This window comes from Dehalobacter sp. CP, assembly GCF_047652685.1.
Taxonomy (GTDB): Bacteria; Bacillota; Desulfitobacteriia; order Desulfitobacteriales; family Syntrophobotulaceae; genus Dehalobacter.
The window spans coordinates 1,100,172-1,157,842 of record NZ_CP157399.1 but is presented as its reverse complement, the minus strand read 5'-3'; the positions used below and the strand labels follow the sequence as shown (position 1 = coordinate 1,157,842).

The 57,671-nt window shown below is 44.7% G+C and carries 60 protein-coding genes (1 of these 60 only partly in view); 8 read left to right on the top strand and 52 right to left on the bottom strand.

The window, feature by feature from the left end:
* From aroB to AAH944_RS05740, 25 genes are all read right to left on the bottom strand, one after another.
* Window positions 1-1,021: the 5' portion of a 3-dehydroquinate synthase gene (aroB, locus tag AAH944_RS05860; RefSeq protein WP_415537254.1), read on the bottom strand. Its footprint begins 59 nt before the window's first position; the window shows 1,021 of its 1,080 coding nt (coding positions 1-1,021); its start codon is at window positions 1,019-1,021; its stop codon lies beyond the left edge, outside the window.
* The gene (locus tag AAH944_RS05855; RefSeq protein WP_415537252.1) at window positions 1,018-1,557 is read right to left on the bottom strand and encodes a shikimate kinase; all 540 of its coding nucleotides are present in this window, start codon (window positions 1,555-1,557) and stop codon (window positions 1,018-1,020) included. Before AAH944_RS05855 ends, aroB begins: the two co-directional genes overlap by 4 nt.
* A 14-nt stretch (window positions 1,558-1,571) precedes the next feature.
* Entirely contained in the window at window positions 1,572-1,994 is a 423-nt protein-coding gene (locus AAH944_RS05850) for a prepilin-type N-terminal cleavage/methylation domain-containing protein (RefSeq protein ID WP_415537250.1), read from the bottom strand.
* On the bottom strand, window positions 1,994-2,824 hold the full coding sequence (aroE, locus tag AAH944_RS05845; protein WP_415537248.1) for a shikimate dehydrogenase: 831 nt from the start codon (window positions 2,822-2,824) through the stop codon (window positions 1,994-1,996). The genes AAH944_RS05850 and aroE overlap by 1 nt, the downstream gene beginning before the upstream one ends.
* Before the next feature lie 86 nt (window positions 2,825-2,910).
* The gene (locus AAH944_RS05840; protein ID WP_415537246.1) at window positions 2,911-3,435 is read right to left on the bottom strand and encodes a YqeG family HAD IIIA-type phosphatase; all 525 of its coding nucleotides are present in this window, start codon (window positions 3,433-3,435) and stop codon (window positions 2,911-2,913) included.
* Between the two features lie 89 nt (window positions 3,436-3,524).
* On the bottom strand, window positions 3,525-4,268 hold the full coding sequence (sigK, locus tag AAH944_RS05835; protein WP_415537244.1) for an RNA polymerase sporulation sigma factor SigK: 744 nt from the start codon (window positions 4,266-4,268) through the stop codon (window positions 3,525-3,527).
* Window positions 4,269-4,674: 406 nt separating this feature from the next.
* Complete coding sequence (pilO, locus tag AAH944_RS05830; protein ID WP_415537242.1) at window positions 4,675-5,199, bottom strand: type 4a pilus biogenesis protein PilO; 525 nt, start codon at window positions 5,197-5,199, stop codon at window positions 4,675-4,677.
* A 5-nt stretch (window positions 5,200-5,204) separates the two neighbouring features.
* Window positions 5,205-5,759, bottom strand: a complete 555-nt coding sequence (locus tag AAH944_RS05825; protein WP_415537240.1) for a hypothetical protein — start codon at window positions 5,757-5,759, stop codon at window positions 5,205-5,207.
* A 12-nt stretch (window positions 5,760-5,771) separates the two neighbouring features.
* Window positions 5,772-7,244, bottom strand: a complete 1,473-nt coding sequence (gene pilM / locus AAH944_RS05820) for a pilus assembly protein PilM (protein ID WP_415537238.1) — start codon at window positions 7,242-7,244, stop codon at window positions 5,772-5,774.
* A 54-nt stretch (window positions 7,245-7,298) separates the two neighbouring features.
* Entirely contained in the window at window positions 7,299-7,616 is a 318-nt protein-coding gene (locus AAH944_RS05815; protein ID WP_415537236.1) for a DUF4911 domain-containing protein, read from the bottom strand.
* A 114-nt stretch (window positions 7,617-7,730) separates the two neighbouring features.
* Window positions 7,731-8,984, bottom strand: a complete 1,254-nt coding sequence (locus AAH944_RS05810) for a peptidase U32 family protein (protein WP_415537234.1) — start codon at window positions 8,982-8,984, stop codon at window positions 7,731-7,733.
* 63 nt (window positions 8,985-9,047) lie between these two features.
* Window positions 9,048-10,082, bottom strand: a complete 1,035-nt coding sequence (mltG, locus tag AAH944_RS05805) for an endolytic transglycosylase MltG (RefSeq protein ID WP_415537232.1) — start codon at window positions 10,080-10,082, stop codon at window positions 9,048-9,050.
* Window positions 10,083-10,250: 168 nt separating this feature from the next.
* Window positions 10,251-10,565 carry a DUF1292 domain-containing protein gene (locus tag AAH944_RS05800; RefSeq protein WP_015042479.1) on the bottom strand — a complete coding sequence of 105 codons (315 nt, stop codon included), beginning with the start codon at window positions 10,563-10,565 and terminating at the stop codon, window positions 10,251-10,253.
* 78 nt (window positions 10,566-10,643) lie between these two features.
* Entirely contained in the window at window positions 10,644-11,051 is a 408-nt protein-coding gene (ruvX, locus tag AAH944_RS05795; protein ID WP_415537230.1) for a Holliday junction resolvase RuvX, read from the bottom strand.
* Window positions 11,052-11,086: 35 nt separating this feature from the next.
* Window positions 11,087-11,251 carry a hypothetical protein gene (locus tag AAH944_RS05790; RefSeq protein ID WP_015042477.1) on the bottom strand — a complete coding sequence of 55 codons (165 nt, stop codon included), beginning with the start codon at window positions 11,249-11,251 and terminating at the stop codon, window positions 11,087-11,089.
* A 153-nt stretch (window positions 11,252-11,404) separates the two neighbouring features.
* Complete coding sequence (locus AAH944_RS05785; protein WP_415537227.1) at window positions 11,405-12,364, bottom strand: aldo/keto reductase; 960 nt, start codon at window positions 12,362-12,364, stop codon at window positions 11,405-11,407.
* Window positions 12,365-12,525: 161 nt separating this feature from the next.
* Window positions 12,526-12,768, bottom strand: a complete 243-nt coding sequence (locus AAH944_RS05780; protein ID WP_020491685.1) for an IreB family regulatory phosphoprotein — start codon at window positions 12,766-12,768, stop codon at window positions 12,526-12,528.
* 114 nt (window positions 12,769-12,882) lie between these two features.
* Window positions 12,883-15,516, bottom strand: a complete 2,634-nt coding sequence (gene alaS / locus AAH944_RS05775) for an alanine--tRNA ligase (RefSeq protein WP_415537225.1) — start codon at window positions 15,514-15,516, stop codon at window positions 12,883-12,885.
* Between the two features lie 340 nt (window positions 15,517-15,856).
* On the bottom strand, window positions 15,857-16,906 hold the full coding sequence (locus AAH944_RS05770; protein WP_415537223.1) for an AI-2E family transporter: 1,050 nt from the start codon (window positions 16,904-16,906) through the stop codon (window positions 15,857-15,859).
* Window positions 16,907-17,104: 198 nt separating this feature from the next.
* On the bottom strand, window positions 17,105-17,308 hold the full coding sequence (locus AAH944_RS05765) for a hypothetical protein (RefSeq protein ID WP_015042471.1): 204 nt from the start codon (window positions 17,306-17,308) through the stop codon (window positions 17,105-17,107).
* Window positions 17,305-17,769 (bottom strand): PRC-barrel domain-containing protein, encoded by a 465-nt coding sequence (locus AAH944_RS05760; RefSeq protein WP_415537222.1) that lies wholly within the window; start codon window positions 17,767-17,769, stop codon window positions 17,305-17,307. The genes AAH944_RS05765 and AAH944_RS05760 overlap by 4 nt, the downstream gene beginning before the upstream one ends.
* A 155-nt stretch (window positions 17,770-17,924) precedes the next feature.
* Entirely contained in the window at window positions 17,925-18,992 is a 1,068-nt protein-coding gene (mnmA, locus tag AAH944_RS05755) for a tRNA 2-thiouridine(34) synthase MnmA (RefSeq protein ID WP_415537220.1), read from the bottom strand.
* 21 nt (window positions 18,993-19,013) lie between these two features.
* Window positions 19,014-19,388: a Fe-S cluster assembly scaffold protein NifU gene (nifU, locus tag AAH944_RS05750; protein WP_415537218.1), complete on the bottom strand. Its 375-nt coding sequence runs from the start codon at window positions 19,386-19,388 to the stop codon at window positions 19,014-19,016.
* 70 nt (window positions 19,389-19,458) lie between these two features.
* Window positions 19,459-20,628, bottom strand: coding sequence for a cysteine desulfurase NifS (gene nifS / locus AAH944_RS05745; RefSeq protein ID WP_415537216.1), 1,170 nt, complete (start codon window positions 20,626-20,628; stop codon window positions 19,459-19,461).
* 75 nt (window positions 20,629-20,703) lie between these two features.
* Window positions 20,704-21,147: an RrF2 family transcriptional regulator gene (locus tag AAH944_RS05740; protein ID WP_415537214.1), complete on the bottom strand. Its 444-nt coding sequence runs from the start codon at window positions 21,145-21,147 to the stop codon at window positions 20,704-20,706.
* Between the two features lie 210 nt (window positions 21,148-21,357).
* Between AAH944_RS05740 and AAH944_RS05735 the strand changes: the two genes are divergently transcribed.
* A complete protein-coding gene (locus tag AAH944_RS05735) occupies window positions 21,358-22,650 on the top strand; it encodes a replication-associated recombination protein A (protein WP_415537212.1) in 1,293 nt (430 codons plus the stop codon).
* A 153-nt stretch (window positions 22,651-22,803) separates the two neighbouring features.
* On the opposite strand, the gene AAH944_RS05730 is transcribed toward AAH944_RS05735, so the two are convergent.
* The 5 genes from AAH944_RS05730 to AAH944_RS05710 form a co-directional block, all read right to left on the bottom strand.
* Window positions 22,804-23,811 carry a GGDEF domain-containing protein gene (locus tag AAH944_RS05730; protein WP_415537210.1) on the bottom strand — a complete coding sequence of 336 codons (1,008 nt, stop codon included), beginning with the start codon at window positions 23,809-23,811 and terminating at the stop codon, window positions 22,804-22,806.
* 214 nt (window positions 23,812-24,025) lie between these two features.
* The gene (locus AAH944_RS05725; RefSeq protein WP_415537208.1) at window positions 24,026-24,631 is read right to left on the bottom strand and encodes an FMN-dependent NADH-azoreductase; all 606 of its coding nucleotides are present in this window, start codon (window positions 24,629-24,631) and stop codon (window positions 24,026-24,028) included.
* Window positions 24,632-24,740: 109 nt separating this feature from the next.
* On the bottom strand, window positions 24,741-25,376 hold the full coding sequence (locus tag AAH944_RS05720) for a DUF2103 domain-containing protein (protein ID WP_415537206.1): 636 nt from the start codon (window positions 25,374-25,376) through the stop codon (window positions 24,741-24,743).
* A gap of 40 nt (window positions 25,377-25,416) precedes the next feature.
* Window positions 25,417-25,902 carry a metallophosphoesterase family protein gene (locus AAH944_RS05715; protein ID WP_015042461.1) on the bottom strand — a complete coding sequence of 162 codons (486 nt, stop codon included), beginning with the start codon at window positions 25,900-25,902 and terminating at the stop codon, window positions 25,417-25,419.
* Between the two features lie 197 nt (window positions 25,903-26,099).
* Complete coding sequence (locus tag AAH944_RS05710; RefSeq protein WP_415537203.1) at window positions 26,100-26,456, bottom strand: hypothetical protein; 357 nt, start codon at window positions 26,454-26,456, stop codon at window positions 26,100-26,102.
* A 146-nt stretch (window positions 26,457-26,602) separates the two neighbouring features.
* Between AAH944_RS05710 and AAH944_RS05705 the strand changes: the two genes are divergently transcribed.
* A complete protein-coding gene (locus tag AAH944_RS05705; protein ID WP_019225780.1) occupies window positions 26,603-27,046 on the top strand; it encodes a DMT family transporter in 444 nt (147 codons plus the stop codon).
* A gap of 3 nt (window positions 27,047-27,049) precedes the next feature.
* On the opposite strand, the gene AAH944_RS05700 is transcribed toward AAH944_RS05705, so the two are convergent.
* Window positions 27,050-27,562 carry a hypothetical protein gene (locus AAH944_RS05700; protein ID WP_415537201.1) on the bottom strand — a complete coding sequence of 171 codons (513 nt, stop codon included), beginning with the start codon at window positions 27,560-27,562 and terminating at the stop codon, window positions 27,050-27,052.
* A gap of 98 nt (window positions 27,563-27,660) precedes the next feature.
* Here AAH944_RS05700 and uvrC point away from each other — a divergent pair, with 98 nt between their 5' ends.
* From uvrC to AAH944_RS05685, 3 genes are all read left to right on the top strand, one after another.
* Entirely contained in the window at window positions 27,661-29,418 is a 1,758-nt protein-coding gene (gene uvrC, locus AAH944_RS05695) for an excinuclease ABC subunit UvrC (RefSeq protein WP_415537199.1), read from the top strand.
* 178 nt (window positions 29,419-29,596) lie between these two features.
* The gene (locus tag AAH944_RS05690; RefSeq protein ID WP_015042455.1) at window positions 29,597-30,490 is read left to right on the top strand and encodes a M23 family metallopeptidase; all 894 of its coding nucleotides are present in this window, start codon (window positions 29,597-29,599) and stop codon (window positions 30,488-30,490) included.
* 17 nt (window positions 30,491-30,507) lie between these two features.
* On the top strand, window positions 30,508-30,924 hold the full coding sequence (locus AAH944_RS05685) for a bactofilin family protein (protein ID WP_415537197.1): 417 nt from the start codon (window positions 30,508-30,510) through the stop codon (window positions 30,922-30,924).
* Window positions 30,925-31,055: 131 nt separating this feature from the next.
* Here the strand turns inward: AAH944_RS05685 and AAH944_RS05680 are convergent, their stop codons facing one another.
* The 9 genes from AAH944_RS05680 to thrC form a co-directional block, all read right to left on the bottom strand.
* Window positions 31,056-32,690, bottom strand: a complete 1,635-nt coding sequence (locus AAH944_RS05680) for an HD domain-containing phosphohydrolase (RefSeq protein ID WP_415537195.1) — start codon at window positions 32,688-32,690, stop codon at window positions 31,056-31,058.
* A gap of 1,233 nt (window positions 32,691-33,923) precedes the next feature.
* Window positions 33,924-34,550, bottom strand: coding sequence for a GNAT family N-acetyltransferase (locus AAH944_RS05675; protein ID WP_415537193.1), 627 nt, complete (start codon window positions 34,548-34,550; stop codon window positions 33,924-33,926).
* Window positions 34,543-35,796 carry an adenosylhomocysteinase gene (locus AAH944_RS05670; protein ID WP_415537191.1) on the bottom strand — a complete coding sequence of 418 codons (1,254 nt, stop codon included), beginning with the start codon at window positions 35,794-35,796 and terminating at the stop codon, window positions 34,543-34,545. The genes AAH944_RS05675 and AAH944_RS05670 overlap by 8 nt, the downstream gene beginning before the upstream one ends.
* Window positions 35,797-35,908: 112 nt before the next feature.
* Window positions 35,909-36,760 carry an Mrp/NBP35 family ATP-binding protein gene (locus AAH944_RS05665; RefSeq protein WP_415537189.1) on the bottom strand — a complete coding sequence of 284 codons (852 nt, stop codon included), beginning with the start codon at window positions 36,758-36,760 and terminating at the stop codon, window positions 35,909-35,911.
* 13 nt (window positions 36,761-36,773) lie between these two features.
* Window positions 36,774-38,573, bottom strand: coding sequence for an oligoendopeptidase F (gene pepF, locus AAH944_RS05660; protein ID WP_415537188.1), 1,800 nt, complete (start codon window positions 38,571-38,573; stop codon window positions 36,774-36,776).
* Window positions 38,574-38,725: 152 nt separating this feature from the next.
* Complete coding sequence (locus tag AAH944_RS05655; RefSeq protein ID WP_415537186.1) at window positions 38,726-39,205, bottom strand: adenylate cyclase; 480 nt, start codon at window positions 39,203-39,205, stop codon at window positions 38,726-38,728.
* Window positions 39,206-39,385: 180 nt separating this feature from the next.
* The gene (locus AAH944_RS05650; RefSeq protein WP_415537184.1) at window positions 39,386-39,865 is read right to left on the bottom strand and encodes a hypothetical protein; all 480 of its coding nucleotides are present in this window, start codon (window positions 39,863-39,865) and stop codon (window positions 39,386-39,388) included.
* Window positions 39,866-40,138: 273 nt separating this feature from the next.
* Window positions 40,139-42,070, bottom strand: coding sequence for an acetate--CoA ligase (gene acs / locus AAH944_RS05645; RefSeq protein WP_415537182.1), 1,932 nt, complete (start codon window positions 42,068-42,070; stop codon window positions 40,139-40,141).
* Window positions 42,071-42,448: 378 nt separating this feature from the next.
* A complete protein-coding gene (gene thrC / locus AAH944_RS05640) occupies window positions 42,449-43,930 on the bottom strand; it encodes a threonine synthase (protein ID WP_415537180.1) in 1,482 nt (493 codons plus the stop codon).
* Between the two features lie 267 nt (window positions 43,931-44,197).
* Between thrC and AAH944_RS05635 the strand changes: the two genes are divergently transcribed.
* Together AAH944_RS05635 and nth are read left to right on the top strand one after the other, a co-directional pair.
* Complete coding sequence (locus tag AAH944_RS05635; RefSeq protein ID WP_415537178.1) at window positions 44,198-45,577, top strand: nucleoside kinase; 1,380 nt, start codon at window positions 44,198-44,200, stop codon at window positions 45,575-45,577.
* A 28-nt stretch (window positions 45,578-45,605) separates the two neighbouring features.
* Window positions 45,606-46,259 carry an endonuclease III gene (gene nth / locus AAH944_RS05630; protein WP_415537176.1) on the top strand — a complete coding sequence of 218 codons (654 nt, stop codon included), beginning with the start codon at window positions 45,606-45,608 and terminating at the stop codon, window positions 46,257-46,259.
* A gap of 38 nt (window positions 46,260-46,297) precedes the next feature.
* On the opposite strand, the gene AAH944_RS05625 is transcribed toward nth, so the two are convergent.
* From AAH944_RS05625 to AAH944_RS05615, 3 genes are all read right to left on the bottom strand, one after another.
* A complete protein-coding gene (locus AAH944_RS05625; RefSeq protein WP_415537174.1) occupies window positions 46,298-46,675 on the bottom strand; it encodes a hypothetical protein in 378 nt (125 codons plus the stop codon).
* A gap of 12 nt (window positions 46,676-46,687) precedes the next feature.
* A complete protein-coding gene (locus tag AAH944_RS05620) occupies window positions 46,688-47,527 on the bottom strand; it encodes a PRC-barrel domain-containing protein (RefSeq protein ID WP_415537172.1) in 840 nt (279 codons plus the stop codon).
* A gap of 114 nt (window positions 47,528-47,641) precedes the next feature.
* Entirely contained in the window at window positions 47,642-49,093 is a 1,452-nt protein-coding gene (locus AAH944_RS05615) for a hypothetical protein (RefSeq protein ID WP_415537170.1), read from the bottom strand.
* A gap of 74 nt (window positions 49,094-49,167) precedes the next feature.
* Here AAH944_RS05615 and AAH944_RS05610 point away from each other — a divergent pair, with 74 nt between their 5' ends.
* On the top strand, window positions 49,168-50,556 hold the full coding sequence (locus AAH944_RS05610; RefSeq protein ID WP_415537169.1) for an NAD(P)/FAD-dependent oxidoreductase: 1,389 nt from the start codon (window positions 49,168-49,170) through the stop codon (window positions 50,554-50,556).
* A gap of 95 nt (window positions 50,557-50,651) precedes the next feature.
* Here AAH944_RS05610 and AAH944_RS05605 read toward each other — a convergent pair whose 3' ends face one another.
* The 9 genes from AAH944_RS05605 to AAH944_RS05565 all read right to left on the bottom strand — a co-directional run bounded on the left by AAH944_RS05605 (window position 50,652) and on the right by AAH944_RS05565 (window position 57,632).
* A complete protein-coding gene (locus tag AAH944_RS05605) occupies window positions 50,652-51,326 on the bottom strand; it encodes an HAD family hydrolase (RefSeq protein WP_415537795.1) in 675 nt (224 codons plus the stop codon).
* 157 nt (window positions 51,327-51,483) lie between these two features.
* Complete coding sequence (locus AAH944_RS05600; protein WP_415537167.1) at window positions 51,484-52,488, bottom strand: acyltransferase family protein; 1,005 nt, start codon at window positions 52,486-52,488, stop codon at window positions 51,484-51,486.
* A gap of 528 nt (window positions 52,489-53,016) precedes the next feature.
* A complete protein-coding gene (locus AAH944_RS05595; protein WP_415537165.1) occupies window positions 53,017-53,523 on the bottom strand; it encodes a pilus assembly protein TadG-related protein in 507 nt (168 codons plus the stop codon).
* 13 nt (window positions 53,524-53,536) lie between these two features.
* Window positions 53,537-54,091: a TadE/TadG family type IV pilus assembly protein gene (locus AAH944_RS05590; protein ID WP_415537163.1), complete on the bottom strand. Its 555-nt coding sequence runs from the start codon at window positions 54,089-54,091 to the stop codon at window positions 53,537-53,539.
* Complete coding sequence (locus AAH944_RS05585; RefSeq protein ID WP_415537161.1) at window positions 54,084-54,584, bottom strand: TadE/TadG family type IV pilus assembly protein; 501 nt, start codon at window positions 54,582-54,584, stop codon at window positions 54,084-54,086. The genes AAH944_RS05590 and AAH944_RS05585 overlap by 8 nt, the downstream gene beginning before the upstream one ends.
* A 393-nt stretch (window positions 54,585-54,977) precedes the next feature.
* Window positions 54,978-55,604: a YigZ family protein gene (locus AAH944_RS05580; protein WP_415537159.1), complete on the bottom strand. Its 627-nt coding sequence runs from the start codon at window positions 55,602-55,604 to the stop codon at window positions 54,978-54,980.
* 38 nt (window positions 55,605-55,642) lie between these two features.
* Window positions 55,643-55,975: a thioesterase family protein gene (locus tag AAH944_RS05575; protein WP_415537157.1), complete on the bottom strand. Its 333-nt coding sequence runs from the start codon at window positions 55,973-55,975 to the stop codon at window positions 55,643-55,645.
* Between the two features lie 274 nt (window positions 55,976-56,249).
* Window positions 56,250-56,672, bottom strand: coding sequence for a CBS domain-containing protein (locus tag AAH944_RS05570; protein ID WP_415537156.1), 423 nt, complete (start codon window positions 56,670-56,672; stop codon window positions 56,250-56,252).
* A gap of 240 nt (window positions 56,673-56,912) precedes the next feature.
* A complete protein-coding gene (locus AAH944_RS05565; protein ID WP_415537154.1) occupies window positions 56,913-57,632 on the bottom strand; it encodes a demethylmenaquinone methyltransferase in 720 nt (239 codons plus the stop codon).
* Window positions 57,633-57,671: the final 39 nt, after the last annotated feature.

Sequence of the window (57,671 nt, the reverse complement as noted above, 5' to 3'; positions counted from 1 at the left end):
CGACCGATCTCCCGATGCCGACCGGCAGAATCAGCACCTTATTACCGGCCTTATTCTTCTTATCTGCAGACATGTGTCCGAGCAGTACTGCCGGATCATGCGCTTTGGCCGTAGTGGGCAGGTCCATTTTCATTAAGAGATTCAGGATTCTGTCCAGCTGTTTGTCGTTGACCAAACCTCTTTCTCTGGACAGATTCGCTGCAGCGGCAATCCCAATACTGACCCCTTCGCCATGCATAACACCCTGATAGGCTTCCTCTGTCTCCAAAGCATGCCCAAAACTGTGTCCGAGGTTCAGCAGCATCCTGTTTCCCTTTTCTTTCTCATCCTCAGTGACAATCTTAACTTTGACAGCCAGAGACCGCAGGGACATTTCCTTGATGACCTTATAGTCCAACCCTTTGATGGTTTCAGCATGTTCTTCGATGAATTCAAACAAATCCGGATCAGCGACAAGCGCGTGTTTAATGGTTTCGGCAAGCCCGTTCCGCATCTCTTCCCACGGAAGCGTCTGCAAGGTGTCAAAATCCGTCCAGACAGCCTGGGGAGTATAAAAGGATCCCAGGAGGTTTTTACCGGAAGGATGGTTCACCGCCACCTTGCCGCCAATACTCGAATCAATCTGGGACAGCAAGGTGGTCGGAATATGGATGTAACGCATTCCACGCATAAAAATACTTGCAAAAAATCCGGACAAATCCCCGATCACCCCTCCGCCGAGGGCCAGCACCATAGTGTCCCTGTCCGCTTTGAATTGCAGCGCCTGTTCCGTCAGTTTACTGATCCTGTCCAGTGATTTCTCCTGTTCACCGTCAGGAACAATCATCAAATCGGTCTTTAAGTCCTTCATTCCGTCCAAAAGTTTATCTGCATAGTATCCGGCCACAACATCATTGGAGATGAGAAGATAATGCCCGCTCGTGCCGTATGCTGTTTTCAAATGACCGCCAAGCTCGTCCAAAGTGGCTCCCAGTAACAGCGGGTAACCGTGTCCTCCGCTGACATCTATTCTCTGTATCATGCTGTAATGTGTTCTCCTTTCAGCAGTTCGAGGATCTCCGCCGCAACTGTTTGAACATCTTTGTCCGATGTGTCAACTGTTACAGGCGCCTTTCTATAAATCACTTCCCGGTCTCTCCAGAGCTTTTCTATTTGTTCCGGCTCGCTGCTGGAAAGAAGCGGCCGATCGTGATGTTCTTTTGCTCTCTGTAAAGCAATCTCCAATGGAACATATAGGTAAACCAACTTCCCAAGTCCGTGGAGAATATTCCAGTTTTCCGGATTTAGAACTGTTCCTCCGCCAGTGGCAATAACTGTATTGGTAAATCCGGAAATCTTATGAACCAGCAGATTTTCTTCCGACCGGAACCTTGCTTCACCGTATTTTTGAAATATTTCCGGGATTTTCAACCCTGTCACTCTTTCGATCTCACTGTCCGTATCCAGAAATCCCCAGCGGAGTTCCCTGGCCAGAAGCTTGCCGATACTGCTTTTTCCAGCCGCCATAAAGCCGATAAGTACAATATTTTGGGGTATCGAATTCAGGCTATCGGACACGAAATTTCACCTCTCTATTCCATCCTGATCCTGCCCATCACAGGCGCAACAATTACATTTCTTTCTAAATCCCCTGACGCCAGCATGACCGTCAGACCGGTGTCAGGCGTCCCTGTCGGGCGAAAAGTAAGATCAGAAGGACTATTGGCAAAGTGCACCCCATTCTGCAGGTTGACTTTGCGGATAAATTCTCCCTGCCTGAAGATCTTATATTCACCGGTATAAACAGAAAATTTAATTTTATACCAAACATTCTCCGCCAAAGCTGTCTGCTGAACTTCCCGTAAATCCTGAAGAAGAACTGCGGCTGAAAGTTCCAGTCTCCGTTCCTCCATTTGCAGCGGAATGTGCACAAGGAAAGTAAATGCTGCACCTGATAATAGCGCAAGCACCAGCAGTATCTCAATCAATGAGTACCCGTTCCTTTTTTTCGCCATCATTCCGCTCCCCTGTTATCTCCTGGTTTCTCCTGTAAAGCTTTGCGCATAATGTCCAGCGGGGCCTTCTGCTCCAGCCAGAATTCCCAGGCAAGGACCCCCTGAAACAGCAGCATATCCAGACCATTCATGGACCGGCAGCCGCAGGCATCGGCCTGGGCCATGAAATCTGTAACGGCTGGATGGTAAATCAGGTCAACAGCCCAAGCCGAAGGATTAAGACCTTGAAGATCAATCGTATACGCTTCGTCTTTCATGCCAATCGAAGTTGTTTGAATCAGTAAATCTACAGCCTTCAGCCAGCACCCGGGAGCCAAAAGACCCGAGACCGCATTTCCGCCGAGTCTGTTTACTTGTCCGGCAAGTGTCACAGCTTTTTCCTCACTTCGGTTCAAAATAAGCATTTTTGCCTGTAAGGATGCCAGGGCTGCCGCAATGGCTTTGGCAGCCCCTCCGGCCCCTAATATGACAATTTCTTTACCCTCAAAAACAAAACCCTTACTGAGCAAAGCCTGAATAAAGCCGCCGCCGTCCGTGTTATGCCCAACCAATCTGCCGTTTTGGACTTTCACTGTGTTGACTGCGCCAATACGCTGCGCTTCAGAAGTAAGGACATCCATATAAGGAACGATTTTTTCCTTCAGCGGATACGTGACGTTCCAGCCGTCATAGTGGTTATTTTTGAGATATCCGATACCTTCAGCCAGTTGAGTCGGCTGAACTGTTATCCTGTCGTAGGTTGCAGGCAAACCGGCGGCCTTAAATCCCGCCTCGTGCATTTTCGGAGACAGGGAATGTTCCACAGGATAGCCGATGATGGCATACTTCATGCGTATCTCAGTCCCCTTCATAGACATCTGAAAGTGGATAAATAAAGAACGAAGTCTTACGTATTCTTAAGATTTTAACGGCGTTTTTAACGGCGGGTATACTTGGCTTTTCTGCCTACCAGCCGTTCCATAAAACGCAGGACTTTCGTACCCGGGAATTCCTTTTGAGCAATCGGTGAAACTAATATGGTCTTAAGTCCGAACTTGTTGCCGCCAAAAACATCTGTAAATAGCTGGTCCCCAATCACTGCGACCTCGGACTCCGGAATATCCAGGACCCGAATCCCTCTCAGAAAAGCTTTTTTCTGCGGTTTCTTGGCCCTGTAAACATAAAGTATTTCCAGCACATCAGCAACCGCAGAAACCCTTTCGGGTCCTCTGTTATTGGAAACGATGCAGGCTTTAATTCCTGCGTCATTCATTTTTTTAAACCACGCAATCACGTCTTCGGTTAAAGTTCTGTCATTCCAAGGTGTGATGGTGTTGTCCAGATCCAGGATCAAACCTTTGATGCCATTTGCCTGCAGATCCTCTGCCTGGATATCCTGCAGCATCTCATATTGAAAATCCGGTCGTAAGATTCCGCGCATACCGGTTCCTCTGCTTTCCATTTAATATTACCAAATAATTATATATCAGCTCAATATCCAAGAGCAACCTGTTTCTGGCAAGTTTAAGGCAAGTTGTGCCTGACAGGTTGTTATCTCTCCCGGTGATCCTTCATTTCCTCCATCAGTTTCTGCACCGCTTTTTTCTCTATCCGTGAGACGTAGGACCTGGAGATTCCCAGCAGTTTGGCTATCTCTCTCTGCGTCTTTTTGGGCGTGTTCATCAGGCCGAAACGAAGTTTTATTACCGTTTGTTCCCTTCCTGTCAAATATTTGAGTTTTTCCAGGACCACTCTTTGTTCAAATTGACTTTCCACCTGATCCGAAATTGCATCCGGATCTGTACCCAGGACATCAATCAGATTAATCGCGTTTCCTTCTTTATCCGTACCAATCGGGTCATAAATGGACACTTCCCCGCGGGATTTCTTCAAAGAGCGCAAATACATCAGAATCTCATTCTCGATGCAGCGTGCCGCATAGGTGGCGAGTCTGGTTCCCTTTTCCGTGTTGAACGTATTGATGCCCTTGATTAAACCGATGGTCCCGATCGAAATTAGATCGTCACTGTCCGCTCCGGTTCCGTCATATTTTTTCACAAGATGCGCGACCAGCCTCAGATTATGCTCAATCAGTTTATTTCGCGCGTTTTCTGCGACAAGTTCATTGGAAAAACTTTCGGCATTTTTGTAGTCCGCCAGGATACTCAGATATTCGGCTTCCTCCCTTTCTCCTAACGGCTGGGGGAACGCATTATTATTAATATACGATACCAGCAGGGTAACGCCCTTAATCACCGATAAGGCAAGCCCGACAAGAAAAGCTTCAGCAATCATTAACCCTTCAACTCCTTACGCATGCTCTTTTAATAACTATGCGTCAAGCAGAAGAATACTGCTTATCCTGAGCTGGAAATTTTTTGGTCAAACAAAAATGGCTGTACAAAACTCAGCCATAAAGTGTTACATTTGCAGTTTTTCTTTTCCCTTGGGCAGTGCAGCCTTGCACAGATACGAAGTGAACGCAAGTGCCAGCTGCGTTTAGCAAACATAAACCAGCAGCTTTTAAATATGTCAACGGTTCACTTGCAGAAAGTCCAGAGGTTTTGGCATCTTAGCAAGGGGTTATGTTTGTAGCAGCGAGAACGTGTGAGCGCAGTATCTGTGCAAGGCTACACCATCCTGAGCAAGTAAAACAATACCCCAAAATGGATGCATTTTTGTTTATAATCACCTTAGTTGTTTATTCCTTATAACCATAAGCAATGATCCTGATCTTGGCTGAAGCAGCATCTTCGTCACCTTCATTTACCTGGATGCTGTCCAGCGCCAGATTATACTGACTTACCTTGCGAAGCCGTTCCACAAAAGCATAGATTTTGGCGGTTGACCCCGTACAGGAGAAATTCATAGCCAGCGAAGAATAACTGCCTTCATCTTTCATCTCTTCAAAAGTCAGATTCTGAGAATTGATCCCGCTGTCTTTGGCCAGATTGAAAATAAAGACCATCATATCCGGTTTGACCAGGTTTTTCGGAACGGTCAGATCCAGTTCAGCAGCTTGAGCTGTTAAATCCGTCTGTTCCTGTTTCAGCCCGGACAAATTGATGTAATTGTTCTGCAACGTCACCAGATAAGCCTCGCGTTCGCAGCGTTGAGCTGAATTCTTCTGCAGCACCCCAAACTGACCGGCCAGCAGATAGACATAGCCTATCCCGAGCAGAATGATCAGGCCTGTTATTAAAATGCCTTTTTTCTTCATACGCATCGTTTCTATTTCTCCTGCGGTTTCAGTTTCAGAGCGAGATTTAACGTCTGTCCCCTGTCATTCAATGAAATCGTTTGGATATCAAAACTTTCAAACCTACCGGAATCAATAAAAATATTTTCTAAACTGCGGATATTTACTGATTTAGGCAGGATCAGCTGCAATTGGACCATATTATCCGCCTGAAGCAGAAAAGAAGTGACCTGCGCGTCTCCCGGCAGAAGTCCGCCTATTTGACTCCTTACAACTGCCGGATTGCTGATTGATCCCTTTGTCCCAAGCTCCAGAAAGCTGCGCTGATCAGTGATCAGGGAACGGAGCCTGTCGTTTTCTGCCATGACAGCAGCAACTTCATTGTAGGACTGAATGCTGGCTTCAATCCTTTCTAAATCTAAGGCCAGTTTTTGCTGCCAAACCCACGGGGAGGCTAGAATGATGACAGCAAAAACAACAGCGATTATCCTAACAACGACGCTAAGCTTTCTTCGAACAGGCTGTTTTCCGCTGCCGGCTTCAATTTCCCAGCGCAGCGCAAAATTAAACTGTGTTCTTTCGTTCATTTGCCCCTCCAGTTAGTGGATATCTTCACGTAAGGCGAGCCCATACAGACTGCCATACTTCTGCCAGTTTTCCGCTAGACTTGTATCCCCGTCCGCCTTAAACAGCGGCATCCAGTTATTTGGAAAGCCCGTTTCAGTGTTGATCCCTAAACTTTTTCGAAAATATTCTTCCAATCCCGGCCAAAGGCTGTACTCCCCGGTCAGATAGATTGTCCCTACCGAATTTCCGGCATGGCGGTCGGAATAGAAGCTCAATAGCTTGGATAATGCGGATATGATCGGGCTTAAATCTAATTTGCCGGAAATATCGGAAAGTTCTTTTGGCGAACTGTACATACTAAGGTTAGCTTTTTTATCAGCTTTAGCGGCCATTTCTTTTTCTAAATCCTGATATGTAGACGAGATAGGTAATTCCTCGTCCAATAGTTCGTAAGGCACAAATAAATCTTCCAGGACAAACTCATCTTTTTCTTTGACCGATTTGACGGATTCCAGCTGGGAATAATAGAATTCCGCGGCTTCTAATTCCTCCAGAGATAATGTTTCTTGATGATTCCGCAGGTTTTGGACCTTATAAAAATCGAGCCGCGGATATTCGCCATCTTTGGTCTCCAACCCAATTAATTCATCTAACAGATCAGATGGTTCCTGGCCTGCTGATTGGGGCAAGTCTTCGGGGAAAGCATGTTTTTCGGTATTGCCTGTTCTACTCGCATTTTGATTTCTTTCATCCGCATTGAGAGTTTCTTCTGCATTGACGGTTTTCTCGTCCGTGTTAACTTTTAAATCGGTATACAAAAAGAAGCTGCCATTTTCCAACAGTACAAACTCAATCAGCCCCGGATTTAAAGAGACAATCGCGAAATCATTATTGTTTTGTCCTTGTTCCGTATTTCCCTGGGGAGCATGAGCAGGCGCTCTTTCTGCCAAAAAAGAATAAATTCTAGCCAGGCAATCCGCAGTAAGATCCACCGTCTTGGGTTCAATCCCAAGATCCCGGCAGAACGACTGAACCTGCTTCATTTTTTCGGCCGGGAAAGCTGCCAGGAGGACTTTTAACATGGGTACCCCGTTTTCCTGATATTTCTTCAGGATGCGATAGTCCACAATATAATGATCGGTATACCGTTCAAGATATTCATCCATATCTCCGGCAATAAATTTTTCGAGTTCCTGATCCGCCATGTTCGGCAGGGTAATAATGGTCGTAATTAATCCTTGACCCGAAACGGCAATTTTTAGTTTATGGAGCGGTATCCGCTGGTATTGAAGCCAGTTCTTCAGACCCGAAACATCATAACCGGCCGGCACGGCATAGCCAATATTTTTACCGCCCGGTTCCTTGTATGATGCATGCCTATGTATCTCAATTTCTTTAGATTTTCCGACAGCAATTGTGGCTATTGACAATTCATTTTCACCGATGACAGCCAGCCAGTGTTTTTTCATGCGGAAAGTCTCTCCTACTCTTCTCGTATCACCCATAACACTATAATAGTATAGGATTTTTCTCAGAACAACAAGATTCTGATAGAATATCTAATTTGCGTTCAAGGAAATCTCAAATTTCAATTGCGATAAAATCTCAATTTGTAAAGGAAGTGTTGAGAGTACTTTTTCCAGTTCCGGCCAGCAATGCCTAGTCGTTTGGATCATCACTTCACCGTTGACTTTATCGGTCGTTGTGATCACACCCAGGTGACCAAGTCCTTCGACATATTTGGCCAAAAGCTGAATATCCGAGCGGGGAATCCTTGCTTTGACCAGCAGATCAGAATCTTCCCAGCTGCTATGGGATTCTTCAACAATCAATTTCGCTTTTAGATTTTCGTTTTCCGTATTCTCGTCTTTTTTCATCTGGTCTTTCTCCTGTGTCTTTATGCACCGTCTTTATGCACCGTTGTTATTTCGGGCTGCTGTTCTTCGAAACCATCCTTATTATTGCAAAATCCCCCGGATTACTAACAATGACTAACGGGCAGGCGCTACTTTGCGCAGGATACTGAAAGGCTTCAACGGCTCGGGAGCTGCGATCTTCAGCTTTTGCTGCGGATGCCTTGCTGCATTGGTTTCCTCCCCATCCAAACTCCAGAGGCCGTTCACTTTAAATATCCATGGTTCTCCTTCCGGAGCAAGCACCTCAAGCTCATCGCCTAGCCGGAAATGATTACGCTGCTCTATCCAGTGGCCGCATTCACTTCCCTTCCCGATTGCCGCGCATTCCTCTTGTTCCAGCACTCTTCCGACAAAACTGTATTCGCGGATATAATTGGAAGTCTCAATGTTATGCGCTTCAGCCCCCGGTTTCCCAAAAAGGAATCCGGTCGAATAGTCACGGTGACTCACCTTGTCCATTTCAGCAAGCCAGGAGGGAATTTTTTTCCTGAATTTTGTTTCTCCTTGTTCCCACAGGACGTCCAAAGCTTCACGATATACTTTGACCGTACTCGCTACATAATAGGCGCTTTTCATTCTACCTTCTATTTTATAGCTTGCCAGATTTAAATCTTTTAATAAAGGCAAATGGGGCAGAAGGCAAAGATCATGGGAATTAAATATATAGCTTCCCCTGACATCTTCCTCCAGCGGAAAATACTGTCCGGGTCTCTTCTCTTCGACCAGCGCGTAGCCCCAGCGGCAGGGATGGGTACATTCTCCGTGGTTGGCATCACGACCGGTGAGATAATTGCTCAGAAGGCAGCGTCCCGAGTACGACATACACATGGCTCCATGGACAAAGATTTCCAATTCGCCTTGGGCCTTGGGACAGAGGGTTTTTAGTTCTTCCAGTGTAAGTTCCCTTGCAAGTACGGCCCTGCGCACACCCTGGGAAAACCAGAAATTGGCGCTGGCTGCATTCGTACAATTGGCCTGGGTACTTAAATGGACGGGCAGATCCGGCGTTTCCTTCCGGGCCATGGACAGTATCCCGGGATCAGAGACGATAATCCCGTCAATTTCAAGCTCCGTTAATCTGATCAGATAATCCTTAAGTCCGGTAAAATCCTGCTCATGCGCAAAAATGTTGACGGCAATATAGATCTTCCGGCCAAGTCTATGCGCATATTCGGCCCCCAGCTTAAGTTCATCATCATTCAGGTTCCCGGCATAAGCCCGCAACCCAAACGAAGTCCCCCCTGCGTATACCGCATCAGCCCCGTACGCATAGGCAAATTTTAACTTTTCAAAATCCCCGGCAGGTGCCAGGAGTTCCGGTTTTTTCATCAGTTACTCCGCTGCATTATTTTAAACCTTAAACAATTAATCATCACGTTTTAGCAAATATTTTTATTGATAAATGCTTACATTTTTTAAATGTTCCTCATAGGTAACAGCAAAAGCATGTGACCCGTCATTTTTGGCGACAAAGAAGAAATAGTCGGTATCTTTCGGGTAAAGTGCGGCCTGTAAAGAAGCATGACCCGGGTTCGCAATCGGGCCGGGAGGCAGCCCGGTATGCCGGTACGTATTATACGGAGAGTCGATCTGGGTATCCGCAATGGTCAGCACCGGTTTGACTTCACCCAAGATATACTGAATCGTCGCGCAGGATTCCAGCGGCATGCCAATTTTCAGACGGTTTTCAAATACACCTGCAATCATTGGTCTTTCTTCAGCTTTCTTAGCTTCTTTCTCGACAAGGGAAGCTTTGATAAGCCACTCAAAAACAGACATATTCCGTTCTGCCAGGCGGTTCGTGGTCTCAGACGTCATCTCCTGTTTAAAACGTTGTAAAAATCGATCAATGGTTTCTGAAGGCGTAGCTTTTTTATCAAAGAAATACGTGTCGGGAAACAGAAAGCCTTCCAGCCGGTTTTCACCCGAAGGGATATCTGCCAAAAAGCTGTAATTATCCTGATCGAATCGTTCCATAGCGTCATAAAATTCATTCTTCGTTCCCAAGCTATTCTCGACGAGCTTATCAACAATCTGGGCAACCGTATATCCTTCCGGAATCGTAATCCGGACAACTTCCGGTTCCGGTCCTTTCATCAGCGTATCAAGGATCTCCCTGGCGCTCATGGAAGGTGAAAGATAATATAATCCCGCAACCAGTTTGGAATCTGCTTTGTTAACCCGGCATAACTGGCGGAACACATTTGCCTCACGAATCAAATGGTCAGTTTCAAGTTTGGCTGCAACTTCAGAAGCATTCATACCGGGTTCCAGAACAAAGGCAACTTTATCGGAAGAATCGGAGACCGGCTTTAAATTTCCTGACCACCATAATCCGCCGGCTAACAGCACAAGCAGCAAAACCAAAATAATACCAGTCATATAGATTTTTTTTCTTACAGGAGCCTTTCGGCGTTTTCTCCCCACTTTACCTCTCTCTTTCCTTATCCCAGAATTTAGATGACTAAAATAATGATTTGATTGAATGACAAACCTGCTATGTGCTATTATACCTTTTTTTTCGTCAATAAGAAACTCACGCTTTCCAGCGTGAGTTTCTAAATTATTTATGACTTTTAAGAACAAATTTTCTGCTTATTCTTCGTCAAACTCGTCTTCCATTTCTTCCCAGGCATCGGCGACTTTTTCCCATTCCTCATCGTCTTCGATATCCATGAGCATGTCTTCACCGTTTTCATCTTTGCCAAGCTTCAGAATAATGGCTTCGGCTTCCTCTTCGTCTTCTTCTGTTTCTTCAACAGGAAGAAGCACGAAATACGTACTGCCTTCAACTTCGAGGGTGGCAAGATGCATGAATTCGTTTTCATTTCCTTCGTCATCATTTAAGACAATGACATCAAAAACCTCTTCATCATCAAGATCATCTTGCTTATTAATTTCATCGGACATATGTATCACCTCTTCAAATCAGATATTGTAATTCTACCTTGGCAGGAAAAGAAAGTCAAATGGTATCTCAATTTCCGTTCACTTGCTATTGAGATATCCCTGGAGAATGAATACTGCCGCCATCTTATCAATAACTTTTTTTCTCTTTGCTCTGGATAGATCTGCCTCCAGCAAGGCCCTTTGGGCTCCGATGGTGCTCAGTCTTTCATCCCACAACTTCACCGGCAGTAAATAGCCTTCACGAAGTTCTTCCGCAAAAACCTCCGTCAGCTTCGCCCTTTCACCGAGTGTCCCATTCATATTCTTCGGATATCCCAGAACAATTTCATCCACTTCGTATTCCCGAATCAGGCGGGCTAATTCTTCCCGCTCTTTCTCTTTTCTGCTTCTTCTTATGACTTCCACTCCCTGGGCGGTAATACCCAGCGGATCGCTCATCGCGACGCCAATCGTCTTTTCACCAAGATCCAGCCCCATTATCCTCATTCATGCACCTCAGCAACTGCCTGACCACGTAGGGTCTACGCCCGGTCCTGCTCGTCATCGTTGTTTAATGGAATAGAGTCGTTCATTACACCCTGCGAATTGTGACTTCCGCAATTCTTACACAACCATTCTTCGCCATCATACAGGAATTCAGTAATTTCGCCGCATTCAATGCAATACTCCTGAACTTTCTTTTTCATAACAGCGTCCCCCTGTCTGTACATTTTGATATCACGGTTCTGTTATTTTCAGATGTACGTCTCTTATCCTAATTATATACCTTAACATTTTTCTCCGCTATTATTATCCCAGTTTACGGAAGATATTATTTAAATTTTTTTATACAAAAGGTATCATATAATCTTCAGACAGAAATGCGGGCAATATCTGCCGCAGTATCCGCACAGAACACATCTTTCCGTCTGCAGACAGACCTGTCCCTTGTTAAGATAAAGCGCATTTTGCGGGCAGCCGCCGACGCACTTTCCGCAGCCCTGGCACCAGTCGGCGATGTACAGTTTTCTCTCCCGGTGCAGAACCGCTTGGCGCAATTCATCGGATATAGGTTCCTCGTTCAGCAGTGCCAGGTTATAGTCTACTTCCGGAATTGATGACATGCCTAAGGCCATCGCCTGAATTCCTGGAATACTCCGGATAAAATTCACGGCTCTTTCCGGTTCAGCTACCAAGTGCCCACCGCCAAAAACCTTCATCGCATAGATGCCGATACCTAATTCAGCTGCAAACGCAATAGCTTCCAGCATGTCCTCAAGACTTCCATCGATAATACCGAGCCCCTGGTAATTAATGAGTGGGTGAATCACGTCAAGACCCGGCTGAAGAGCCCCTGCTCTTACCCCTTGGACTGCGTGGGTTGAGATTCCGATCGCCCCGACCTGACCCCTGGCCTTTGCTTCAAGCAGTCCTTCCCAGGCCTCAGCATGTCCTTTGAGCGTCAGATGACTTTCCTGCTCATGAAGCAGAAAGATATCAATAGAATCCCTGCCCAGTTCCTTTCTGGCTTTCTCTAGACTCACATCCAGCTCCTGATGCGTCACCGCATAAGATTTGGATACAACTTTCATCTCGGGGTTCCTGGCCAGAACAGGTTTTAACTGACTGTAATTTTCATAGATTTCTGCCGTATCGACCCAGTCTATCCCCCTTGAAAGCGCATATTGAAGGATCTCTCTTCCCTGCTCTTCGCTCACTCTGCCCTGAAGCGGAGAAATCGCGAGGCTGCCAAAACATATCTCCGACACCGTCGGACCCTTTAGCCCTAATTTGACCTTCAGCAAATGACTGTCCTCCAAAACGAAACCCCCACGTACTGTGAGGGCAACTAATCAAACGCAACGCAAAAATAAGAACCATTTGTGTTAATTTAAAAAATTCAAAAAAACGCAAGGTATTCAGATGCCAAAAGAAATTCTTAAAGAAAAAAGGTGAAAATAAAAAGTAAGAAAATCTTTTTTTATAGATCGCGCAAATAAAATTTTACCAGTTCCTCCAGCAATTCATAACGTTCCAGCTTGCGGATTTTGGTTCTGGCCTGATTATGACTGGTAATATAGACAGGATCTCCGGACATCAAATAACCCACCAACTGATTGATCGGATCATATCCTTTCTCCTGCAGTGCAGCATAAACCTGTTGCAATATTTCCCGCGGTGAATTGTCACCTGGATGGGATTTGAACATCATGGTTTCTTCCATCTTACTCAAGGTTTATACCTCCTTTCTTTCACCAGTATGTTATACATTATTCTGCATTGATCCAAAGATTACCTGTCAGTCTGTTAAAAATATTTTTAATACTTTTTGGTAATCTTAACTATTATGCCCCAAAAAATGACGGATTATGGAAGGCACTTTATCCAGCGCCTCGCCAAGCTTGGAAGGGTCCTTGCCGCCGGCCTGGGCCATGTCGGGACGGCCCCCGCCTCCGCCGCCTGTAATCGAAGCTACTTCCTTAATAATCTTGCCGGCATGAAGCCCATTTAACCCCGACGGATGAACCACAGTCACCAGATTTACTTTTTCGTCGGCAACAGCACCCAGTACAATGACGCCTTCTTTCAGCTTGTCCCGGAGCATGTCCGCTGTTTGCCTGAGTGTCTCCATATCCGGGGCCTGAACCCTGGAAGCAAGCATTTTCACACCGTGGATATCCTGAACCTTGCTCATGATGCTGTCCGCTTCATATTTAGACAGCTTGGCATTCAGCTGCTGAATTTCTTTTTCGAGTTCTCTGATCTGGGCAGTCATAAGGTGAACTTTTTTCACGCTTTCCTTTGGCTGAACTTTCAGTACCGTACTGATCTCAGCGAACTGGCTCTCCATTTCTCTTAAGTAGGCCAAAGATTCCATACCGGCTACAGCCTCTATTCTTCTTAAGCCTGCACCGATACCACTCTCGGAAATGATTTTAAATAAGCCGATTTCCCCTGTATTTTTGACATGGGTTCCGCCGCAGAGTTCTCTGCTGTAATCACCCATTTCAACCAAACGCACAATTTCTCCGTATTTTTCACCAAACAACGCAATCGCGCCTTTTGCACGGGCTTGGTTCATGCCCATTTCTTCGGCCTGCACAGTAAGACCGGCCATGATTTGCCGGTTCACTTCGTTCTCTACTTCGGTAATTTGCTCAGCCGTAAGCGGTGAAAAATGTGAAAAATCAAACCGCAGGCGTTCACTCGTAACAAGGGAACCTGCCTGCTGAACGTGATCTCCCAAATTCTTGCGCAGTGCCGTCTGCAGAAGATGCGTTGAGCTATGGTGTCCGGCTATGGCCTGGCGTTTTTCCTTATTAACGACGGTGTGGACCTTTTCCCCTATTTTCAGCACCCCGTCTTTAATCAGCAGGCGGTGCGTGATCGCGCCGCTAGGAAGTTTCCGCAATTCCAGTACTTCAGCATACGCTTTGCCGGTCCGGATGATTCCTTCGTCTGAAACCTGTCCGCCGCTCTCGGCATAAAAAGGTGTCTGATCCAAAAGACAAATGACTTCCTCCCCTTCACCGGCCCCATCCACTGCGCCTTCTTCATTGAACATCGCTTCAATGATGCTGTCACTTTCCAGTTGTTCATAGCCGAGAAAACGGGTCGGCCCCAGTTCTTTTGCTTTTTCTGTGAGCAGGCTGTTTTCCCCGACAGCCTTCATCTGACGGGATTGTTCTTTCGCCAGCAGACGGTGTTCTTCCGATGCTTTGTCGAACGACGCCATATCCACGGAGATCCCCTCTTCCAGCAGCATTTCTTCCGTCAATTCTACCGGGAAACCATAGGTCTCATACAGGTGAAAAGCGTCTTCCCCGCTGAGTATCTTCTGACCCGATTCTTTGAGAGCTTTCACTTTATCCTGAAGGATCAGCGTGCCCTGTTCGAGGGTAGCCTGGAAATTCTTTTCTTCCAGCCGCAAATGGTTTAGAATAAAATTATCATTCTCTTTGAGCTCTGTATACCAATGTGCATAATGTTCCTGGATAACACGGAATATTTGTTCCAAAAACGGCTTTTCAATTCCTAAAAGCCGGGCAAAACGAATGCTCCGGCGTAAGATTCGCCGCAAAACATAGCCGCGTCCGTCGCTGCTCGGCCTAATTCCGTCCGCCAGCATAAAAGATACTGCTCTGGCATGGTCGGCAACGACCTTCAACGCAACATCCGTCTTTGAATCTTTTTTGTATTGCAAGCCGGCGATTTCTGCCGTTTTATTGATGAGCGGTATAAATAAATCCGTATCAAAGTTGGATTCAACTCCCTGAATCACCGATGCAATTCTTTCCAGCCCCATCCCGGTATCAATATTTCGCTTCGGCAGAGGAGTCAGTGTACCGGCTTCATCTCTTATGTACTGCATAAAGACCAGGTTCCAAACCTCCAGGAAACGGTCACAGTCACAGCCAATTGCACAATCATCTTTGCCGCAGCCCCGGCTTTCTCCAAGATCTACGTAGATTTCCGAACAAGGCCCGCAAGGTCCGACCGGTCCGGCAGCCCAGAAATTCTCGGAATCGGCGACGATCCGATCCGGACTTACACCTGCCTTTGTCCAGATATTTCTGGCCTCTTCGTCTTCCGGATAGATGGTTACCCAGAGCTTTTCGACGGGAATTTGCAGTACGCCGGTAATATATTCCCAGGCCCATGGAATGACATCGTCTTTAAAATAGTCACCAAAAGAAAAATTCCCGAGCATCTCAAAAAAAGTATGGTGTCTGGCCGTTTTGCCGACACTCTCCAGGTCAGGGGTTCGGACACATTTTTGAGCGGTGGTCGCTCTCGAAAACGGAGGCTCCACTTGCCTTAAAAAATATGGCTTAAACGGAACCATTCCGGCTACCGTTAAAAGCAAAGTAGGATCATCTTTCGGGATCAGGGAGGCACTGGGCTGAATAACATGTCCTTTTCCCTCAAAATATTTCAGAAACATTTCGCGCAGTTGATTTCCGGTATACATCTACTTCCTCCTTATATGGAAGGCTCCTCGTGCCTTGTCAACTCTAAAATGATAACATAATGGCAATCAACGACAACGCCGTATTGCGAGAAATCTGCCGACAGGATATATCAGATTTAGGGTTAACATGGTACTTAAGCTTATATTTATTACAGAATAGCAAAGGCAAATCTTGCTAAGACATAAGAAAACTTGGCTGGCACCAAGCCTCTTTGGCACAGGCGGCAGCTTTCGTTGCACTTAGCTGGTTCAGAAAATACTTACACTTTCTGAACCACTAAAATAAGTATAGCCAAAAGAGAAGTTGCCTGTCAACAGACCTGACGGCCGCAAATCCTACTTAATTCTTCGTTGACTTCAGATCTCGCGGTGCAATCAGATAATAATAAACATTTCTGATGATAATACGCAGGACCGCTGCCAGTGGAACGGCAAAAAGCATTCCGAGCAAACCGCCGATTTCCCCGCCGGCCAAAAGAGCAAAAACAACCCAGAGCGGATGAAGACCGATTTTGTTGCTCATCAGACGCGGATTAATCAGATTGCTGTCCAGCTGTTGGACGATGAAGATGACCAGGGTGACTTTTACAGCCATCAGAGGGGATCTGCTTAAGCCCAGCAAAATTGACGGTATGCCGCCTAAGATCGGACCAAAATACGGGATCAGATTGGTAATTCCGCAAATGATCCCGATAATCAGCGCATATTCCATACCGATGAGCTTAATCCCTATGCCGATCAGAAGGCCGACGATGACCGCATCAATCATATTGCCCTGGATATACCGTTTGATCACATAATCAATTTCCTGTAATACCTTGTGCCACTGCTCCCTCATTCTGCCAGGGACAAGCATTAAAACCCCGTCCACAATTTTTCTCCAGTCCGTTAAAAAATAGATGGCCAGAATTGGGGAAAGAACCATTAATCCGATGGAAGAAAGCAAAGCCGGAATATTTTCCATGACCTTTTCCAGCCAGCCGGTCAGATAGGATTGCCCCTGAATCAGTTTTTTATCCATTAATCTGCTGAGCTCTTCAGGCAGGATATTTTGCGGGTAGACACTTTTCCCGGTTTGTATATAATGGTAAATGACTTCCAGCCTCTCTGGCAGTACGACGGACAGTCTTCCAAGCTCCAGGTAAAACGTGGGCAGCAGCAGTAAAAACAGCACAGCAAGCAAAACCACAATCCAAAGGAAAATTAAGGCAATCGCCCACCGCCGGCGCAGGCCTTTTTTTTCGAGCCAATTGACCATGGGACTTAAAAGATAGGCTATAACGGCACCTGCTGCAAAAGAAAAAGCAATCTTTTTAACCTTCATAAACAGCAGGAGACCTGCTATAACCAACAAGATGCCAAAAATCCAACGTAGCTTGGTCTGTCCCATACTCGCCCCCCAGTTATGTTTTAAGACAAATAAAGGGCGGTCTTTTCAAAATGAATTTGAAAATCCCAACCCCCGATGGACAGGCCGTAGCCTTAGCTTCTTGGCCTTGCCGCTACTTGCCATCCATGGTATAAGCGAAGCGCTGACTCTATTCTACGCATGCACGGTATGAAGAACTCTAGACATGGCAATTCGGCGTCATTCAGCAGCTGCCTGAGCCTGAACGATCTGCTCGCTTTCAAGGAAGAAATCTTCCCACGCTACCAGTGTCCCATCTTCTTCCAAATCAAATACGACTACCTGATCGGTATGACTGTTGAATTCAATAAAACAGTCCCAGCAATAATATTGTTCCACACCGACCTTTCCGGTCTGTCGTCCCCCGCAAACCGGGCAAATCATGACAATGAACCTCCTTCAATTACAACAACATCCTGGCTCTCGCAAAGAATGTTTTCCTCAAATACAGCCTCCCTGCCCTTCATCAAGTCCGCAAAAAGACCGTCTGATATTTCATAACCAAGTACTTTTTGGACCGTATTGTCCACATAGATATCGCCTATTGTTCCTTTGATATCGCCTTCTCCATTAAAGACCTTGTTTCCGACTTTCTTAGACCAGGATGCACCTGAAATCTTTTTCCCTTCTGGATTCTTAACAGCAAGGGAATCCTTGCCAAAAGATACGATATCATCTCTGCTCATGTCTTCGAGCGGGTGCGTGAGCAGAGAATCTTTTTCCACGATAACGCCGGAAACCGTATTGTCTTTTTCATTATATATGATATCTTTTACCCAGCCCAGACGTTCCCCGGAATTCAGATCAATCACCGGGAGCCGGACAATATCTCTCATCCTCCGCATAATTCCCTCATTTGCCTTAGGATTATATCCGGTATTATTGCCGGAATATCAGGATAATATTCCTTTCAGCAGTATTGCAATCTATATTATGAAATAAAACTGAAATATTGCTGAAAGGAGTATTTCGCACGAGTCAGCCCTTCGGCAATCGCTTCTTATTCTGTCTTAAGAAGATCTTGGCGGATTCCGCACTTATCCGATATAATGACCCCTCCTCCCTGAACTGTCGGCCCGTCATAAAACACAACCGACTGACCGGGAGTAACTGCCCGCTGTGGAGTCTCAAACTCAACCCTGACAAGATTATTTTCAGGATAAAGAACAGCTGCTGCTGGATTCGCCTTGTAACGAATCTTCGCCTGCACCTTCAAGGGTCCGGACAATCTTTCCAGAGCAATCCAGTTCAGACCTGTCGCCCAGAGAACATCGGTAAAGACATCATTGCCTTCTCCAAGTATTACCCTGTTGCCAACCGGGTCAATCGAAGCAACAAACATTGGTTTGCCAAATGTTGTCCCTAATCCCTTGCGCTGTCCGACCGTATAATGGATCAATCCCCTGTGTCTGCCGATAATGCGGCCGGAGAAATCCGTGAAATCACCTGGTTCAGAATCTTTTCCCATTGCCGCCCTAATATATTCCGCATAGTTGTTGTCAGGAATAAAACAGATTTCCTGACTCTCACTGCTGTCGGCAGCTGTCAATTTTCTATCTCTCGCCAAGTCCCTGACCTGTTCTTTCGTATAATCACCAAGCGGGAAAAGTGCATGGGCAATCTGCTCCTGGCTCAAGGAGTATAATACATAACTCTGGTCTTTTTTCGCATCCAGCCCGGTTTGGATCAGCCAGCGGCCTGAAGTTTCGTCAACCATTTTCCGAACGTAATGACCGGTCGCAAGATAGTCGGCACCAAGCCCACGCGACTGTTTAAGCAATTCTCCGAATTTGATTTTCCGGTTACACAGCACACACGGATTTGGCGTTTCCCCTCTGTAGTAGCTCTCCGCAAAAGAATCAATGACTTCCTGTTTGAAAACCGTCCGGAAATCAAGCACATGCAGCGGTATCCTGAGCTGCTCAGCCGCTTCCAGCGCAGCAGTTTCAGCAAGCCCGCCTTCATGGGTCACAATGGTAACTCCGATCACCTCATGCCCATTTTCTTGAAGTAAAGCAGCGGCGGTGGAACTATCCACGCCGCCACTCATTCCAACAGCAACCTTCATACGTTTAACCTTCATACTTCCTCAGACCTTGGTCTTTTTCTTGATATAGTCTTTAATAGCTTCATGAACAGCATCTGCGGCAAGATTGGAACAGTGCAGCTTGGCTTCAGGCAAACCTCCAAGGGCTTCAGCAACAGCAGCATTCGAAATATCCAGGGCTTCATTCACGCTTTTGCCTTTGACCATTTCCGTAACCATACTACTGGTCGCTACCGCAGCCCCGCAGCCAAATGTCTTAAACTTGATATCTTTGATAATGTCATTTTCAACAACCATGGAAATCCGCATAATGTCGCCGCACTTGGCGTTGCCGACTTGCCCTATGCCATTTGCATTTTCAATTTCACCTGCGTTGCGGGGATTCGTAAAATGGTCGATTACTTTTTCTGAATACATCTGATTCACTCCTGTCTTATTCCTGTCTTTCAGCTTGCTTTGAGGAACAATCCATTTGCTTAAAGCTAGTTCAAATTGCTTTATGATATAAAGGAGACATTTCTCTTAAGCGCTGCACGATCTTCGGAAGCTCCTGTAACACATAGTCGACCTCTTCATCCGTATTCTGTCTGCCAAGTGAGAGCCTCAGGGAACCATGGGCAACCTCATGGCTTAAACCCATGGCCAGTAAAACATGCGAAGGGTCCAGAGATCCCGAAGTACAGGCCGAACCGCTAGAACCGGCTATTCCAACCAAATCGAGACTTAAGAGCAGTGATTCTCCTTCAATGAAATTAACGCTGATATTGACATTGTTCGGGAGACGCTTGGCACCGCGCGGGCCGTTCACCTTGACATGATCAATACCGGCGAGGATTCCGTCGAATAATTTATCACGGAGTCTGACCAGTTCAATATTTTCGTCTGCCATCCTTTGTCCGGCCAACTCACAGGCTTTGCCAAAACCAATGATCCCCGGAGCGTTTTCCGTACCGGAACGGATCTTTCTCTCCTGCGAACCGCCAAAAACAAGCGGAGAAATCCTGACGCCTTTGCGGATGTATAAAGCACCGACCCCTTTAGGGCCATAGATTTTATGGCTCGATATCGTTAACAGATCAACATTCATCTGATTGACATCGATTGGCAGTTTTCCAAGAGACTGGACGGCATCGACATGGAACAGGATCCCTTTTTCTCTGGCAATCCGGCCTATTTCAGCGACAGGCTGAATCGACCCAACCTCGTTGTTGGCGTGCATAATACTGATTAAAATCGTGTCCGGACGGATTGCTTTTTCTATATCCTGAACACTTACCAAGCCTTCCTCATCGACCGGCACAATGGTTATTTCGTAGCCGTTTTTAGCCAGGTATTTAAAAGTATCCAGAACAGCATGGTGCTCAATCGCCGAAGTAATCAGGTGCGTGCCTTTTTTTGCTCTTGCTCTGGTGCCACCCTGAATGGCCAGGTTATCAGCTTCCGTTCCGCCGCTGGTAAAGGTAATCTCCGAAGGATTTGCTCCAATCAAAGATGCAACCTGTTCTCTGGCTTCGTCGATGGCCTTATGAACTTGTCTTCCAAAGGAATGTACGCTAGATGGGTTTCCGTAGTACTCTGTAAAGTACACCATCATTAACTCTGCCACCTGCGGGTCAACCGGCGTTGTGGCACTATGATCCAAATATATTCGTTTCATCTTATCCTCCATTAAGCAGCTCTTATCTGTCGACCCTTATCTGACAGATCGTAGCAAAATCATCATCTCAGACATCTATTGAAAGAATCCCAAGTTTTCTCCGCCGCTACCTGCTTCTTTTAGTAAATCCGCCAGAGAAATGGAATCGACAACACCGTTAATGGAATCCCTAACCTTCACCCATACTTCCCGCGTTACGCAGAAATCTGTTTTCTGGCAGCAGTCTTCTTCCGACTGGGTAACGCACTCGACTGGTGCGATCGGTCCTTCCAGTACCCTGATCACATCACCGATATTGATTTGTTCAGGGCGCTTGGCCAGTTCATACCCGCCCTGGGGCCCCCGGATGCTTCTGACCAGCCCTGCCTTACGCAGCTCAGGAACGAGCTGTTCCAGATAATGCTCAGATAGTTTCTGCCTGTCAGCGACAGACTTCAGGGAAACCGGACCATCAGCCGCATGCTGGGCTAAATCAACCATGATTTGTACCCCATATCTGCCTCTGGTAGAAAATCTCACGCAATTCACCTCATGCCATGCAAAATGTTACCCTTCGTCAGTACGCTTATATCCTACTAAACCAATCGGAATTTGTCAATAATCATTCTGGTTATTCTTTTGCAATTTTATTTGTTATAATGGATTCATCTTTCATAACATTTCCTTTTTATGATTGGTTTATCAATGATCAAGTATATCTGCAAGAATAATTTTGGAGGAAAAAGAAAAATGAATCTTTTTTCGGCTGCTTTTGACTCCGGTAAAGTTGCTCCCCTGGCCGACAGAATGCGTCCCCGTACCCTCGAAGAATTTATCGGCCAACAGGAAATTCTCGGGCCCGGCAAACTTCTGCGCCGCGCCATTGAAGCAGACCGGGTGACATCGATCATTTTATACGGTCCGCCTGGAACAGGTAAAACATCCCTGGCTCAGGTCATCGCCAATAAAACGACCTCAAACTTTATCCGGATCAATGCTGTTTCTTCCGGCGTCAAAGAACTCAGAGAGATCCTGGAAAAAGCCGAGGAAAGGCTGCATCTTTATCAGCAGAAGACGCTTGTGTTCTGCGATGAAGTCCACCGTTTCAACAAAGGCCAGCAAGATGTTCTACTCCCGGCTATTGAACGCGGTATGATCACCTTTATCGGAGCAACCACTGAAAACCCTTATTTTGAAATCAACTCCGCTCTTTTAAGCCGTTCCACGATTTTCAGGTTGAATCTTCTTTCAGAACAGGAACTCCGTCTGGGGCTTGAGAATGCCTTGAAGGACAATGAGCGAGGTCTTGGTAATTACCATACGGAGATTACAGCAGAAGCATTTCAGCATTGGGTGGATTTTGCCGGCGGAGATTTGCGTCGGGCATTCAATGCGCTCGAACTTGCAGTTCTGACCACAGCTCCCGAAGACGGGATCCGCAGGATTGATCTGGAAACCGCCATAGAGTCCGTTCAGGAAAGACACTTCCGTTTTGACAAAAACGGGGACAACCATTACGACATGATTTCGGCGATGATCAAAAGTATGCGCGGGTCCGATCCTGATGCGGCCCTGTATTGGTTTGCTGTTCTGCTGGAATCCGGTGAGGACCCGCGGTTCATCATGCGCAGGATCATCGTGCATGCTTCCGAGGACGTCGGCCTCGCTGATCCGACAGTCATGCTCCAGGCCCACGCCGCAGCCAATGCCTTAGAGTGGGTTGGCCTGCCTGAAGCCAGAATACCGATGGCACAAGCCGTCCTGGCTATTGCGACTGCTCCGAAGAGCAATTCTGTTGTTGCGGCGATCAATCAGGCTCAGCAATACGTCAAAGCGAACAAAGCCGGCCAAGTGCCGCTGCATCTGAAGGATGCCTCTTACCCCGGCGCCAAGAAGTTTGGCCACGGTTTAGACTATCTTTACCCGCATGCTTATCCGGGCAACTGGGTCGAACAGGACTACCTGCCCGAAGAAGCCAAGGGAGCAAAATTCTTTGATCCGACCGGCCGCGGGATAGACAAGAACAGAGGAAAACCGTCTTAATAAACTTACCTAATGAGTGAGAAAAATAATTTTTCTTTACAATGTCAATGACAAATAGTTGGCAACCATTAAAAATTCGAGGCAAAAAAATGCACACCTCGCTGTTTTTTAGCACAAGTGTACATCGATAATCTCTAAGAAAAGAAAATCAGGCTAACTGTTTTTCTTTTCTCTTTTCTTTTCATACATGACATGATCCGCTTTTGCCAGTACATCATTCGGGGTCTGGCATCCCTGCAACGGGGCAATCCCGAAACTAAGGTCGACCATCGGTTCAATATTTTTCACATAGTCTTTAAATTCTGTTTTGACTTGTTCCAAAACCGTCTCCACGTGTCCGCTTTCACCAAAATAAACAATAATAAACTCATCGCCGCCCCAACGGCTGATCATATTTTTCCCATTATCAAAATGCCGCCTTAAAATAGTCCCCAAATGTTTCAGTCCATCGTCTCCGGCTAGATGTCCTTCTTTATCATTAATCATCTTAAAATTATCGACATCAAGCATGATCAAATGACCGTTGTGATTTCCGGATTCAAACTGTTTCTGCAGGATATCATTAAAATTTCTTCGGTTCAACAGCCCTGTCAGCTCATCAAAATGAGCGAGTTGCATGAGTCTTCGATTCGTCTGGTAGTAAGCGTCAGCAAAATAGCGTACAACTAAGAAACTCAAAAACAGGACAACTGGAACCTGAATCAGCTGGTCCACGAAAAAACTGCCGGGATCCAGTACGGGTATTCTTTCCGGGAAATAATGGGCGTAAGTGTGGACACCGATAAAAGCCAGAATAATCACAGCGATAATTGTATTGCGGTACCAGCCGTCCAGAATGTAACTGACGACAATCAAGAGAAAAAATACATACGCAATCGTAAAGCTGTTACTTCCTCCGGCATCGATAAAACCAAAAGGCAGAACAATCCCTGTCAGAACCAAAAAAAACAGAAATTTACTGCGGTCGGAAAAACCCCTATGTCTTTCATACAATATACTGCATGCTGCTAAAATAAGTAAAAAAACCCATTTAATATTGAGGCCTAATGGGTAGCCTACGGCAAGGTTTCCAATAATAGAAAAGGCTGATAGCAGTACCATAGCCTTTAACAGGACGAGATAAAACCCCTGCTTAAGATTCGTTTCCTTCACTAACCCCATCTCTATTCTTTTTAAGTTAATACCATTCTATTGAAAATCATAACATGATATTTTTTGGATAACAATCATAATTTTGGAAGTATTTTTCAAAATGATTCATATGGATCGTATATTTTTACCTGTAATCTTTAAGCTGAGCATCAAGACAAAACAATAACCCGGAAGAGCCGGGTCATTCGTATATTTATTTTTTTAATTAATACCAGTATCTAGCTTAAAATGTCCTGGCTTTTTCTTCGGCTTCCTGCATTCTCTTGGAGAGTTCTCCCTGTGCATCAAATCCGATAACATCAAGTTGTTCCGCCGCGACTGTTGTAAAGTCGGTGATGCCCAGAAAACCGAAAATTGTTCTTAAATACCTGTCACCCATTTCATAAGCACCGCCTGCTCCTTCCGAATAAGCGCCGCCCCTGGTTACGATATGAACCGCTTTTTTCCCCTGGCATAAGCCCACGGGGCCTTGTTCGGTGTAACGAAAGGTAATCCCGGTGACCGTAATATAATCCAGATAACATTTGAGAATGGATGGGAAACTGAGATTCCACATTGGAGCAGCGATAATGATTTTGTCACTGGCCTTAAACTCATAAGCATACTTTAAAACGGGATGATTGACGGAACCTACGTCCTTTGGACCGAAAACAGTTTGAAGATCCTCTGCAGACAGCGGCTTGACACCTTCCTGGTAGAGATCGTGGGTAATAATCTCATCATCAGGATTGTATTGCCTGTAGGCGCTGATAAAACTCCCTGAAAGGCGAAACGTCCTCGACTGCTCGTCCGGCTTGGGATTTGCTTTAATATACAGTACTTTAGCCACAATTTTTATCCTCCATAATCATTGACGATCTTCAAATAGTTTTAGTCATTTTTGATAAAGCTATGACTGCCATTTCAAACCAAAACAATCATCTTCGCTTTGGCTGCTTTTACTGAATTTTTCCCTTCCCCTGGAGTTTCTCCTGCAGTTTCTCCAGCTCCCGGCGTATCTCCGGCTGCAAAGTGTCTTCCAATTTAGGATCTTCCAGATCTCCCATGCTGGCAAGGCTTTCCACATAGGAATCCCGAAGACCCTGATTGATTTCTACAAGCTGATAATCTTCTTTAATCCCGGCAAGCAGAGCGTCCCTGCTGCTGAGAAAGGTTTCTGAAGTTTCCCGGATTGATCCTTTTGTTGACTCTGTCCGGACCGGAGCTTTTGTTTTGGCAACCCGAGTTTCCGTTTTCTGGCGATCTTTCTGCGGGAGGGCATCCCGGGTCTCTTCGAGAGCAGCCTGAAAATAATTGATTTCTTCCATGAGCTTTGCCGCCCATTCCTTGACTACCTCAGGGCTCCGGGTAACGACAAAGGCCTCCTGAACAGATCCACCATTTTTCAGTAGGATCTTACATCCGGTCGGTGTCTCGTATTGATAGGCTGCACCGCGTTCCCTGGTATTGGTTACATCAATCACCCCGGGAATAATGTCTGTGATTTCGCGGCGTTTGCTCAAATCCTCCAGCCAGTCCAGGGCACCGGTAATAATGCTGTGTTCCCTTTTAATTTTATTGCGGCGAAATTTCATATGATGACCTCAAACTGTGCGATGGACAGGACAAAAATAATTAAAAAAACAGATGCTGGATATCAAAATTTCCTTTTTCACTTAAGTTTAATAAGCCCATCGAAAACTGTGGCTGTCCTCTTCTTTCTGTTGGAGATCCCGGATTGAACAGCAATACCCCTTCATAGACATTTTTATAAGGTATATGGCTGTGTCCAAAGATAATCATATCTACATCTTCTCCCGAAAAGAAATTGTAAGCCCTTTCCGGGGTATTCTTTCCTGATCCAAGATACCCATGCGTAACACCAATCCTTAGAGAACCTAGTTTGGCTATGATTTTCTCCGGCAGCTCTTCCATTAACCAGTCACAGTTTCCTCTGACTGCAATGACCGGTGCAATCAAATCCAGTTCCTCGATCAGACTCTTCGTCACAACATCTCCTGCATGAATAATTGTATCAACCTCACTTAAAACATTCCAGACAAATGATGGGAGTTTCCGTCCATAGCGAATATGTGTATCAGAAAGAATGGCAATTTTCATTTCTTTCCTCCCTTTCTGTCAGACTGCTTCGGATAATGTTCCCATTTAATACTTTTCGGATTATTTGGTTAATTTCGTATTTCTATAATAGTAATGAATAATTGCTGATTTGCCAATAGCTGTCTACATAATTTTACAGACAATATGTAAAAATAAACAGAGACATTCATCTCTGTTCTCTTTATTGTTATAGAACGTTATAGATACTGACATTGACATTTTAAGGTTTTGCGAATTTCATTGGCAACCCTCCAGGTTTCCTGCAGATGAGGAGTAAGTAGCTCTATCTTGCCGCTGAATCGGTCTACAATCAGATCGGGCCTCGGATCATCGTTAAGGTCTTTATTGGAATGGCGGATATCTATCGCGATTTTATTGTTGTCAAACACAGGCGGAACAAAATAATTGAGTACTTCTTCTGTCGCATCTATTAGATCAGCCACTTGATCATCCGAATAACCTTCCCGTAAAAGAATCTCTTTAACCTGAGGCAAAGAATGATCTAAAGTAAGCAACATCTGCGCCCTTCTGACCATTTCAGGATCTATATTCATTCTGCCACCTCTTTTCATTAGCTGCTTATCAACATTTTTCCCTGTAAGACGGAACAAATACTACTATATTTTTTACTGACTTGGTGTTCTTGCCCAACATCAAATCTTTATTTTAATATATGTGCCAATTTAGTGGAGGTTAGAGTATGTTAAAATTTTTTTCGCTGCCTGCTGTTCTGGCAGCAATCTCCGGGGCTGCAATGGCTGTGCAGGGAACGCTGAATTCACAGCTGACGCAAAAAACTTCTTTGCTTTCTTCGACGCTGATCGTACACATCATTGGCAGTTTGATCGCCCTTCTGGCCGTATTGGCTTGGAAAGTACCTATGTTTGGGCATAAATGGCTGCAAATCCCCTGGTATCTCTATTTGGGAGGAGCATTGAGTGTCGGAATCGTTGCTTTAGTCGCTATAACGATATCCAGAATCGGCGTATGTAATGCCACGACGGCCATCATCCTTGGACAAGTCGGCCTTGCAGTCATTATTGACCACTTTGGGCTTTTCGGGGTCCAAAGAATAAGCTGGAATCCGTGGCAGTTGCTGGGTCTTGCACTTTTTGTAGGTGGAGCAAAGCTGCTGTTTAAATAAATACTATATTTTTCCGGAACGGTTATTGATCATATTTAAATTCAAGAGGATATTATATACTTCTTCCGTGACCATGTATTTGTGAATATTGCCATTTGCGGAAAGCAGCAATATTTTTGTTGCTTCCCCTTTCCGATCTCCATCAATCAGCCTTATAATGTACGCATAGCTCTCTGCCGACAAAGAAAGTTGCTTAAACTCGTTGTCCCCGACAAACAGCGCCCAGTATCCGTCTGAGATTTCACTGTCCCCAGTGTAGATGGAATTATAGACACTTGTTGTATCCGTCTCATCCCCTGTTGTGGTATCCTTAACCTCGCTTGAGGTTGGCAACGTAATTTCGCTTATTTCTCCCGTATTTGCAGTTGCAGAGGTTAGCTGATCGTAAACATTATGAAAAAAATCCGGGAATAGCAAATACCCGACGATACCGACGATGAATACCCATAATGCAAGCACTTTAATATCGCCCCAGATGTCATTTTGAGGAGGACGTCCCCAGGCGTTGCTGCGCATAATACCACCCCAAGAAAATATACGTCCATTTATTGGAGAATATGACGTTGCATCTTTTAAATATTCCCCCTACAATTTAACTGAGGTGAAAAATTTTGATGGATTTGTTGCAAAAGAAACTGAAATTGCTGCCGGATAATCCTGGCGTTTATTTGATGAAAAATGCTGCCGATAAGATTATTTATGTTGGCAAAGCCAAGGTGCTGAAAAACCGGGTAAGGTCTTATTTTACAGGGTCCCATGATCAGAAGACCCAAAAACTTGTCAGTGAAATTACCGACTTTGAATATATCCTGACATCTTCTGAGGTTGAGGCTCTCCTGCTCGAATGCAACCTCATCAAAAAACACGACCCGTACTATAACATTATGCTGAAGGATGATAAATCTTATCCGTATATATTAATAACATCCGAAAAACATCCCCGGATTATTGTCACCCGTAAAGTTTCTAAAAAAGCCGGCAAATATTTTGGTCCCTATCCCAATGCAACAGCGGCCAGGGAAACTGCCCGCCTGCTGAACCGGCTGCTTCCTTTCCGCAAATGCAGTCAGATCCCTACCAAATCCTGTCTTTATTATCATATTGGACAATGCCTCGGTCCATGTATCCATCCTATTGAGCCTGAACAATATCAGGAAGTCCTCGATAAAGCCATCATGTTTCTCCGCGGCAATCAAAAAAGCATCATCAACTGGCTGGAAGGAAAAATGACCAAAGCCGCCGAAGCGCTGCAGTTTGAGGCAGCCAGAGAATACCGGGATCTGATTCAAGACCTGAAAACCATCAGTGAAAAACAAAATATTACACTAAGTGATTTGCGAAACCGCGATATCGTGGCCTACGCGTTTAATGAGGAGCTAATGAATATTCAGGTCTTCTGTTTTCGTCAGGGTAAACTGGTTACCCGGGACAGTTTCTTCTTTGCCTACTACGATGAACCGGAAGAATCATTTCTTTCATTTCTGATCCAGTACTATACGGACGAGATGGTCATTCCGGATGAGATTTGTATTCCTGAAATCCAATTGACCGCAGTCATGGACATCCTTCCTCTGACCATACCCAAAAAAGGTAAAACCAAACAACTTCTGGCAATGGCCGCCTCCAATGCTGAGGCTGCTCTGAAAGAAAAAATGGACCTGGAAAAAGACAAAAATGAAGAGATTCGGAAAACGATGGCAGGATTATGTGAACTTCTCGGAATCGCTCAGGCCGATACGATTGAAGCCTTCGATATTTCAGGACTGTTCGGCAGCAATATTGTCGGGGGTATGGTTCAGTTTAAAGCCGGAAAACCCTTTCGGGCAAACTACCGTAAATTTAATATTGCTCCGCTCGCGAACAACAATGATGATACTGCCTACCTCAAGCATATTATCGGGCGCCGTTATTCCCGTCTGCAGAGAGAGGAATCCGCAATGCCGGATCTGATTCTGGTTGATGGCGGAAAAGGACAAGTCAAAGCCGCGCTTGATGCTCTGAAGGATCTCCGCTTGACCATTCCGGTTGCCGGTATGGTTAAAAACGACCGGCACGAAACGCGCAGTCTGATCAATCAAGCAGGCCGTGAGCTTTCTATTGACACCAGAGTCGAGGTGTTTTATCTGATCCAGCGAATCCAGGACGAAGTGCACCGTTTTGCGATCACTTTCCACAGGCAGCAGCGGATTAAAAACATGACCGCATCGGAACTGGATGGTATCCCCGGAATCGGGCCAAAACGAAAAAGAATGCTCCTCAGAAATTTTGATTCTTTGGATGCGATCAAAAATGCCGCACCTGAAGAATTTATTAAGTCCGGTTTGTCGGCAGTGGCCGCCCAAGAAGTCTATAACCACTTTCACCAAACGTAAAAGCAGGTATGATATTATTTTATATCTTGTTAAAAATTCCTTTGATGTTTGTTTGATTTTTCTTCCTGCCTTGACAAGACAGTCAAACACGTATATCCTAGAAAATGGATTAATGACTCACAAAAACGCGAAAATATAATATATTTTCGTTTTTTGTGTCTTATTCAGGAGTGATATTTTGAAGCACAAATACTCAATTATTATTATCCACCCTGACCACGGCAAAGCACCCCGGCAGATTCAGTTTTCAGTCAAAGCGAAAAAAATGATTGTAACCAGCTCAGCTGCACTGGGTATCTTTTTTACGGGACTTTTTGCTTATGACATTTACCAGGCTCATTACATCAATGTTTATCAGCAAAAAATTGCCTATGTCGATAAGCTTGAAGATCAGTTGCAGGCCAAGGATCTGGAAATCGCGAGATTAAATGAAAAGACATCCGAAATCAATCAGAACTTGTTAACCATCTCCTCACTGGAATCTAAAATTGCTGGCATTCTTAAAATCCAGCAAAAAAGTACGACGGAAGTCAGCCGCGGCAGTTACTCCGTACAGTCATATTCTGAGCCGGAAAGCCTTGATCAGGCTTCAAATCTGCTCAATTCTCATGTGGAAACCCTGCAGGAGTATTATGATGCTTCCGTAGAATACAAAGACAAGCTGAACCGGACACCGAATATTCTTCCGGTCAATGGCCCGATCTCCTCACCTTTTGGCTATCGCCGTAATCCTTTTGGCGGCTGGAGCAGTGAATTTCATTCCGGTATTGATATTGCCTGCGATTATGGCACACCTGTCCAGGCGGTTGCTGCCGGGACCGTCACTTATGCAGGCTATGACGGTTATTGGGGACGAAGGGTGCAAATTGACCACGGCTATGGCGTTGTAACGTTTTATGCCCATAATTCCAAACTGACAGTCAAAGTCGGAGACACGGTTCAGAAAGGCGAGATTGTCGCGTACAGCGGAAATTCCGGCCGGAGCACCGGCAGCCACCTTCACTACCAGGCCTATGTTGACGGCGAACTCGTTGATCCGACAGTCTTTACTACCTATACCGAAGCGCAATAAAAAAGGAGCGGCTAAGAATGTTTAGTAAAAAAGAAAACGACACAAATCCGATTATCCGCAATATCAGCACGAACACAACGATTACATACATTGCCGAAGACTGTGAACTCAAGGGGTCTTTGGTATCGAGCGGCAATATTCGGATAGACGGCAAGCTCGAAGGCACTGTTGAAGTCGGTGGCGACTTAATCATCGGTCAGTCTGCCTCAGTAAAAGCCAATATTTCTGCTGCTACAGCAACGATTACGGGTGTTGTCTGCGGGAACATTAAGGTCGAAGACCTGTTGGAATTAAGCCCTACCTCCCGCCTCTACGGGGACATCACCGCCAAACAGCTTAAAATCGACCAGGGCGCCATCTTTATCGGCACAAGTTCGACCGTCTCTGACAGTATAGATCATCCTGATGATGCTTCCCCCGAAAAAAAATCCTAAGAAAACAAGGCATATTCGGAGTTTTGCAGGAATGCTGTAACAGCAGCCCAGCAAAACTCCTTTTTTAGGCTCTGTGTCAAATATGGGGAATTTTTCTGTCCAATAACATATCTTCTTAAGGTCTAAGTTTCTTAGATATTATAACATACGATATTTTTGTTTATTTTATTAATTTCGTTATAATTAGAGGCATATTGAAAAAGTTCTTGAGTTATAACTTTATTTTTTTTATTCTCTTTCATAAGTACTGACAAACAAGCTTTGACTACTTCACTATCATATAAAACATTATTATGTTTTAATACTTCAGCCATTGCTTCTCCTAAACCACGGGCAGGTCTATAAGGTCTATGAGAAGACATCGCATCTATCGTATCTGCAACAGCTAATATCTTTGCTTCTATAAGTATTTCATTATTTTGTAAACCATTTGGGTACCCAGAGCCATTCATTCTTTCATGATGCTGTAAAATTATTTTAGCAATTGGCCAGGAAAAGTCTAAGGTCTTAATAACTTCAAAACCATTCTGAACATGCTCTTTGATTAAATTAAATTCATTATCTGTTAAATTACGAGGTTTATTAAGTATATCTAAAGGTATAGCTATCTTTCCAATATCATGTAGTAGTGCAGCTACTTTTATTCCTTTAATTTGTTCCTCCGGTAATTTCATTTCTTTGGCTATAGCACAAGACAAGTTAGCAACATTCGTTTGATGAGAAGCAGTATATGAGTCCTTTTGTTCTAGCAGTTCACTCAATGCTGTAATTGTAGATTGTGAAAGGATTTGTAATTTCTCATTGCTTTTTTTTAGTTTTGTTTCCGATAACTTAAATGCTTCCTTTTCCATTAACAATTCTGTTTGCACTTGCTTATACTTTGACATTTCACACATATATTCAAAGCGAACATCCCTGCCGTCCATCCAACGGATTATCATATTGGTAATTTCAAAATATTTATTTACAAAAGTATTATAGTGTTCCCAGATATATGGTTTGTCCTTGGTTTCTTTTATAATTTGATTTGTACAAAAAATACATGGATAATCCTTATTATGCAAGACCTTATAGCATAGCTCTCCTATCGGTTCTCTGCCATAAATATCTTTAATAAATTTATTTGCATAAAGTATTTTGTAGTTTTCTATATCCGAAACGTAAATTCCCGCATTAATGCCATCAAACATAGTACAGTACTGAATACGTTCAAAATTCATGCTTTTTTTCGCCAAATCATTTGCAATAGCTAAACAAAGAATTCTAGCAATAGATTGGAGAAAATTAACATCAACTTCCAGCCATTCGCGATAATTTCCCCAATCATCAAAACCTAAACAACCGTAGTATATATTTTTAACAAATAACGGGATAATAAAAAGAGATTTTATTCTTTGGTTAAGTATTATTTTTTTTGTCATCTGATCGGGTATATCTTCAATGTCTGAAAAACATATTATTTTATTATTTTTCACTTGATTTAATAACCAAGGTGTAAAATATTCTGATATATCCTGTAGAATATTTTTTTCGTGTGCGATACCGGGCGAAATCCATACGAAATGATTATTTATATTTGTTTGTTGATAAGGTAATAAATAGGCTCGACTAACTAATAGAGTTTCTCCAAGAACTTGAAGACTTTTTTTTATGCAATCGTCTATATCACTATTTTCAAGAGTAATAAAAGAAACTTTATTTAGTAACTGTTCATATATGAGTCTATTTTTTAATGAATTTATTAAATTCCTCTTTTCAACAGCCAAATATGTATGCAAAAATGCTACTCACTTTCTAAAAGAAATTTTATAATTCTTGAGAAGAAGTGTAAATCGGCTACTCGAATGATCGTCATTTTAATTATCATAATTTTGTAAATTCTTATTATTCTTAATTATACTTTTATAAAACATTTTACTCAAGAAAAATTTTGATTTCCAAAATATTTTTTAATATAAATATTTTAATTAAAGCGCCATGAATGGCGCAATAGCCGAAAAGCGGTTGGGGACACGGCGTAAACCCTAGATTTACAAAAAGATACTGCCAATAGTATAAAACTATTAACAGCATCTTATAGGTTTAGAGTTACTCTTATTTAGGGGGGTATCCCAGCAACACAGAACCTTATCTTACATACCACTTATTGATGGTAAGTCCGTTGGATTGTAGGGTATAGAGAAGTAAATGTTGCGGCATAGGTCAAGTAGGTTTTCCCACCAGGATCCCTTTGGTTTCCTGCAAGGGCGGTTTCCCCTTCCCCCTGGTCTGAAATGTTGCCATTTTTCAGAACTTGATCGCCACTTAGTCCGCACTTCAATCCTTCCCGATAAAACGCTCTAGAAGTTTTCCTTAACACTCCCGGTCACCCTAGCCTCTTTTGCAGAAAAGAATTTCCGGCAGGTATAACGGATGTTTGCCAACACCAGTTAACCAATCATCGCCTTTCCAACTTTTCCACCTCAAGGCAGGCTACACTGCACTAAGTTCCTTCCTAATGCAGGTTCATCCCCAAGCCGTAGCTATATTTCAAACCACGTACCTGGGCCTCCACGGATAAAGGGTAGCGCCCACATGCCATTGCGGATCCCCCTCTGTCCTTAACTCCCAGCAGCAGCCCACGACTGGGCGTCCCAAGCCACCACCAGGAACTTCATCGGTATGCCCTTAGCGGATTCTTAGGCCCGCCCTCGAATGACCGTTTCATGCACTAGAATAACGCTCCATGATCCAAAGGAACCTTACCCATCTGAAACTAAAATATAATTCGTTTTCACTAGTTTATTTCTATTAGCTTCCACATCATTTTATACATATAGCTTCCATATCATTTTATACATAATCCGTATTCTTTGCAAAAGCCGGATGTACTATAAAGCGAATTCATATCGCAGATAACTGAACGTTCGTCGATTAAAGGATCATCTATTTCCGTCAGTTGATTATTTTTGGCTAAATTCGGCCAAAACAGTCTATATTGACGACCAAAAATCATACCATTATTTGCCGTTCAAAAATAAAAGCCGATCAAAATTATATATCATTTTTTTTGTGATATTTTTCCCATAGCGAACCATCAGCATATTGGCTGGATGAGATGTGATTTCCTCATCGTCCGTTTCTTTAATAAGCAGATCCGTATGCGCCATCAGACGGCGCATCATTTCCCTGTATTCCCAAATCGGCAGGTTTGTTCCATCCAAATCCCAGTGCCAGTAATATTCTGTTGCAATCACAATATAGTCTTCCATTTTTTCGTCACCGAAAGCAGCTTCCAGCATCCTGCGGGCTACACCATAATTGCGGTAGCGCGGAGACACTTCAATCGCTCCGAGCTCCAGAACCTTGTCTTGTCCGGATGACCACCGTTCAAATTCATCCGGCGGATGAAACGTAATATAGCCGACCAGCAACCCCTTGATTTGGGCTGAGACGACTTTTCCCTGTGGAAGACAGCTGATCTCAACAATGGCTTTTTTTTGTTTGGCAGCAGGACGGAAAGCTTTTAATTGCTGGTCAATTTCAAGCTTTTCCAAGATATCCGGAGATGTCACCCCGGATATCAGCAGTTCCCCTTTCGAAGTCTGGATCGTATGGGTAATGTTGGTCCATTCCTCTTTATTCATTTACCCACCCTGCTAGGTATTCCGCCTGATCCGATGTCAGGCTGTCAATTTGCAGTCCAAGTGAATGAAGCTTCATCAGCGCAACCCTGTTGTCCAGTTGTTCCGGAACATTAAAAACTTTGTTCTCGAGCCCCTGGTTTTTTACCAGGTATTCGAGGGCCAAAGCCTGCAGCGCAAAAGACATATCCATTACTTCCACCGGGTGGCCGTCTCCTGCAGCTAAATTCACCAGTCTGCCTTCAGCAAGCAAGAAGATTTTTCTCCCGTCTTCAAGGGTAAATTCTTCAGTGTTGGGGCGGACCTTTCTTTTGGAAACAGCCAGAAGACTCAGGTCCTGCTTGGAGATTTCCACATCAAAATGACCGGCGTTCGCCAGGATCGCACCATTCTTCATCCGTGCAAAATGATCTTTTGTAATGACATTTTTATTGCCAGTCACGGTAATAAAGTAATCTGCCATAGAAGCGGCTTCCTTCATCGGCATGACCTCGTATCCGTCCATCCAGGCCTCATTGGCTTTAACCGGGTCGACTTCACAGATAATGATTTTCGCCCCAAGCCCTCTGGCTCTTAATGCCACACCTTTGCCGCACCATCCATAACCAACGATACAAACCGTTTTTCCTGCAACGACCAGATTGGTTGTCCGCAGAATTGCATCCCAGACGGATTGACCCGTTCCGTATCGGTTGTCAAATAAATACTTGCTTCTGGCATCATTGACGGCCATCATCGGAAATTCAAGCTTTCCTTCCCTGGACATGGCTTTTAATCTGAGAATACCTGTTGTGGTCTCCTCCGCTCCGCCTCTAACCTGGCCAATCAGTTCCCGCCGGCAGGTATGAATTGTTGAAACAAGATCCCCACCGTCATCAATGATATAATCAGGCCCAAAATCCAGGGCCTTGTTGATATGCATTTTATACTCCTCATCTGTCGCACCGTGCCAGGCATGAGCCCTGATGCCGTTTTCGACCAGAGCCGCAACCACATCATCCTGCGTAGAGAGCGGATTACTGGCGACCACAGCAACTTCCCCGCCTCCCGCCTGAATTGTCAAGGCCAGATATGCGGTTTTTGCTTCCAAATGAAGGCAGATGACAATTTTTTTCCCTGCAAACGGGCGCTCTTGAATATATTGATCCCGAAGTGAATTCAACACCGGCATGTACTGTTTTACCCAGTCTATTTTTCGTTGTCCGTCAGCAGCCAGCCTAATATCTCGAATGGTAGAAACTTCGTTCATCTTAGCACCTCCTCCGCTTTATTATACACATATTTGTTCTAAAAGTCAGACTGTTTCAGGAAGAAAATCAGGCCCCTTTTCAGGACCTGATTGTGCAGTCTTGCTTGCGTACTTATGCTGTCTCTTTCGGACTTTTTTCCTTGCTGCAGGCAGCAACTTTTTGAGCAATTACATCAAACAGCGCCGACTGATATTCTTCAACTTGCCCGGCATCGGAAAGCGCCGTCAGTCTTGGATCAATCGGCAATTGGCCGAGATAAGGGATTTCATTCGCCGCAGCTTCCTTCTCTCCAGCCGGTTTGCCGAATATCTCAATGCGCTTGTTGCAGTCCGGGCATTCAATATAAGCCATATTTTCAACAAGTCCATAAAAAGTAGCTTTATACATGGTGGCCATTTTTATGGCTTTGCGAACAACCATGTTTGCGAGCTGCTGAGGACTTGTGACAATAACCAAACCATCCACCGGAATAGACTGCAATACGGAGATCGGCACATCGCCGGTTCCAGGAGGCAGGTCAATCAGCAGGTAATCAAGTTCTCCCCAGACCACATCCGTCCAGAACTGTTTCACCAGTTGGGAAATGACCGGACCTCTCCAAATGACAGGATCATCCTCATTTTCGAGCATAAGATTCAGAGAAACGATCTTGATGCCACTCATGGATTCGACCGGCAGAATCCCCTTTTCAGCCGCACTTGCTTTGTCTTTGAGACCAAAAACCTTCGGGATGCTGGGTCCTGTGATATCCGCATCGAGAATACCGACTTTATAGCCCTGACGCATCAGGCTTACTGCAAGCATGCTCGTTACAGAGGATTTTCCGACTCCACCCTTGCCGCTCATGACTGCGACAACATTTTTAATATTACTTAATTTTTGAGCTTCAGTAAGTTCCGGAACTGAGGAGCAGCTGCCGGAGCAGGTTGAAGCTGTTGAACAACTACTGCATGGACTACTCACTTTTTTACCTCCATTATTCGCCGACAAGTTTTTCCAGCTGATCGAGCAGCTCCACAAAAACATCCAGTGCCTGCTTGACCGGTTCCGGTTTTTCCATATCGACTCCGGCTTTGCGCAGGAGTTCGATCGGATAATCTGAGCCTCCGCTGGACAAAAACGCCAGATACCGCTGTACAGCAGGTTCCCCTTCCCGCACGATTTGCTGAGCGAGAGCCGTCGCTGCTGAAAATCCTGTCGCATATTTATAAACATAGAAAGCATTATAAAAATGCGGGATGCGTGTCCATTCTATATTGATCTGTTCATCCAAGACAATGTCGGGCCCAAAATATTTCAGGTTCAGGTCCCGGTAAATTTTGGACAGGTAGTCTGCCGTGAGGGATTCATTCCGTTCAGCTGCAGCATGGATTTCCTTTTCAAACTCTGCAAACATGGTCTGCCTGAACACGGTCCCCCTGAATTGTTCCAGATAATGATTGATTAGATAGGCCTTCATTTTATTGTCACTTGAGGCATTGATCATATGACGCATTACCAGTGATTCATTCAGTGTGGAAGCAACCTCGGCCACAAATATTTTATATCCTGCATAAAGATGGGTCTGGTTTTTATTCGATAAATACGTGTGCAGGGAATGCCCCATTTCATGGGCCAGGGTAAACAGGGAATCCAGCGTATTCTGATGATTCAGCAAAACATAAGGATGGGAGCTGTACGTGCCCCAGGAGTAGCCTCCGCTTGTTTTGCCGATGTTTTCATAGATATCAATCCAACCGGAACGGAACCCTTCGTCCAGAATCTCCAGATACTCTTCTCCCAAAGGTTTCAGCCCTTCGCGTACAATGGACTTCGCTTCCTCAAACGGAATATGCGCATCCATTTCAGGGACAAAAGGAACATAAATATCATACATATGCAGCTCAGCAACGCCGAGGACTTTTTTGCGCAGCTGAATATACCGTTGAAACTGCGGCAAATAATCATGAACTGTCTGTATCAGCGCGTCATAAACGGAAAGCGGCACTTTGTCGTCGTCCAGGGTTCCTTGAATCGCAGAATCGTAGTGTCTGACCCTTGCATAAAAAACATCGGCCTTGACACTCGCTCCGAGCATTGCCGCCCAGGAATTGATTTGTTTGCCGTAAGCCGCATAAAGCGTTGTAAACGCATCCTGTCTGACCCTACGGTCTTTGCTTTCCATATACCGGATAAAATTCCCCTTGGTCAGCTCAATTTCCCGGCCTTCTTCATCTTCAATCGGGCCGATTTTCAGATCCGCATCGTTGGCCATACTGAAAATCGTGCTTGGTGCTGAAGCCAGTTCGCTGGTTTCAGCCAGGATCTTTTCCTCAGCCAGGCTTAAGACATGCTGTTTTTGTCTCAGGATATTTTCCAGGTAATGATGATAAACCTGCAGTCTCACGTCCGAACGGATCTCACTTAAGCGTTCATCCGGAATGGCCAGGATTTCCGGAACAATAAATGACAAGGCACTTCCAGCCTGTACCGAAAGCATTGTCGCCCTGTCTGTCATCCCCTGATAACGAGAAATCCGGTTATCTTCATCCCTTCTCATCCGGGCGTACGTAAACAGTTCTTCCAGATTCTGGCCGAAACGGTCCGCCCATTCCATACATTCAACAAAAATGTCCGCACCGCCGGCAAGTTGTCCCTGATATTTTGCGAAAAGCCCGATCATCTTTTCTGTTTCGCTAAACATTGTCTCCCAGTCCTGATCACTGGCAAAAATATCTTCGAGTCTCCATTTATATTCCTGTGGGATTTCTTCCCTTGAACGTAAGGTTTCTGACAAACTGATCCCTCCATAAAATTGATCTTCCAAATATTATACACAGTAAAAGAAAAAATTACTAATTTTATTGAGTAAATTATTACTAATTGTTTGCCCTTAATAACAAGAATACCAGTCTGTGTAAACGACAGGCTGGTATCTTTTTATTCGGCTTATTCTGCCCACGTTGCAAAAGGCTTCCTGCCAAGATTAAGATTCGTGTAACGCTTCTCTCCAGTAATTTCACAGTCACCGGCAACCCATTCCGGAAATTCAAGCGGATAATCTTCCTGCGGAATCTCTGCATCCACCGTAATCAAGCCGGTATTTTCCTCTTCATAAACATCAATCTCCCAGATTATCCCCTGACCGCTCTTCACTGTATATCTCGTCTTAATGATCGGCGGGCTTATTGCCAGGGACATAAGCTTCCGAACCTCTTCCTCCGTTACTTCCTTGGCCGGAGTCTCCAACTCAAACCGCCTGTTTTTCGTATAATAATCCTTGATTGTCAACATCATTTGATTTCCCTTGATTCTGAACCTGACCGACGGTTTTTCTGAAAGATAACCTTGAATCATCCGTTCCCCTTCCTTCAGTTCCGGCAGAAGATGCTGATGAACAAGGTACTTGCGTTCAATCTCTAGTCCCACTATCCCCCAACTCCCATACGCGTACCGTGTCAGCCCCTAAAATAATAATATAAGATTTAGGCCTGGCATGTACTACTGTGATTCATCTCATTAGCTTCATTATACTTTAAATTTCCCATGGTTTATATACGTCTATTTATTTGATATATATTTATAATCTCAATAAGGTTGAATTTAGAATCAAGTATCTTTTACTTTAGCGCTTCGTTTTTTGTCCCAATCAACAAGTTTTAAATAGCCCCAAGTGGCCAATGGAAACCAGATGCAAAAAAGAATGATGGGGTAGAGCAGCTGTGGACCCGGATTTAAAATGCCCAGTTTACCGATTACTTGAGAAAACATCACACTGTAAAATATCCCGGATAAGACATAAATATAGCGGTAAATATTTTTTTCAGGCAAAAAGTAGAAGTATAAAACATAATATATTGCCCAGGAAATCGGAGCAAAAAAATGCAATTTCATTACCCCAAACTCCTGGTAGTCAATATACCCGAACATCCCGGTCAAATAACCGGTGGTCGCCGCAATAACATCAAATATAGCTCCAAATATGATTGCGTAGATCGATAATCTCCGAATTTCTGCTCTTGGAACAACCGCAAACATAATTAATGCAAAAATAAATGTATAGACCATCGGAATGAATTTTACAGCCATTAAACGTGCTCCTTTACTAAGAGAATACTGATATTAATCATTCCTGCTTTTCGAAATTATTATGCAAATGACGGTCCTAAAATAATGTTGTATATCAAGAAACAGAGATCTATGACATGACAAGCAACAGTCTAATTAAGAAAGCAATGGATGTTCATAAGGCATACAAAGCAAAGAGCACTTCTGACTGTTTATGACAGCAGCAGTGCTCTTGCTTATTTTAGCCGGAACATTTGTACCTGCTCGTAATGCTTAATCTTAATACCTGCGCTCTTACTGCTTCCCAATCTGCTGCAGTGCTTCAACTGCTGAGGCATCGGCAAGGGTCGTCGTATCACCGATTGCCCGCCCTTCAGCGATGTCCCTCAAAATTCTGCGGATAATTTTTCCGCTGCGGGTTTTCGGCAATTCTTCCGTAAGATGAATTTCATCAGGTCTGGCGATTGCCCCGATTTTAGCGGCAACATGATTCTTAAGTTCGTTCACCAGATCTTCCCTGGCTGCAACCCCTTCGCGGAGGGTGACGAAAGCTGCGATTGCCTGCCCTTTCACTTCATGGCTTTTACCGATGCAGGCAGCCTCAGCCACAGCCGGATGCTCAACAAGAGCGCTTTCAACTTCTGCTGTACCGATTCGATGCCCAGAAACATTGATGACATCATCGACTCTGCCGATAATCCAGAAATAACCGTCTTCATCGACTTTGGCTCCGTCCCCGGCAAAGTATCTGCCTGGCCATGTTCCCCAGTAGGTATCCTTATAGCGTTTGTCATCGCCATAAACCGTTCTGAGCATTGCCGGCCATGGTTCCGTGATCGCCACGAATCCAACCTCTCCGTTTTGAACCGGCTGTCCGGATCTGTTCAATATTTCGGCTTTGACACCCGGGAAAGGCACAGAACAGGAGCCAGGCTTCATGTCGGTTACTCCTGGCAGAGCTGAAATCATAATCATTCCTGTTTCAGTCTGCCACCAGGTATCAACGATCGGGCATCTTTCTCCGCCGATATGCTTGTGATACCATAACCAGGCTTCAGGATTGATCGGTTCTCCAACTGTCCCGAGAAGTCTTAGACTGGTCAGGTTTCTTTTCTGGGGATAGCTTTCTCCCCATTTCATAAAGGTCCTGATTGCCGTAGGCGCGGTATACAAAATGGTTATCCCGTACTTTTCAATCAGCTCCCAGTATCTGTCCTTCGCAGGATAGTCAGGCGTCCCTTCAAAAAGGAATACCGTCGCACCGTTGGCCAGCGGGCCATATACTAGATAGCTGTGGCCTGTGATCCAGCCGATATCCGCTGTACACCAGTAAATATCGTTTTCCTTCAGATCAAAAATGTACTGATGAGTAGTCGAAACACCTGTCAGGTAACCTCCGGTCGTATGCACGACGCCTTTAGGCTTTCCGGTGGTGCCGCTCGTATATAGGATGAACAAAATATCTTCCGCATCCATTTCTTCAGCCGGACAATCGGCTGCAGCATCCTTCATCAGTTCATGATACCAGACATCTCTTTCTCCCTGTACAACGTTATCAAGGCCCACCCGTCTGACCACCACGACTTTGTCAATTTCCGCGACACCTTTCAGCGCCTCATCAACATTTTCTTTTAACGGAAGAACCTTTCCGCGGCGATAGCCGGCATCAGCCGTAATCACAATCTTAGATTTAGCATCATTGATTCTGTCCCGAATGGCCTCAGCGCTGAATCCGCCAAAAACCACACTGTGAGGCGCTCCGATTCTGGAGCACGCCAGCATGGCAATGACTGCTTCCGGAATCATCGGCATATAAATTGTGACAACATCCCCCTTTTTCACACCGAGGGATCGGAGTGCGCTGGCGAATTTGCCGACTTCATGATGCAGCTCTTTATAGGTGAACGATTCTGTATCACCATTTTCACCCTCAAAAACGATGGCATTTTTATCCGCCCGGGGCCCGGCTAAATGCCGATCCAAACAATTGTAGGACGCATTGAGTTTACCGCCGTTAAACCATTTGGCAAATGGCGGATTCCACTCCAGAACAGTATCCCATTTTTTGAACCAACTAAGCGTTGAAGCCCTCTCTTCCCAAAAAGCCAGTCTGTCTTCTGCCTTTTGATAAATGCCCGGGTCGGAAATGAGGGCATCTTCCCTGAACTCCGCTGAACTCTGAAAGACGTGTTTATTTTCTGAACTTAGGGTAATCTCTTTGGACATCTCGTTTTTCCTCCTTACCGACCCAACTATAATTTTATATTTGTATCATATCATAACCGACTGCCCGAATCGTCTGCTTTGGAGCCAATTGCCCGTATTTAAGGGTTAAATGCAAAATACCGGCCTTCGCCGGTATCTCCAGATTTCTTTGTTATCTTGATGTGTCTTTAAATATCCTGCTTCTCATCTGATCATTCATTCCTCATTCATTCCTGCTTATAGATTAATAAGTGAAACAGGCAGCGTACGTTCCACTGCCTGTTTCAGCCACCTCGTCCACCTTTTCTCCCAGGAAGGTTCCCCATCCTTCCAATTAATTATTTTACTTGATGATATTTTCAAATGCAAGTGCCAATCCAAATATGTCCAACATAGGTGCTAGTCCTTGAGAAATTTCCTTTCCAGATAAGCCGTAATTTCCTCCGGCTGGCACCGGTATACCTTCTGGGCAGACTTCTCTCTTAAACCCTGCAGCCCGGAAGGGATATCCCAGTCCGTCAAAGCGCTGAGCCTGGTCAACGCTTCCCAGGGGTCGCATTCTCTGTACCTGTCACCGGCAATTGCTGTCAGCACGCTTTGAGCAAACTTGAAAGGACTCGCCGTTGAAGTCAGGACAGTAAACGTTTTGTCCCCGCTATTTTCTCGATAATCGTTGTAAACCTTCATCGCGACAGCCGTATGCGGGTCCAGCAGATAGTTGTCTTCTTCATACACTTTTTTAATGGTTTCGAAAACACCTTCTTCATCCGTCCAGCCAGCGGTCATATTCTCCCTACAGGCAGTCAAAGTATCCGGATCCGCACTGAACTTCCCTTCGCTGGAGAGACGTTGGAACCAGCTACTGATCTTGCCGGCATCCCTTCCGGATACTTCAAACAAAAAACGCTCAAAATTGCTGGAAATAAGGATGTCCATTGAAGGTGACGAAGTCAGATAAAACGGACGGTTGCTCTCATAAGTTCCGGCAGTGAAGAAGTCCGTAAGCACATTGTTTTTATTTGATGCACAAATCAGCTTGCCCAGTGGCAGTCCCATTCTTTTAGCATAATAAGCGGCCAGAATATTGCCAAAATTACCCGTGGGGACCACGATGTTGATTTTCTCTTCCGCAGCAATTTTTCCGAGTCTTACTGCCTCGAGATAGGCCCAGAAATAATAAATGATCTGCGGCAGCAGTCTTCCCCAGTTGATGGAATTCGCTGAGGAAAAAACCATATGGTTGGCATTCAGCTTTTGGCGCAGTTCTTCAGATGAAAAAATCTTTTTAACTGCAGTCTGGCACTCGTCAAAATTTCCGTTGATCGCCACAACGAAAGTATTTCCTCCGCCTGTTGTAACCATCTGGCGTTCCTGCACAGCACTGACGCCGCCGTCGGGATAAAAAGCCACAATCCGTGTACCCGGAACATCCTTAAATCCGTCCAAGGCGGCCTTGCCGGTATCTCCGGAAGTCGCCGTAAGAATCAGAACTTCCACATCAAGCCCAAGTTCTTTAATACTTGCAGTAAGCAGATAAGGCAGCACCTGCAGGGCCATATCCTTAAAAGCAGTGGTCGGGCCGTGCCAGAGTTCCAGCATCCCGCAGCCGCCGACTTCAACAAGCGGTGCGGGGTTTGACGTATCAAAACGTCCGTCTCCGTATACTTTGACTGCTTCTTCCAGCGTTCCTGCCGGTAGATCTCCGCAATACAGCTTCATAATTTGCAGCGCAAGCTCGGCGTAACTGCAGTTGGCATATTGTTTCCAATCCACGCAGGGGATCTCCTGAGGAACAAATAGTCCTCCCTGAGGTACCATTCCTAGAGCAATCGCCTGGGCAGAGGTCTGAGCATCAATGTTGCCGCGGGTACTAAGATACATTTTTTCTCCTCCAATAATCACTGTGCAATATTTCAATCATCAATAATTGATATTTTACTTGATTTTATATGAAAAGACACGTAAAAACAATATAACTATAATAGAATCCTGCTTAACTATCAAGGATTATCCTGTATTATTTTGAACACAAGACAAGGTATTTTACGCCTGAGCAAGAATATATTGGATAAGCGACTGATGCACTGGATAAAATGACTCATATGGCTTAACATTCCTCAAATCAACCAGAAAGCAAGGCGAAATACGATGAAAGATAATTTCACCCGCAAATACAGACAGACTTTGCTGCTTGGCTTAATCAAGGTGATCCAGGAACTGTTCCCCGAAGAAATACTGAAGATTCCATATTCCATTCTTGACGGCGTTTATTGTGAATTTTCCGGCTCCCTGGTTTCTCCCAGAGAAGTCAGATTGATTGAAACAACACTAAAGAACTGGGCTAGTCATAAAAATTTCATTGAATTTTTAGGGAAAGACGAGAGTTTTCATATCTATAAATTGGATGAAACCATTATTAAATCGATTTATTCCGCCTTCGAGGATACTTCTGTCATCAAGGATTTCCGGCTTATTCCTTTTCAGCCGGGATTTATCCTGGATTTTTCCGATGAATCCGGTTATTTGGCAGACTTTGTTCTTCCCAAAAAACTTTCAGCAACCTACGTGGAAACGCAACGCTGGCTTGAAATCCTGGATCTGTCTGAGGTCAAGGACGTGAATTCCTATATTAGAAACGGCCGCTCCATCGATCTCATTAATATTGCTGAAGCTCTCCAGGAGAAAAAGATTGCGGATATTGCGGATATCATAACCAATGAAAATAAAAATGTCAGGATCGTGCTGATTTCAGGACCATCCTCATCAGGAAAGACGACCTTTACCCAGCGTCTCTCGACTCAGCTGATCGTTAACGGCCTGAAACCGATTTCCTTATCTCTGGACAATTATTACCTGAATCGGGAAAACATTCCGCGTGATGCTTCCGGACAGCTGGATTTTGATACCCTATATTCCCTGGACCTTGCACTGCTCAATGAACATCTGGATAAGCTGATTATGGGAGAAACGGTCCAGACGCCGGTATTTAACTTTTTCACCGGAAAGAGAAATCCGGACGGAAATGATATCCGTCTCGACTCGGACAATATCCTGCTGGTCGAAGGCCTTCATGCCCTAAACCCAGGTTTACTCACCATTAACAGAAATTCCTTCTTTAAAATCTATATCAGTGCGCTTTTCCTGCTGAATATCGACCGCCACAACCGCGTCCCGACAACTGAGGCGAGACTGATCAGACGAATTGTACGCGACGATAAATTCAGGGGCTTTGGTCCTGAGCGGACTCTGAATCAGTGGCCAAGTGTCAGACGCGGGGAAAATACCAGCGTTTTTCGCTACCAGGAAGAAGCTGATATCATGTTTAATTCCAGCCTGCTCTTTGAAATGAACGCTCTACGTTCCTTTGCCGAGCCCCTTCTTGAAAAAATTCAGGAAACAAATAAGTTTTACGATACTTCAATTCGTTTGCTAAATCTTCTGTCGTTTTTCGAACCGATGGACACAACCAACATCCCCTTAAATTCAATCCTCCGGGAATTTATCGGTGGCAGTATCTATCGTGAATAGCCATAACAAATCATCCAAGGAGAAAATGATGCAACCCAACAGACTTATGATGCGTGATTGTAAAATGAACCGCATTCTTCGTATTTTAGAACAAACCTATCCGGAAGCACACTGTGAGCTAAATTTCCGCAACCCCTTTGAACTTCTTGTCGCAACGATTCTCAGTGCCCAGACAACAGACCAAAAGGTCAACAAAGTAACAGCTGTACTTTTCGAACGCTGCCCCACACCCAAAAAGATGTTGGAGATCACTTCCCGCGAGTTTGAAGAGATCATTCGCCCGATCGGACTCTTCCGCACCAAAGCCAAAAACATTTTGCAAACCTGCAAGCTGCTCATTGAAGAACATCACGGAGATGTCCCCGCGAATCTGGATGACCTCATAAAAATGCCGGGGGTTGGCCGTAAAACAGCCGGAGTAGTCTTAGCAAACGCCTATAGCATTCCCGCTTTGCCTGTGGATACCCATGTGCTGAGGGTTGCCAATCGGCTCGGCCTGTCCCGGGAAAAAGACCCTTCTAAAGTAGAAAAAGAGCTTACCGCTCTTATCCCTATGGAACTATGGATTGATACCCATCACCGTTTGATTTTTCACGGTCGCAGACTTTGCCATGCCCGGAAGCCGGAATGCCCGGTCTGTCCTTTGAAAGACTGCTGTCCGGCATTTACCAGCGCTTCCTAGTATCAATTCTTCCTGAATAAAATGATAGATCTTAAGTATCAGTGATTCTTCAGCTTTTTCCAGAACGAATACCCTTTGAACATAAATCTGCCCGTTTTTTTTTGTTGTCCCGGTTCATTTTCATCAACAAGCTGAACTCTGGCCGTTTCACTGACCGATTGGATATTGGCTGCAGAAGCGGCCAGATTTTCCACCATCTCAGGCAATTTCGCATTAATGACGTTTAAGGTTTCCTGCGCCTCCCCGATAAATTCTTCAGCTTTGGCAGCAGTATCCCGGACCGTGTTGAATGCACTGTCCATTACTTGCATAGTCCGGCGTGCTGAACGTAGCAGTACAAGCAGATATATCCCGGCAGAGCAGAATATGACCGTTAAGAGCACGGCGCAAATCAGTGCATAATTCGTAGCATTCATTTTATTTCCACCCTATTTTACAACATGAGCTGTCAACTGCATTAATGTGCTGCGGTTTTTCACCCCGGACAGATTCTCACCCGTCATTTGCTCTCCTGCTTTTAATACTGTACCGTTCTCAAGCTGAATGTCATTATTCAGCGTTTTTCCGAGCAGGAACTGAAGCTGGCGCTGCTCAAAGACATTAAAATCCTCCGGATATATAATTGTCCCGTTATTTTCAGCTGTCTTCAATAAACTTTCACTCTTGCCAAATTGTTCGATTTTCTTCTTCAGAAGCTCTTTTTCACTCAAGGCCGGGCTCTCCTTACCGCTCGATGGCTCGGATGACTCTAAAGCCTTGTTCCGTTCCGGCTTGATCTGTTCTTTGGCTTGTTTTCCTGCAGAAGGATTGTCATCAATTAGAATGATCTCCTTGCCGTACGTGATCACGTGATCACATTTAAATTCGCTGCATTTCCCTTGCGGATCAACGACCTCACAGGCCGAAATCGTTCCGGTTGTTTCATCGAACAGTATTTCCTTCACCTGGCCTATCAGGCACCCCCGGGTCGTCAGAACCTGAGAACTAACGACCTTAACATCTTTTTTCAAAAGTTCCACGGCAAGGTCGTTATGCGCAACATCCTGAACAACGGTGCTGTCATTGATAATTAATGCATAATCCCCCAGCCCCAGGATATCGGCGTAAGCGATTAATCTTGCACCAAAATAATCTGACGGCTGGTCGATGACAAAGAAAGCCAAACTCCCATCCTCAGAATTGATGATGATGTCTTTGACAGTGTTGATTTGCTTTCCTTCATTGATGCTGATGATTTTCAAACCCCGAATTTCTGCCGAAGACTTCATTTTCCGATATCCTCCCGCCTATTAAAAATGACTATCATTGCTCTGAATGTAGTTCTACAATCATACAAAATTCTCCTTCTTTATCGAATAAAATACAAATACAACCTTATTGCTTCAATAACTGAATAAGGTCCATATGAGGCTGAAACAAAGTGCAGCCAGCCAGGGCAGCATATTCAGCCGGACAATCTGTGCGGCTTCCGTTTGGGTGACCGCACTGACAATAGCCGGAAATCCCCATGGAATCACTGCAGCGTCTGTCCAGATCGCCGTAACCTGCCCCAGAACGGCCAACGGAATGGCTGAAATTCCTGCCGCCTGTCCGAGAGCCGCTGCAATCCCGCCGGCTAACGGCAGAGCAGCGAAACCTGATCCGCTCATTGCCCCCAATACCGCTGTAAGCATGACCAGCAAAGCACAGGAATACTTATTAAGCACCACGATACCAGATAACTTATCGGCCAGCTGTTCCAGATAGCCCGCCCCTTGGTGCAGCAGGACATTTTCATAACCGGAATGCGTCCCGAGGAGGAAGAAACCTGATATTACAACGATCGGGGCAAATACCTCCATCGAAAACTTCATTCCGGTCTGGATATGCCGCCCAAAAGTATTAAAAGATGTCTTATAATCAGTCAAAACCGTGCCAATAATCAGCACAAGGAGCGTTACGCCGCCGATAACCGCTACGGCACTGTCTCCCCGCAGTTTGCCATAGACCAGCCAGATTACTGCCAGCAAGTAAACCGCAGCTGCCGTCAGAGCCAGGATCGTTCTTTTTCTTTTCTGACTCTGATGGTTTTGCTTTATCGGCGGAAGTACATCAAGTTCTTCTTGTTTTTCTTGTTCTTCTTGTTCTTGCTCATTTTGCTGCTCCTCCCCCTTCTGCCCGTCCAGCCGTTCCCTGTTGTCTGCCACCACGTACGCAGGAATGCTTTTCTTTTGCTGAACCGTCATTACCTGAAAGCCGATTAACGAAGCGATGATTCCGCTTCCGCATACGAGCGGCAGAGACTGCCGTAAGACCTGCTCCAGAGCGACGCCTGCTGACCTGGCGGTAAGACCGGGCGCACCCTGAATTACGTAATCACCGGCTAGCGCAATTCCTTCGCCAAAAATGCAAAGACCAACCGCCAAACCAAGCGGAGGGATCCGACTGCGGTGAATCAGTGGAAGGATCAAAGCCCCTAGCAGGGAAACTGCAGGTGTCGGCCATAAAAATAAACTTAAGGAAAGAAGCATAGCCCCTGCGAGCCAGTATAAATAAGCGACATTTTTAATTTTCAGGATTGATTTGATTAGGATGGTTTCCGTTTTCGTTTCTTTCAGCATGCCGGTCATAGCGACCACCAATCCAATCAGCAGGATGATCGGAAGCAGATCCGCAGCTGTCAGGAGAAACCCCCGGAAAGCAACCTGGATCCCCACAAAGAAGCTGCCGGTGTCCAGCACGCCTACTGCCAGAAGTCCAAGGGCAGCAATGATTACCGGTTTTTTCTTAAAAAAAATGGCAATGATAATCAAAAGAATAAAAGCAAAGTAGACGAGCATACCGGGACTTGGCAAACGATATTCACTTCCTTTTCCAAAAGACAAATGCTATACTTTTTATGGGTTGAATCATTTGAAATGAGAGGACTATGATCATGAAGCATTATGATATCGGTATTGTCGGCGGTGGAATCTCCGGTATAATGTGTGCCTATGAACTGATCAAACACAACCCTAAGCTTAACATCTGCATTTTTGAAAAAGGAAACAGTATACGCGACCGAAAATGCCCCCTGACTGAAAACAAATCAGCGAAATGTGCCAATTGCCTGACCTGTGCGATCATGGAGGGGTTCGGAGGGTGCGGTTCTTTTTCTGATGGAAAATATAATTTTACCACCGAATTTGGTGGCTGGCTGAATGAATATATTTCCAATGACCATGTCATGGATCTGATAGAGTATATGGATTCCATTCTTGTTGACTTTGGCGCAACGACCAAACGTTTCAGTACCCATACTCCCAAAGCGCGCGAAATCGGAAAAATTGCACTCCAAAACGATCTTCATCTTCTCCAGGCCGAAGTCAAACACCTTGGCACTGAGAATAATCTTAAAATAATGACCAATATCTTCAACTTTTTAAAAGACAAAGTTGAAATCAGACATAAGACAGAAATCACCGATATCTCCCAGGATCAAGACAGGTATATTCTGTCCGCAGCCAGCGGTGAATATTCCTGTGACTGTCTGGTCTGCGCAGTTGGCCGGGTTGGAAGCGAGTGGTTTACTTCACTATGCAGGAAGATGAGTATCCCAATGACAAACAACCAAATTGATCTCGGCGTCAGAGTCGAACTTCCTTACGAAGTGTTCAGTCAGATCACCGATGAAGTCTACGAGGCTAAGCTGCATTACTACACCCGAAAATACAATGACCTGGTCAAAACCTTCTGCATGAATCCCCGGGGACATGTCGTCACAGAAAATACCGTCGGCGTACTTACTGTAAACGGTCACAGCTATTCCGACGATAAACTGAAAAGCAACAATACGAATTTTGCGCTGCTGGTCTGCAATAAATTTACTTCTCCGTTCAACGAACCATTAAAGTATGGCAAATATATCGCCACGCTTTCCAACATGCTCGGTGAAGGCGTTATCGTTCAACGTTTCGGCGATCTTGTGAAAGGCCGGCGCACAAATGAAAAAAGGATGATGAAATCCTTCACCAAACCCACTTTACAATCCGCAAACGCCGGCGATCTCGGTCTAGCCCTTCCGAAACGCCATCTTGATAATATTATTGAAATGATCTATAAACTAGATAAAATCGCACCCGGAACGGCAAACTACGATACCCTGCTTTATGGTGTCGAAGTAAAATTTTATTCGGCAAGGCCCCAACTGAACAAGCAGTTGGAAACAAAGTATTCGAATTTTTATGCGATTGGCGACGGAGCAGGCATTACCCGTTCCCTTTCCCAGTCCGCAGCCAGCGGCATCTACGTTGCCCGCAATATATTAAAGAAGGCTTGAAGCTTAGCTGGCTTATAGGTTTGGGCTTATCTGCGGGCTATAATACTGCTTTTCGGCCATTGGCCCGTAAATCTGCATGCTAGAAACTATGTAAACTATAGATTGCTTTCGAGGTAGCCGAGAGCCTCTTCGATACAGGGGTAGCTACTGATACCTTCCGCAGCGGCTGCATCCCCGATCATAAGGAAATCGTTCGTTTCGTCTTTCATTGGCAAATCCACAATCGTATTTCCAAATACAATGACTTCCTCACTGCGAATACCAAGGATCTCTTTGACCACAGCAAGGGCCCGACCCTTGCTGTTTTCTTTGGGCATGACCTCTACACAATCATCGTATCGATTGATTTTATACTTATTTCTCTTCACCGGTTCCAGAGCTTGTACTGCCTGATACAATAAATTAACCGTGGAAAAATCCTTAGGTGCGGCAGTCAGCATCGTCTGATTGGGCTGGAACCAAAGATCCGGAAATTTTTTTAGAAGGTCTTGCTTCATTTCTTCACCTATCTGGTGCGGAATAGCTTCAAGCTTTTTCTCCCATTTACGCAGCGGCTCAAAAATAACGCCGCCGTTTTCTCCTGCAACCAAAGGTTGACAGATCCCAATTCCCCTGGCCAATCCCGCCAGATAGGAAGCCGTCCGACCGGAAATAAAAACAATTCTGATCCCCTGACGTTCCAGCGATCTTAATTTACAGGCTACCTGGGCAGGAATCGGATCGTCCGTTGCTGCCAGGGTGCCGTCAATATCAAATACAGCAAGCTTGATTCCTATGTTAATCCCCTCCTTGATTGTACGAATACTTTCTAATACATCAAAGAACCAACCGTATAGTTGTATCCCGAAGGGGATTTTCTAATTCAATAAATATTTATTTTCATTAACCAATTATTTGGCTTCTCTCCTATTCGCCGATATGTCGCCTTCAAATATTTCGTTTGCTGTTCTCCTTAAAAAGAAAAGACACCTTGGGTTCAACCATCCATTTAAACAAATTTTTGATTCCGTTCAGGGCCAGGACGATTGCCAGCGCTGCCCCAAGTATTATTACCAGCGCTCGCTGCGGTCCTGTCTGCAAAATCTGATAAAACCCGTATGCAACAAGGGCCTTCACGATCAAGCCGTGAAGCAGATACGTATACATCGTATTGCGCCCCAACGCTGAAACCAGAGGAATCTTCCTGCCAGGCACCAGCAGCAGCAGGCTTAGACCTAAAACTGCAGCCAGCAGGTAAATACCCGCTCGGTAAAACCCCGCATACCATTCCGTAGCGCCAAGCGTTTGATAAGATGCGCTCCCATAAAACCACGAAACGGTATAATTCTGACCAAAATAACAAAAGGTCAGAAAAGCCAGCAGCATAACACCGACAGCAGCGAAGCGCCAATTTCTCGTCAACAGCTTTTCCAGATGCTTTTTCTCAAAATAAAAGCCTGCCAGGAAAAACGGAAAGAAAACAACAATCCGCGACAGACTCGCGTAGTAACCCAGCTCACCCGTATATCCGGCAATAAGGCCGAAAAGAAATGTAACAGGCAGCGCATATCTGATCCTAACCACATAAGGCAGTGCCGCTTTCCAAATAATCATGCTGAATAAAAACCACATCATCCAGTACGGTGTAAAAAAAGTAAAATGCAGACTTTCCTTATGAAAAATCCAAAAGTCCAAGACGGAATAAATCATTTCAAAAATAACGTAGGGTATGACTAGTTTGCTGATAATTTTTATCTCATATTTCGGATCATCAATATTCTTGGCAAAATAGCCGGAAATAAAAACAAACAGCGGCATATGAAATGAATAAATGAACGCATAAATGGATTTGAAGATTGGAATATAGATTAGCGGTTCAATGATATGCCCGACAACCACCAAAACAATCAGCACGAATTTCAGGTTATCGAAGTACGGATCTCTTTGATTCATCCTCTGGCCTGTTCCTTTCTTATTCTAATGTTTAACCCGATTTCATATGTTCTGATTATATCATTCATTTTTCTAATAATCTCAGGATTTTTGATTTAAGCCGAAAAAAGGGGGTGTCGCAAAACTGCCATAAAAGTAGTGGAGCGATACTCCTTCTTCTAAATGAATCGTTTTATGTATGACTTAATAAAACCTAACAAGGTAGGGCTACTCAATATATAAGCCGCTTCCGGCATGTTGCGCCCTCCTTGGCGCAAACAGCCGCGCTGCGCAATCCATGCTCCGCTTACGCTGGTTATATATTGCATAGCCTAATCTCTGGCTTTTATTCAGCAGATTTTTTTAGTTCAGTATATCTTTTTCTTTATCCTTAAGCTGTTTTAAGTTGATGAAGCGGTTTTCCACAACTAAATTATACAGCAGCTGCGGTCCTTTAGGGGCCCACAGTTACTATTTTATGGCGAAAAAACAGGGCCGCTGCTAGCGAATTATCTTAATTCGTTTTGCGACGCCCCCTTCATTCTCGGACTACTTTCTTCCTGGAGCCCATATTCGGGGTGATTTTGCAGCTGTACTGGTTCCATGTATGGTCACATTAATTGTTTGGGTATCAATACCGAAGATTTTTATAAATACGCAATCATAGGTATCTGTAAGATTAATATCCAATTCGTAATTTCGTTCTGTTTCCGTCAGTTTTGTCTGATAATAATCTACGCTTACCTGGCTTTCATCCAGTCCATTTAATACTGCATAGGTGTCGGCAATATCATTGAGCGTTGCTTCAGGATTTTCCGAATTATCGATCGCCAATGTTTCATTAAAACGCGCATCTCTGATTATTTGTCCAACCTCAAACAAGTGTAAACGATTTAAGTACATCCCGCCAATATCCACAACAAGTCCTGTAAACCCAAACAATACAATTAACAGGACAGCAAATAGAATTGTGATATTTCCATCTTCGTTTTTTAATCGTTTACGCATGGGCAAGCAAACGCTTCTAGGCATATTGCCACCTACTTTCTGACCCAACACGCTTAATTTGCTAACCTTCTTTTGTCATAATCAGTCGATTTTTTTCAAGGTTTTTCGTAAATGTCAGCTGTTCTCCGAATATCACTTTTCCTAACGGAGTCAACGGTTCAACTGTATAAACTAAGCTGGCTGTGATCTGCGCATATCTCCATTTTTTTGTATTTTGATCCGTGCCGCCGCCACTTTTGGGCGTGTAGTAGTCTTTCTTTTCAGTCCAACATTTTAACTTAGCATCACTCACAGACAAATCTTCCTCATCAACCAGCGACGATGTCTTTTTCATTGCCTCTTTTATTGCTTTTTTGGCAGATTCTCCACTGATTGTTTGGGAATAATCACTATCATAGCTTATACTCATTGTCCAAGACGCATTGCGATAAGCATAATCAAAAGTAAGATACTTATTCATCATCCACCCTAAATCTATCACAGCAAACGTTAACATTAGAAGTAAAGGAAGTACCAGGGCAAATTCAACAAGTGCCTGTCCATTTTCATTTTTTATCATGCGCATCAAATTGAACACCCTTCCCTTCAAACGTATCTGTTCGATATCTCTAACCATCCTCAGGATACCCCTCTAAAAACACCTGTGAAGTAAATGTTGACAATACCCTAAATTCATCACCAAAAAACAATTTTGACTGGGGCATGAGCACCGGTACATCATATTCCAAGGTTACTGTCGCGTTAAAATATGTATAATAGCTTGGTAATTCTTGAAATCGAGATCCTTTGTTCGCATGATACGTATAATTCTTCCGTTTTGTTTCTCCAGCTTTGGCCTCAATGGTTAACTGATCGAAATCCAATCTGTCTGTATAATCACTAATAGAATTTTTAACTTGTTCATTGATATTTGTCTTGCTGGTAACTTGACGGATTCCCTCATTTGCTGCACTCTGTACCAATACTTGCGCATCGACAATTCGTCCGGCATCCAGAATAAACCCAAGAAATAGTAGTAAGATAGGCAAAACCAGCGCAAATTCCACCATAGCCTGACCTTTTTTGCACTCCCGTATTTTTCTTAAACTTATAAATTCTCTGATCTTCATATTTTTACCGCCCAGCATCAATATCATCAGCTGCTGCCATATGCAGCCATTTGTTAAACCTTGCTCTATTTTTACAATATATTTACGTTTAGTTTACAATCATTTTACATTTGGTTTTATATGGATTCTATCTATAAAAACTCAGACCCTCAAGAGGAAATTTGTCGAAATAATGTCTTCTATAAGAAATTGATACTTTCGGACTATTTCTGTTTCCCAATAGTACCAGTAGATTAATCCACGCGTTCCCAGTACCTGCATATTTTGCGTAAAAAAAAGGCCCCTGAGGGTCTCTCGTACCTTATCAACACTAATTCATGTAAACTGCCGAGAAAATTTTTATATCACAAGGCGAAGAAATGAGCAATGCCGGCAAATTTACCTGATTATTTTCTATACGGTAACCGGCTTTAATACAGCCCCAGCATCCTTCCAGGAAACCTGCCCGTTGGTGAATTCATCCAGCCAGCCAGTAAAGATATCCTGATCTCCATCCCGGATATATACTTCAAGATCAATTTTTTCGCTAAACTTTTCATTGCCGCTTTCCATGCCCTTTTGCTTCAGGCCGTACCGGATCTGTTCAAACCAGGAGTACGGAATCCGGAGTACATAGATCCGGTGCGGAACGAGCTGGACAATCGCTGTATTCTCCAATGCGAGGCGGGCTGTCCCGCCATAGGCTCTTGTAAGTCCACCGGTACCAAGCAGGATACCGCCAAAATAACGCACAACAATGATCTGGATGTTCCAGAGCTGCCGGTGCTGGAGCAGTTCCATGACCGGCCTTCCCCCTGTACCCTGCGGTTCGCCGTCATCCGAGGCTTTCTCAATCCTGCCTTCGTGAATACGGTAAGCGTATACATAATGGCGGGCGTTCGGAAGGGCTTCCCGGATTTCCTTGATATTTTTTTCGGCTTCGGTGGCGCTTTCGATATATTTGACCAAAGCGATAAATCTTGATTTCTCAATGACTTGTTCGGCCTCTGTCTCTCTCTCGAGTGTTTTAAATGCTTCCACTTCTCGTCCCCACCATTAACTTAATTATAGTTTAGCTTCTAACTTAACTTTGAATTGGTTTTAGTCATAAACCGGTCCGTCCCAACTATAACCCGATTATGCCGGGCTTCCCCTATTTTCTCTTTTTCATCAAACGCTTCAATGTTAAACACAAGCCTGCGGCCTTCTGCTTCGATAAGCTCTGCCTCCACCCATACTTTAAGTCCGACAGGTGTTGCTGCCAAATGTCTTATCTCCAAATAGGTCCCGACACTGGTCTGGTCATCCGCAAGATCCAGCGCCTTGGTCGCAGCATTTTCCATCAGGGCTGCGAGCATAGGAGTTGCAAAAACCTCCAGTGACCCGCTGCCGACAGCTTCTGCTGTGTTCACCGCTGTAACCAGCGACTCCGCTTTGCCTTTCTTCCCGATTTGGTCGTTGAGCTGCTCTGCATTGAATCCGCCATGTTGTTCCCCTTTTCAGCAAGATTTAATAATAACCCGAAAATACGCTTCATACTGTTCCACAGTCAGTACCTATGTTCTAATATAACATAGATTTCAACTTATATCCCCCAAAAAATCCACTGGGTATCCGTTAAGAATGGGATATGCCATTGTAAAACATATCCCACTTATGATTGAAGTATCTTTCCCTACGTTGGCATTAATGGCTGATGCCTCGCGATATACCGTTTAAAGCCTCTCCAGCCTCATTGATATGAATGTTTTCAATCGCGAGGTCACCTAACGCAATGACCCCAATAATTTGCCCCTTGTTCAGCACAGGAAGACGTTTTACCTGGTATTCAGCCATGGTTTCAGCCACGGTATCGATATCCTGCGTGCCATCGATACAGATTGGATCTACCGTCATGCACTGCTCGGCCGTCATCTGGTTGACATCCTTGTTCGAAGCGATGACTCTCAGAACAATATCCCGGTCTGTAATAATCCCCAATACTTTGCCCGCCTGAACGACCGGAACAGCACCAATATCTTTATCTCTCATAATTTTAGCGATATCCGCAACTTTGGCTGCTGGGTCCACCCAGCTTACGTCCGTTGACATAATATCCATGACCCGCATATAAAAAACACCTCCGTTTTAATATTTTAGCACTAGTTTTTCACTGAAACCAATGAATTATGTCAGTAAATAATCCCTTCGTAAAACGTTGAATTAAGAAAAATGATTATCTGTATTATCTTTTGCTGTGAAAATAGAATTATCCTCGGTGTTGACCCGGGGATAATTCTATTACGTTATTTACTGCTATTATTGTTGTCTATCAATTTAATTCTTTATTTTTAATTCTATTTGTTTGATTCATCTTGGTTTTCGGCCATACACGATTGCCACAACACCGCCGACGAGATTTTTATATCCCGCATCCTGAAGTCCGCATTCAGCAAAGATCAGGGTGAGCTGACGCTGAGATTCAAATTCACAGGCCGAATCATAAAGATACGTGTATTCTTTTTGTTTTCCGCCGTGAATTTTTCCCAGCCACGGAACGATCTTCTCAAAATATAGCCAGTAAAGCTGTTTGAAAACCGGCATAGTCGGTTTTCCCATATCCAGAGATACGACCATCGAACCAGGTTTGACAACACGGATCATTTCCCGGATTCCGCGGCGCAGATCAGGAAGGTTCCTGAGCCCCCAGCCAACGGTCGCTCCGTCAAAACTGTTGTCGGTAAAAGGCAAGCTCATCGCATTGCCCTGCAAAAGCTCAATACTCGCTTTGTAACGGTCATTTTCAATATTTTTACGACCGACAGCCAGCATTTCCTCTGAAAAATCGACTCCGGTGACTCTGCCGGAATCCCCGACGGCGACGGCAATTTCTCTGGTAAGCTTGCCGGTTCCGCAGCACAGGTCAATCATCTTCATTCCGGGTTTAGCCTCGACAATCCTGACTGCTTTGGCCCGCCAGGCGTTATCCATCCCCATACTCATCAGGGAATTCATTAGATCATATTTCCCGGCAATTGCGTTAAACGTTTCCTTGACGTATTCTGATTTATCTTTGCCTGCAAAATCCATTTTCTCTCTCCTTGTACCATCTTGCCCAGTATATGGTCA

Excerpts from the sequence above, each read along its gene's own strand:
- AAH944_RS05850 (WP_415537250.1), bottom strand. The coding sequence starts at position 1,994 with ATGGCGAAAAAAAGGAACGGGTACTCATTGATTGAGATACTGCTGGTG.
- aroE (WP_415537248.1), bottom strand. The coding sequence starts at position 2,824 with ATGAAGTATGCCATCATCGGCTATCCTGTGGAACATTCCCTGTCTCCG.
- AAH944_RS05840 (WP_415537246.1), bottom strand. The coding sequence starts at position 3,435 with ATGGAAAGCAGAGGAACCGGTATGCGCGGAATCTTACGACCGGATTTT.
- sigK (WP_415537244.1), bottom strand. The coding sequence starts at position 4,268 with ATGATTGCTGAAGCTTTTCTTGTCGGGCTTGCCTTATCGGTGATTAAG.
- pilO (WP_415537242.1), bottom strand. The coding sequence starts at position 5,199 with ATGCGTATGAAGAAAAAAGGCATTTTAATAACAGGCCTGATCATTCTG.
- AAH944_RS05825 (WP_415537240.1), bottom strand. The coding sequence starts at position 5,759 with ATGAACGAAAGAACACAGTTTAATTTTGCGCTGCGCTGGGAAATTGAA.
- pilM (WP_415537238.1), bottom strand. The coding sequence starts at position 7,244 with ATGGGTGATACGAGAAGAGTAGGAGAGACTTTCCGCATGAAAAAACAC.
- AAH944_RS05815 (WP_415537236.1), bottom strand. The coding sequence starts at position 7,616 with ATGAAAAAAGACGAGAATACGGAAAACGAAAATCTAAAAGCGAAATTG.
- AAH944_RS05810 (WP_415537234.1), bottom strand. The coding sequence starts at position 8,984 with ATGAAAAAACCGGAACTCCTGGCACCTGCCGGGGATTTTGAAAAGTTA.
- AAH944_RS05800 (WP_015042479.1), bottom strand. The coding sequence starts at position 10,565 with ATGTCCGATGAAATTAATAAGCAAGATGATCTTGATGATGAAGAGGTT.
- ruvX (WP_415537230.1), bottom strand. The coding sequence starts at position 11,051 with ATGAGGATAATGGGGCTGGATCTTGGTGAAAAGACGATTGGCGTCGCG.
- AAH944_RS05790 (WP_015042477.1), bottom strand. The coding sequence starts at position 11,251 with ATGAAAAAGAAAGTTCAGGAGTATTGCATTGAATGCGGCGAAATTACT.
- AAH944_RS05780 (WP_020491685.1), bottom strand. The coding sequence starts at position 12,768 with ATGGAAGAAACCATGATGTTCAAATCCCATCCAGGTGACAATTCACCG.
- alaS (WP_415537225.1), bottom strand. The coding sequence starts at position 15,516 with ATGTATACCGGAAATCAACTGCGCGAAATGTTTCTGAAATATTTTGAG.
- AAH944_RS05770 (WP_415537223.1), bottom strand. The coding sequence starts at position 16,906 with ATGGGACAGACCAAGCTACGTTGGATTTTTGGCATCTTGTTGGTTATA.
- AAH944_RS05765 (WP_015042471.1), bottom strand. The coding sequence starts at position 17,308 with ATGATTTGCCCGGTTTGCGGGGGACGACAGACCGGAAAGGTCGGTGTG.
- AAH944_RS05760 (WP_415537222.1), bottom strand. The coding sequence starts at position 17,769 with ATGCGGAGGATGAGAGATATTGTCCGGCTCCCGGTGATTGATCTGAAT.
- mnmA (WP_415537220.1), bottom strand. The coding sequence starts at position 18,992 with ATGAAGGTTGCTGTTGGAATGAGTGGCGGCGTGGATAGTTCCACCGCC.
- nifU (WP_415537218.1), bottom strand. The coding sequence starts at position 19,388 with ATGTATTCAGAAAAAGTAATCGACCATTTTACGAATCCCCGCAACGCA.
- nifS (WP_415537216.1), bottom strand. The coding sequence starts at position 20,628 with ATGAAACGAATATATTTGGATCATAGTGCCACAACGCCGGTTGACCCG.
- AAH944_RS05735 (WP_415537212.1), top strand. The coding sequence starts at position 21,358 with ATGAATCTTTTTTCGGCTGCTTTTGACTCCGGTAAAGTTGCTCCCCTG.
- AAH944_RS05730 (WP_415537210.1), bottom strand. The coding sequence starts at position 23,811 with ATGGGGTTAGTGAAGGAAACGAATCTTAAGCAGGGGTTTTATCTCGTC.
- AAH944_RS05720 (WP_415537206.1), bottom strand. The coding sequence starts at position 25,376 with ATGAAATTTCGCCGCAATAAAATTAAAAGGGAACACAGCATTATTACC.
- AAH944_RS05715 (WP_015042461.1), bottom strand. The coding sequence starts at position 25,902 with ATGAAAATTGCCATTCTTTCTGATACACATATTCGCTATGGACGGAAA.
- AAH944_RS05710 (WP_415537203.1), bottom strand. The coding sequence starts at position 26,456 with ATGAATATAGATCCTGAAATGGTCAGAAGGGCGCAGATGTTGCTTACT.
- AAH944_RS05705 (WP_019225780.1), top strand. The coding sequence starts at position 26,603 with ATGTTAAAATTTTTTTCGCTGCCTGCTGTTCTGGCAGCAATCTCCGGG.
- AAH944_RS05700 (WP_415537201.1), bottom strand. The coding sequence starts at position 27,562 with ATGCGCAGCAACGCCTGGGGACGTCCTCCTCAAAATGACATCTGGGGC.
- uvrC (WP_415537199.1), top strand. The coding sequence starts at position 27,661 with ATGGATTTGTTGCAAAAGAAACTGAAATTGCTGCCGGATAATCCTGGC.
- AAH944_RS05685 (WP_415537197.1), top strand. The coding sequence starts at position 30,508 with ATGTTTAGTAAAAAAGAAAACGACACAAATCCGATTATCCGCAATATC.
- AAH944_RS05675 (WP_415537193.1), bottom strand. The coding sequence starts at position 34,550 with ATGAATAAAGAGGAATGGACCAACATTACCCATACGATCCAGACTTCG.
- AAH944_RS05670 (WP_415537191.1), bottom strand. The coding sequence starts at position 35,796 with ATGAACGAAGTTTCTACCATTCGAGATATTAGGCTGGCTGCTGACGGA.
- AAH944_RS05650 (WP_415537184.1), bottom strand. The coding sequence starts at position 39,865 with ATGGCTGTAAAATTCATTCCGATGGTCTATACATTTATTTTTGCATTA.
- acs (WP_415537182.1), bottom strand. The coding sequence starts at position 42,070 with ATGTCCAAAGAGATTACCCTAAGTTCAGAAAATAAACACGTCTTTCAG.
- thrC (WP_415537180.1), bottom strand. The coding sequence starts at position 43,930 with ATGTATCTTAGTACCCGCGGCAACATTGATGCTCAGACCTCTGCCCAG.
- AAH944_RS05635 (WP_415537178.1), top strand. The coding sequence starts at position 44,198 with ATGAAAGATAATTTCACCCGCAAATACAGACAGACTTTGCTGCTTGGC.
- nth (WP_415537176.1), top strand. The coding sequence starts at position 45,606 with ATGCAACCCAACAGACTTATGATGCGTGATTGTAAAATGAACCGCATT.
- AAH944_RS05625 (WP_415537174.1), bottom strand. The coding sequence starts at position 46,675 with ATGAATGCTACGAATTATGCACTGATTTGCGCCGTGCTCTTAACGGTC.
- AAH944_RS05620 (WP_415537172.1), bottom strand. The coding sequence starts at position 47,527 with ATGAAGTCTTCGGCAGAAATTCGGGGTTTGAAAATCATCAGCATCAAT.
- AAH944_RS05610 (WP_415537169.1), top strand. The coding sequence starts at position 49,168 with ATGATCATGAAGCATTATGATATCGGTATTGTCGGCGGTGGAATCTCC.
- AAH944_RS05600 (WP_415537167.1), bottom strand. The coding sequence starts at position 52,488 with ATGAATCAAAGAGATCCGTACTTCGATAACCTGAAATTCGTGCTGATT.
- AAH944_RS05590 (WP_415537163.1), bottom strand. The coding sequence starts at position 54,091 with ATGGTTAGAGATATCGAACAGATACGTTTGAAGGGAAGGGTGTTCAAT.
- AAH944_RS05585 (WP_415537161.1), bottom strand. The coding sequence starts at position 54,584 with ATGAAGATCAGAGAATTTATAAGTTTAAGAAAAATACGGGAGTGCAAA.
- AAH944_RS05570 (WP_415537156.1), bottom strand. The coding sequence starts at position 56,672 with ATGCGGGTCATGGATATTATGTCAACGGACGTAAGCTGGGTGGACCCA.
- AAH944_RS05565 (WP_415537154.1), bottom strand. The coding sequence starts at position 57,632 with ATGGATTTTGCAGGCAAAGATAAATCAGAATACGTCAAGGAAACGTTT.